Source organism: Nonomuraea sp. CX421 (assembly GCF_059358955.1).
Genome location: NZ_JCADBK010000001.1, coordinates 283630 through 340730, shown reverse-complemented (window position 1 = coordinate 340730; position 57101 = coordinate 283630). Strand labels below are relative to the sequence as shown.

Sequence of the window (57101 nt, the reverse complement as noted above, 5' to 3'; positions counted from 1 at the left end):
CGTCCTCCTGAGGGCGCACCACCAGCCGGAGAAACTGGCTGGTGGTGCCCAGCTTGTTGCCGCACTCGCGGACGTACACGCCGTGCTCGGTCAGCAGGTGGTCGCGCAGGGGCACCCCGTCATACCCGGGAGGCAGCTTCACCAGCAGGAAGTTGCCCTGCGAGGCGTAGACCGACAGCTCCGGCATGGTGCTGAGCTGCTGGAACATCACCCGCCGGTCCTGGCTGAGGCGCCTCAGGCTCTCCTGGTATTCGCCCATGCACTGCTTGATCATGAACACCACGACCTCGGCGAACGAGTTGAGGTTCCACTTCGGCAGCGCATCCCTCACCTTCCCGGCCAGCGCCGGGTTGGCCACCAGGTAGCCGAACCTGATGCCGTGCAGGCCGAAGTTCTTGCCCAGACTGCGCAGCACGATCACGTTCGGCCGCACCGCCGCCTCGGCGGCCACCCCCGGATACGGCTCGGCGTCCACGAAGTCGCCGAACGACTCGTCCACGATCACCAGGTCCAGGTCGATGAGCTGGTCGAGCAGCCGCAGCACCTCGTGCTTCGGCAGGTAGCCGCCGTCGGGGTTGTTGGGGTTGCAGATCACCGCCACGCGTGAGCCGCGCATCCGGATGAAGGACACGTAGTCGTTCACGTCGAGGGCGAAGTTGCGGCTCTCCAGCAGCGGATACATGTCGACCCGCTTGCCCGTCTCCAACGGCTGGTCGGTCCACCGGCCGAAGGTGGGGATCGGCACCGCCAGGCTGCCGCGCACCAGCAGATGGTCGATCCAGGTGATCAGCTCGGTGGACCCGTTGCCCATGGCGACCGTCTGGGGGTGGAGGCCGAGGGTGGAGCAGAGCTCCGCGGTGATCGTGTCCGCGCCACTCGGATAGAACTTGAGGATCGTCTCCAGATTTCGCCCGAGATGCTCGAATATCTCCGGTGTCGGGAAGTACGGGTTGCACGGGATGCAGAAGTCGACCGGTGCCCGTTGCCCGGAGGACCCGCGCAGCAGTGAGAAGTACGAAGGGCTGTGCGCCTGTGTACGCAAGAGGCTGAGCTCCACGACACCTCCATGGACGCGGGTCCGGACGTGTGGAGGTACGCGCCCGCGCGCCGACCGGTTCAGCCCGACGCCTCCGGTTCCGGTGCGTGACAGACCGGAGCGGAAAGATTCCCCCATGTCGGCGGTTCGGTAGTAACCCCCGCACAACGCCCGGAGAGCATGGAAGCGACCCGGATGCGACGCAACCGAGCGCCGCCCGGATCCGAAGGATCAGGACATGGACGCTCTTCGCGATGCACCCGTCACCCGGCCCGCGCTGGGTCAGGCGCTGGGCGCGGTGTTCCTGTGCGCCATGGTGGCCGCCCAGGTGATGTCCGGGCTGAGCGACGACCCGCTGCCGTTCACCGGTGTCGTCGTGGCGCTGCTGGCGGTGAGCGCCGTGGGCTTCGCGGCGGCGGCGCTGGGCTGGCCGCGGGCCGTGGCCGCCTTCGGCGCGGCGGTGGCGGTCGGCTACCTGGCCGAGCTGGTCGGCGTCCACACCGGGTTCCCGTTCGGCGCCTACCACTACACCGGCGCGCTGTGGCCGCAGGTCGGCGGGGTGCCGCTGGTGGTGGCGCTGGCCTGGGGCGGCATGGGGCTGGCCGGGTACGGGATCGGCGCCACCGTCGGAGGGCGGGCCGGCGTGGTGGTCGGCGCGCTGGCGCTGACCGCGTGGGACCTGTTCCTCGACCCGCAGATGCTGCGGCTGGGGCTGTGGTTGTGGGCCGAGCCGGGCCCCTACCGCGGCGTCCCGCTGAGCAACCTGGCCGGCTGGCTTCTGGTGTCCCTGCTGGTCATGGTGGTCGTCCGGCGGATCGCCGGGCCCGACCGCCCGGCCCGCGCCGGGCTGCCGGCGCTGTACACGACGATGGCCGCGATGGAGACGCTCGGCTTCGCGGCGGTGTTCCAGCCGCCCGATCCGCTCGTCGCGGCAGTGGGAGGGGTGGCGATGGGCACGTTCGCGGCGCTGGGATGGAGGCGGCTGTGGCTTCGGTGACCGTGGTGGGCGGCGGCTTCGGCGGCATGGCCGCCGCGCTCCTGCTGGCCCGGCGGGGCCACGAGGTCCGGCTGTACGAACGGCTGCCCCGGCTCGGTGGCAAGCTCGCCGAGCACCGTCGCGACGGGTTCACCTTCTCCCTCGGCCCCTCGCTGCTCACCATGCCGGACGTGTTCCGCGAGCTCGGGCTGGAACGGGAGCTGATCGAACCGGCCGAGCTGTGCCGCTACTGGTTCGCCGACGGCTCCCAGCTGACCGCCCGGCGCGACCCCGCCGAGATGGCCGCCGAGGTCGACCGCCTCGTCCCCGGGGAGGGCGCCGCCTGGCGGGCCTTCCACGCATGGGCCGGCCGCTGCCTCGCCGCCGCCGGCCGTACCTTCTTCGCCGGCCCTCTCACCCGCCCTCCCGAGCAGGCCCGTCCGGCCGACCTGCTCGCAGTCGCGCCCGGCCGCACCCTGCACGGCCTGGCCCGCCGCCACTTCCGCGACCCGCGCCTCGTCCAGTACGTCGACCGCTACGCCACCTACGCCGGCTCCGACCCGCACCGGGCGCCCGCCGCGCTCGGCTGCATCCCCGCCCTGGAGCACGGCCAGGGCGGCTGGTACGTGCCCGGCGGCCTGCCCCGGCTGGCCGACGACCTGGCGGCGCTGCTGGACAAGGCGGGCGTCGAGGTGCACCTGTCGGCTCCGGTGGCCGCCGTCACCGCCGTCGGCGACCGCGTCACCGGGCTACGGCTGGCAGGTGGCGAGCGGGTGCCCGCCGACATCGTGGTGGCCAACACCGACGCCGCGAGCCTGTACGGCGACCTGCTGCCGCACCGGCGGCGGCTGCGCCGGATCGCCCGGCTGGGCCGGTCCTCGTCGGTGTTGCTGCTGCTGGCCGGCGTCGAAGGCCGTACCCCCGGGCTGGCGCACCACTCGATCGTCTTCTCCGCCGACTACCGGCAGGAGTTCGCCGACATCTTCGAACGCCGCGTGCCGCCGCGCGACCCGACCGTCTACATCGGCTGCTCGGCCGTCGACGACCCGTCGCAGGCGCCGGACGGCACCGAGAACCAGGTCCTGCTCGTCAACGTGCCCGCCCGCGATCCGGGCCGGTGGCCGGTGTCCGTGGAGTCGTACCGGGATCTCGTGCTGGAACGGCTCGCCGAGCGCGGCCACGACCTGGCCGGGCGGCTGCGCTTCGTGGACACCTTCACCCCCGCCGACCTGCGCGACCGCTACGGAGCCTGGGGCGGAGCCATCTACGGCGCCGCCACCCACGGGACGCTCTCGCCGTTCCTGCGGCCCGGCAACCGCGGCCCCCGGCGCGGCCTCTACCTCGTGGGCGGCTCCGCCCACCCCGGCGGCGGCCTGCCCCTGGTCACCCTGGGCGCCCGCATCGTGGCCGGGCTCGTCGCCCAAGACTTCCCCACGGCGGCGTCGCCGAGGCGCGATGGCCGACCGGGCTCCCCGATTCGCGTGACCGGGCAGGCCCGACCAGGCGTTCATGCGCCCGGCGAAGGGCAGGCCCGATCGGGCGTTCATGTGCCCGGCGAACGGGAGGGCCGATCGGGCGGTAGGGCTGTCGACGAAGGGGAGTGCCGGTGAGAGTTCGGCCGCTTGTCGTCGCGCAGGCCGTCGCGGCCGTCGTCGTCGCCGCCCGTCTGGCCCGAGGCCGCGACCGCCTGCCGCCCCTGCGTCCCGCCACGCCACCCGCTGACGACCGGCTGTCCGGTGAGGTTCGGGCGCGGGCCATGAAGACGCCTGACGAGGCGGCCCGGATCGGGCGGGCCGACCGGGGAGTCTTTGCGGGAGTGCCGGCACATGAGGAGGAGGGCCGGGGCGGGCGGGCCGACCGGAGGATCTCCGTGGTGGTGCCGGCGCGGGACGAGGAGCGGCGGATCGGGCCGTGCCTGCGGGCGGCGCTCGCCGACCCGTACGTCGACGAGGTGATCGTCGTGGACGACGGCTCGACCGACGGCACGGCGGCGTTGGCCGCGTCCCTGGGCGCCAAGGTGGTCACCGGCGCCCCGCTGCCCGCCGGGTGGGTCGGCAAGCAGTGGGCGTTGCGCCAGGGAGTGGCTGCGGCGCGGGAGGACGTGGTCATCACGCTGGACGCCGACGCCCGGCCCGACCCGGGCCTGTTCGGAGCGGTGGCCGCCGCGCTCGACGGCCGCGACCTGGTCACCGTGGGACCTCGGTTCAGCTGCGACGGCGGCCTGGAGCAGGCGTCGCACGCGTCGATGCTGGCGACGCTGGTCTACCGGTTCGGCCCCATCGGCCCGGCCACTCCGCCCGCGCCGCACCGCGCGGTCGCCAACGGCCAGTGCATGGCGTTCCGGCGTGAGCGGATGCTCGCGGCCGACGGGTTCGCCCGGGTGCGCGACCGGATGACCGACGACGTCGCGCTGGCCCGCCATCTGGCGGGTGAGGGCTGGTCGGTCGCGTTCCTCGACGCGGGGGCGCTGCTGGAGGTCGACATGCACGACTCTACGGCGGAGCTCTGGCGCGAGTGGGGCCGGTCGCTGCCGCTGCGGGACGTGACCGGGCCCGGCTGGCAGGCGGCCGATCTGGCGGTCGTCTGGCTGACCGCCGCGCTGCCCGTGCTGCGGCTGGCGATCGGCCGCCCGTCCCGGCTCGACCTGGCGCTGCTGGCCGTACGGTGGCTGCTGGCGGCGGCGTTGCGCGGCAGCTACACCCGGCCCGGCGTCGGCCTGTGGCTCTCACCGCTGCTCGACCCCGCCACGGCGGTCCGCCTGACGCAGGCCACGCTGCGCCCGGTCCGCACCTGGCGGGGCCGCACCTACCCGCCGGCGGTCAGGGGCGCTGCGAGGCCAGGGCGGCCTGCCCGAAGCGCAGGCCGATGAGACAGAGCAGCGCGCCCGTCGCGGCCACCTGCGGGGCGGGGACGAACAGCAGCTGCAACACCGGCACACCGAACACGGCGACCCTGGCGCCCACGGCGAACGACCGGGCCACCAAGGAGACGAGCACCAGCGCCAGAACGGCCAGCAGGAAGGCGGGCAGGCAGATGACGGCGACACCCCCGGCGAAGGCGAGGATCGAGCGACCGCCCCGGAACCCGGCGAACACCGGCCAGGCGTGGCCGAGCATGGCCCCCGCCACGGCCACGTACACGGGCAGCACACTCGGTGGCACCACGACCGCCCACTCGCCGACGTGCCCGCCTCCGGCGAACAGGCCGAGCAGCCCCGCCGCGGTGCCCTTCAGCGTGTCACCGGCGAACACCGGCACCGCGGCCCGCCAGCCCAGTTGCTCCTTCATGTTCCAGAAGCCCGGGTTGCGGTCGCCCACCTCCCGGGGGTCGAACCCGTGGGCGCGCGCGACCAGCAGGGCGACCGGCACCGAGCCGGCCAGGTAGCCACCGATGAGCGACACCAGCACAGCGACCATCGCTTCGTTCCACCTCATCCGATATGACACCGTCGGCGCGATGCGCCACATGGCCTTCGACCGGCCGGTGCTGCGGAGCACCGGCGGGTTGCGGTTCTGGCGGCTGCTGGGCACCGGCCGGGGCCCGAGCATGTCGCTGGGAGCCGATCTGCGCCGCTGGGCCCTGTTCGCGGTCTGGCGTGGTGAGCCGGACCTGGACGACTTCCTGCGGCGCTCGCCGATCGCGGGCCGCTGGCGGGACGAGGCGCGGGAGTCCTGGCACGTCCGCTTGCGCCCGCTGGCCGCCCGTGGCGCCTGGGGCGGCGTCGACCCGTTCGCCCCCTTCACCCAGGTCGGGCGGCCCACTGTCGCCGCTGGGGTGACATCGCCCGGCGCCGCTGGACAGGATGCGACCGGTCTCGCCGGGGCCGTCGGACAGGACGCGGCCGGGCCCGTGGCGGTGCTGACGCGGGCGTCGATCCGGATCGGTCGGCTGGCGGCGTTCTACCGTGCGGTTCCGGCGGTGGACCAGGCGCTGCGCGAGCAGGAGGGACTGCTGGCCTCGGTCGGCATCGGCGAGTGGCCACTGGCCCGCCAGGCCACCTTCTCCCTGTGGCGCGACGCGCACGCCGTCCGCGACTTCGCCTACCGCACCGCCGACCACCGGACGGTCATCACCCGCGTACGGGCCCACGACTGGTACGGCGAGGAGCTGTTCGCCCGCTTCACCCCGTACGGAAGCCAGGGCGTCTGGAACGGCGCCGACCCCCTCGCCGGCTTCGGCTTCGGCGCCCACACCGGGAGCGGGACCGGGTGATCTGGTCACGGCACCGGCTCCGTGGCGAGAGGCGCTGTGACTTGTGAGGTGATCCGGGCCGCCACGTCGGCGCGGGCCAGGTCGTGGGCCACCACGCAGGCGCGGGCGATGGTGGCGGCCGTGGCGGAGCCGTGGGCCACGACCGCGGTGCCCTTGAGCCCGAGCAGGGCGGCGCCGCCGTGGGTGCGCGGGTCGTAGCGGGCCGCCACCCCGGCGAGCTGGGCGGGCGAGGCGATCCCGGACTCCGCGACCATGGCGAGCGCCGCGCGTACGGTGCCCTCGACGTTCTTGAGCACGACGTTGCCGGTGAAGCCGTCGGTGGCGATCACGTCCACGGTGCCGGCGAGCACGTCGTGGCCCTCGATGTTGCCGTGGAAGCGCACCGGCAGGCCGGGCAGGATCTCGGCGGCGCGGCGGGCCAGCCGGTTCCCCTTGCCGGGCTCGGAGCCGATGGACAGCAGCCCCGCCACCGGGTCGGCGACGCCCAGCACGACCCGCGCGTACGCCGCGCCGAGCAGCGCGAACTGGCCGACCATCTCCGGTGTGGGGTCGGCGGTCGCCCCGGCGTCGACCAGCACGCTGGCCCCGCCCCCCAGGGACGGCAGCGCCACGGCCAGCGCGGGCCGCAGGACGCCCTCGGCCCGGCCGATCCCGCGCACGGCGCAGGCGACGACCGCTCCGGTGGACCCTGCCGACACGAAGGCGCCTCCCGCGCCCCGCCGCACCAGGTCGCAGCCCATCACGAGACTGGAGGAGGCGCTGGCGGCGGCGCGCGCGCCCGGCTCGGCCATGGGGACGGCGTCCGGCGCGTGCACCACGCCGACGTCGCGGGCCGCGCCGAGCCGGTTCAGCCGGTCGCGCAGCAGCGGCTCGCGGCCGACGAGGAGCACGGGCACGCCGTGTTCGCGCCAGGCGCGCACGGCGCCGTCCACGGTCTCGGCCGGGCCGTGGTCGCCACCCATCGCGTCCACCACGACGGTCGGCATCACGACAGTCCCCGTCCCGGCAGTCCCCGTCCCGGCAGTCTCCATCCTGACAATCCCGTCACGGCAGATCCCGTCACGGCAGATCCCGTCACGGCAGATCCCGTCACGGCAGATCCCGTCACGGCAGCCCCGGTCCTGGCGGTCCCCGGGGCGGTGGTTCCCGTCATGACGGCTCCAGCCGCAGCAGGCGTTCGGCCCGGCCGGTCGAGGCCGAGGCGATCAGGTGGCGGGCGAAGGTGACGACCCGGCGGCGGCGCGGCACCCGTGCCCGCCGGGCCAGCACGTCGTAGCCGCCGCGCTCGATCTCGGTGAGGATGCCGCCGTACAGCTCCACGGCGGCGCGCACGCACGGCCGTGAGGAGGGCACGAGCAGTTCGATGCCCTCGGCGGCGGCGCGGTAGTGTTCGCGCGCCCGGTCCGCCTCGAAGGCGAGCAGCTCTCGTACGGCGGGCCCGGCGTGCGCCCGGCGCAGGTCCTCCTCCTCGACCCCGAACTTGGCCAGGTCCTCCTGCGGCAGGTAGACGCGCTCCCTGGCGAGGTCCTCCGACACGTCGCGGAGGAAGTTGGTGAGCTGGAAGGCCAGGCCGAGTTGGCGGGCGGGCTCGCGGGCCCGCGCCTCCGCGCCGGACACGGGCTCCAGGATCGGCAGCATCATGGTGCCGATGACGGCCGCCGAGCCCTCCATGTAGTCGAGCAGGTCGTCGTAGCTCTGGTAGCGGGTCACCGACAGGTCGGCGCGCATCGCGCGCAGGAAGGCGTCGATGTCGTCGCGGGCGACGCCGAAGGAGCGGACCGTGTGCAGGAAGGCGGGCAGCACCGGATCGCGCACCCGTTCGCCCGCCAGCCCGGCGGTCACCTCGGCGGCCAGCGTATTGAGCGCGCCCGCCCGGTCGCCGGTCACGAGGAAGGAGTCGACGATCTCGTCGGCGTGGCGGGCGAAGCCGTACAGGGCGTGTACGTGCCGCCGCTTCCACGCGGGCAGCAGGCGGGTGGCCAGGTAGTAGGAGCGGCCGTAGCCGGCGTGCAGCCGGCGGCAGCGTTCGTAGCTGGCGGTGAGCGTCATCGCGCGGCCTCCAGGATGCGGTCGGCGGCCAGCCGGCCGGAGATCAGCACCGGCGGCACGCCCACTCCCGGAGCGGTGTACATGCCGGCGAAGTGCAGCCCGGGAACCCGCCTGGCCATGCCGGACGGGCGGAACCAGGCGGTCTGGGTGAAACGATGGTCCAGTGCGAACGGGGTGCCCGCGCTGTGGCCGAGCCGCTGCCAGGCGGGCGGGTCCAGGACCAGGCCGGGGGCGTCGGACAGGGTGCCGTAGCCGAGGCCGGACAGCCGCTCGCGCAGGCGGTGCTCCAGCTCGGGGCGGAGCCGCCGCCAGTCGGCGCCCGTCAGGTTGGGGGCGGGCTCCAGCACGCTGAGCGTGGCGTGGCCGGCGGGCGCGGCGTCGGCGTCGCGCGGACAGGTGATCAGCAGGCTCGGGTCCGGCTGTGGCTGCCCGTTCTCCAGGGCGCTGAAGGTCTCCTTCCAGGTACGCCCGAAGTGCACGGTGTGGTGTGCCTGGTCGGGCAGCTCGCGGTCGAGCCCGGCGTGCAGCACCAGGCAGGACGGCGAGAAGCGGGGGCGGCGCCAGCGCCAGTCGACGGCCTGTTCGGGCAGCAGCCGGGCCGCGCGGGCGGCGGGCAGGTCGCAGGCGACCACCACGTGGCTCGCGGGCAGCCACTCGCCCCCGTCGAGCCGTACCCCTGTGACGCCGTCGCCGTCCGCCTCGACCCGGCTGGCGCGCACCCCGTAGCGCAGGCAGGCGCCCTTCTTCTCGGCCAGGGCGGCCAGTGCGCGCGGGATGGCGTGCATGCCGCCCCGCTCGGGGAAGTAGACGCCGCCGACGGTGTCCATGTGCGCGATCACCGCGTAGATGCCGAGTGCCCGCTGCGGTGACAGACCCACGTACAGGGCCTGGAAGGTGTGTGCCCTGATCAGCCGCTCGTCGGTGAGGTGGGCGGCGGCGAGCCGGTCGAGCCGCCGGAAGCCGCCGAGGGCGGCCAGCCTGAGCAGGGTCAGCGGCCGGACCAGAGCGCGCGCCCGGGTCATGTCGGCGTCGATGAACGCGGGCCACTCCGCCTCGAACAGCTCGCCGAGCCGCCGCCGGTAGGCGAGGTAACGGCCGGCCTCGGCCGGGCCGCAGAGTCGTCGCACCTGCTCGGCCATCTCCTCCCGCTCGGACACGATGTCCAGGTGGGAGCCGTCGTGGAAGGCCAGCCGATAGGCCGGGTCGAGGCGGCGCAGCGGCAGCCAGGACGCGAGGTCCTCGCCGGCGGCGGCGAACGTGTCGGCCAGTACGCCCGGCATGGTCAGGACCGACGGGCCGGTGTCGAACCGGTACGGGCCGGCGCTCGCGGTGCCGCAGCAGCCGCCGGCCCCGTCGGCCGCCTCGACCACGGTCACCTCGCGACCGGCCGCGGCGAGATGGACGGCGGCGGCCAGGCCGCCCAGACCGGCGCCGACCACCACCACGGGCGCGTGCCTGCTCATCGGAGCGTCCTCTCGGTGGCCAGGGCGGCGAGGTCGGCGAGGGCGACCACGGCATCGGCCGGCAGCTCGCGGGAGACCGCCAGCGCGGCGGTGGACTCGCTGACCAGCTCGGCGATGCGTTCCTCGACCGCCGCCAGGGCTCCGCAGGACACGATCAGCTCGCGCGCGGCGGCGAGGTCGTCCTCGTCTCGCAGGTGGTCGAGGAGCGCGGCGTCGAGGCCGGCTCGCGCGCGGGTCTGCGCGAGGAGGTAGGTGGCCTTGCCCTGCCGGAGGTCGTCGCCGACGGGCTTGCCGGTGTCGGCGGGGTCGCCGAACGCGCCCAGCACGTCGTCCCTCAGCTGGAACGCCTCGCCCAGCGGGATCGCGTACGAGCTCAGCCGCCGCCGGGTCTCCGGGGTGCCCCGCGCGATGGCGTGGCCGAGGTGCAGCGGCCGCTCGATGGTGTACTTGGCCGTCTTGTAGACCGAGATGTGCGCCGCCTGCCGCACGCCCACCGCGCCGCGTGCGGTCCAGGCCAGGTCCAGGTACTGGCCGCCGATCGCCTCCTGGCGCAGCAGGGTGAAGACCTCCAGCGCCGGGCCGAGGTCGTCGCCGGTGTCGAGCAGGGCGGCGTCGGCCCAGGTGAAGGCCAGCAGGCCGAGCAGGATCGCGGCCGACTCGCCGAACCGGCCGGGATCGCCCCGCCAGCGTGACTCCCGGTGCCGGTCGGCCAGGGCGAGGTGCGCGCTGACCCGGCCGCGCCGGGCGTCCGCCTGGTCCATGACGTCGTCGAGCAGCAGCGCCGCCGCGTGCATGATCTCGATGGCGCAGCCCGCCGCCAGGACCGCGTCGAGCCGGTCGTCCGTGCCGCCGGCCGCCCGGTGTCCCCAGTAGACGAACGACGGCCGCAGCCGCTTGCCGCCGTCGCGCACGAAGCCGGTCAGGAAGTCGCGCAGCGGCTCGGCGTCCTGTCCCAGGAAGGCGAGCCCGTCGCCCTGCCTGTCGAGGAACTTCTCCAGGCGGTCGTCGATCAGCTCGCGGACGGTGTCGGCCCGAGAAGTCACCGCGGTCATGGATGCCACTCCTCCGTCGCGAACGCTTCGCATCTGTTTCACACCCGTGCCCGATCGCTGGTATCGAGGCGTCCGGGGGCGCGTAAAGAACTGATGATCAACGGCTTCCTCTCGGGTCAGGTCAGGAGCGTTGCGAGCCGGTGCAGGCCACGGGAGGTTCTGGCCTTGACCGTGCCGAGCGGGATGCTGAGTCGTTCGGCGATCTCCCGCTGGCTCAGGCCGGCGTAGTAGGCCAGCACGATCGCCTCGCGCTGGGCCACGGGCAGCTCGGCGAGCGCACGGTGCAGGCGGTCACGCTCGGCCAGCGTGGTGGCGCCGGTTCGCCCGTCGTCTCCGGCGGGCTCGGCGGCGTCGTCGAGCGGGACCGTGTGCGGCCTTCTGCGCCGCAGGTGGTCGACCGCGCGCTTGTGGGCGATGCCCAGCAGCCAGGCGCGCGGGCTGCGCCCGGGGTCGTAGCGGTCGCGCGAGCGCCACGCCTCGGTGAAGACCACCTGCAGCATGTCGTCCACGTCCTGCGAGGGGACGAACCTGCGCAGGTACGTCCGCACGGAGGGCGCATGGGTGCGGTAGATCTCGGAAACCTGGTCGGCCCCCACGGCGGCACCCCCTAAATAAGTTACTCAAAACTTATTCAAACAGAGCCAGGCGAGCCCGCGCAACCGGTCACGGAAAGGTCAGTCCAGTGCGTCCAGCACGGCCGAGACGGCTTCGTCGAAGCTGTGAACCCGTACGACCCCGCGCGGCAGCGGCTCCCACCAGCCGTTTCCGCCCACGACGAGCCGGGGCGGAGGCCGCAGCGCGGGCAGCGCCGCGAGCGGGGCCGGATCACCGGTCGTCTCCTGCTGCGACCAGACGAACACCACGGCCGGCCCGAGCCGGCGCATCGCGGCCGCCAGCGCTGAGTTGGGCACCCGCGCGCCCAGTGTCCGCGCGTCGACGCCCCGCTCGGCCAGCCCGGCGGCCAGCGCGTGCACCGGCAGGCTGTGCTGTTCGTCCTCGGCGCAGGCCAGCAGGACGGCCCTGCCGGTCACCGGCACCGGGTGGCGCTCGGCGTAGCGGTGCAACTCGGCCAGCAGCCGGTCGGAGAACAGGTGCTCGACGTCGATGCCCGAGCCGGTGCGCGCCTGCGTGCGGCAGATCCGGTCGAAGACCGGCAGCACCAGCTCCAGCCAGGTCCAGCGCACGCCGCGACTGTCGAGCGCGGCGGCCACGGCGGCGGCGACGGTGGGGCCGTCGAGCGCGTCGGCCGCCCGCGCCAGCCGCGCCATCGACGGCACCGCCACCCCGCGCGGCCCGGCAGGAGCCTCCGCGGGAGGGGAGGGCAGGGAGAGGCGCAGCGCCTGGGCGGCCGCGTCGGCGGGCGCGATGCCGGACTTGATCAGCCGGTTCATCTCCTCCAGGCGCAGCAGGTCACCCTCGTCGTAGCGCCGGTGACCGCCCGGGCTGCGGCGGCTCGGTCCCAGGCCGTAGCGCTGGTTCCAGGTGCGCAACGTGGGCGCGGGCACGCCGAGCCGCCGCGCGACCGCTCCGATGCCGTAGCCGGGTCCCGCGTCGTCGGCGCCGTTCGCTGCTGACTCCACCATGGGATTCTTTCGGAATTTCCAGGCCAGGGGTTCCGCTCGGCGGCTATGCGGCCGAAGTTCGTTCCACCACAGCCGTGTACGCGACCGGCGGCGCGTCGTCAGCGCGGCCGTCAGGGGAGACGCCGCCTGGTCTCAGCCGCCAGGTCTCGCGCCACTGGTACATGACGGCCACCACGTCGGCGCGCTCGGCGGCCAGCGGACTACCTGGCCGCCGGTGACGCGGCCCGTTGTCCGCCCCGTGGGCATGCGGATGTTCGTACAGTGAGTGCACGGTGTCGCCGCCGAAACGCGTCACGCCGCGCCCCCGCCCGCCCGTAGCCACTCGCGGGCTCATCGGCGCAGCGTGAGCGACCGCGGCCGGTCGGCGATCGGCGTGGGCAGGACGAGCGGCTCCGCGCCGGGCGTGAGCGTGCCGAGGACGCGGGCGGCGCGCGCGCCGGTCCCGGCGGGCACGGTGCCCGGCAGGCCGTGGGCGGTGCACCAGCCGATCAGCGCGAAGGCGATCGCCTCCTTCTCGTCCGCCGGAGCGCCGTACTCGTCGGTGTACGTGACCCGCACACCGGGAAGCGTCTCGCGCAGGCCGTTCGTCATCACGGGGTTGCGGGCGCCCCCGCCGGAGACGACGAGCAGGTCGGCGCCCGAGGCCAGCACCTCGCGGGCGACCGTCCGGACGGTCAGCTCGGTCAGGGTCGCGACCAGGTCGGCGTCACCGGGACGGCGGCCCGACCTGGCGATCGCCTCCTCGACGTAGGCCAGGTGGAACAGCTCCTTGCCGGTGCTCTTCGGCGTCGGCAGCCGGTAGTAGGGCTCGTCGAGCAGCACGTCGAGCAGCCGCTCGTCCACCTGGCCCGAGGCGGCGATCCGGCCGTCCTCGTCGAAGCCCCGCTCGCTCAGCCCCCTGCTCGACACGACGGCGTCGACCAGCGCGTTGGCCGGCCCGATGTCGTAGGCGACGAGGTCGTCAGGGCCGCGCACCACGGTCATGTTGGCGATGCCGCCCAGGTTGAGCGCCGCCGCGACCCCTTGGTGCCCGGCGAGCAGCAGGGCGTCGAGCACGGAGACCAGCGGGGCGCCGTGGCCGCCCGCCGTGATGTCGCGGATCCGTACGTCCGACAGCACGGGTGCGCCCGTCCGTTCGGCGATCCAGGCGGGCTGGCCGATCTGCAGCGTGCCGAGCGCGTGCGCCTCGTCCACCCAGTGGAACACCGTCTGGCCGTGCGACACGACGAGGTCGACCGGGCCGGCCTCGTCGATCGCCGCGGCCGCGACGTCGGCGAAGCTCTGTCCGATGAGGGTGTCGAGGACGCACACCTCCGCGAGCGTCGTCGGCGCCGGAGGCAGCGCCGCGACCAGCCGGGCGCGCAGCTCCGGCGGGTACGGCGTGCTCGCGGTGAACTCCACCTTTCCGGTGAGCGTGCCGCCGGCCAGGTCGAAGTCGACCAGGGCGACGTCGATGCCGTCGTGGGAGGTGCCGGAGATCATGCCGAGGATTCTCATGTGCGTCATCCGCGAACGAACCTGACCTCGGAGCGATCTCGCCGGTTCGCCGTCGAGCCATCAGCTGCTGTCACATTCGTAGATCGTAGGGCGGTTTCGAACTCCCGCTATCGTCTCGCGTCGGCGATGAGCGGCAGTGTGCTGAGTCGCTGTTCGATATGGGTGGCGACGAAAGAGGGAACCTCTGCTTCGGCCTTGACCTGTGGCCATGTGTCCACCATTGTGGCCACGGTCCCGCGCACGACACTCGTCACCAGATCCGCGTCGAGACCGGCACCGCCCGCGAGTCTCCGGAAATTGTCCATGGTGACGAGCTTGGCCACCTTGCCGCCGTTCACCGGGAACGCCAGCGTTTCCGAGCGGAAGTCGTCGTAGGACGAAACGGAGACGAAGTCATAGGCCGGGGAGAGCCGCGCCGTGACACCGTCCGGATAGCGGATGGTCCAGTTCTTGAGATGGGCGTCAAGGTTACCCATGACGACGATCGCGGCGAGTCTCCGTAGATACTCCTCCATGTCCTGTGGGCAGACCGCGTTGATGAACCGGGCCAGACCGGCGTAGGTGGCTCTGTCGTACTTGGAGGCAACGGAAACCTCTCTGATCTGCGCGAAGTCCTCCTGGTGCACCCGCCCTCCGGCCGGCCTGTCGAAGCGCCGCACGGCGAAGGCGTTCTCACCCGGTCGGATCAGGCCGTCGGGGAGGCCGCTGATATCCGCCCCGTCGAGAAGCCGGATCTCCGGCACATCGATGCCGGCGAGCCTTGCCCACGTCAACATGGAGTACTCGTTGGCTGGAACCTCGCGAAAGCGCCGGTCGGGAAGCTTGACGATCCAGTCGCCCCCCTGTCCTGACACGGGCAGGACCAGGCCTTTGCCTTCCCACCGCATGGAGAACTTCGCCTGGACTCCCGCCAGCGAGAAACGCACCATCCCGATGCCGTCGTCCTGCGCTCCCGCCACCGCTTCCGGAATGACAGGAACGTCCGACTCGGACACGACCCGGATGTTTCCCGGAAGATCCTCTCCCAGGAAGATGAGGACCTGAAAGTCGTGCGGGTTGGCACGGCCGAGCTCCCTGCCGATCAGATCGCGTAGCCCGCTGCCCTGTTCGGGCAGCAGATTGGCGAACCACTCCGGCACTGAACCACTCGCCACCCGGCGCTTCTCCGGTCTCGCCTCGAAAGCCTGCCCGAGCACAGGGTGAACAGGATCCCTGTCCTCATAGTCGAACCAGGTGCTGCCGCCGCGATAACTCAGAGTGCCGACTCGGCGGTCGCCGAGAAATACTCCTGCCGTCGCCCCCTCAGCCAATCTCTTCACCTTCGTCGAACAGGGTGGTCACATCCGGACCATCCCGGAAGCCGAAGAGGGCGCGGCTCTGAACGTGGTCGAAAATGATCGCCTCGATTTCTTTCGCACGTCGTTTGAGGAATTCGGTCATTCGTCCATGACGCAACATGGCGACCGACTCGGAATCGAGGCCGTGGCTGGCCAGCACCCTCTCATCGAGATCCTGATGGAGGAGTAGCTCTGCGACGTCCACCTTGCCGGGAGGCTGAATCAGCCGGTTGGCCAGTCCGGTTCCCAGCACACTCTTGTCATCCAGGATCGGAATCAACGGTGCGCCGGATTCAAGGAGTTGGGCAGCGTCGACAGGCTCGCCGAAATGGTCGGGAGCGAGAATTCTTGGAGCCAGCGACAGCAGGCTGAGAATGTTGACCTTGGTCTGCGCGCGGTTGAGCCGGGTCTGTGAGATATCCGGTCTCCACGGAGCCGCTGGAGGCAGCAGATCGATCAGCCGCTGCGCGCTGGCCAGCGGATCCGTGTGCACCGCGGCCGCCCCTTGCCGTAGCCCGACCGTATTTCCCTGGGGGGCGACCCCGAGCACCGCACCTCGCCAGATCCAGCGCCGGAGGAGTTCGGCCGTTCGCCCCTGCGGCGGGCCGAAAGTCGCCATGAATCGGGCTAGTACCGGAATGAAAAGGGCGTAAGGGACCAGCTTCACGTGCGGGATGCCTACGTCGTCGCGCAGGTAGTCGATCACGTGGCCCAGCGCCGCCTCCGTCTGGACGAACGCGGAATGCCGGTCGTCGTCGTCGAACTCCTCGCGGAAATCCCGATCGACTTTCGGACTGCGGATCGCCAGCAGACTTTGCATGAGGATCTGCTCGGACAGCTCACCGAAACCGAAGGTCTGGACGCTTGCGCTCAAGGTGCGGAGGTCGCCGGGTTTCTGCTCACCGGTGATCGAATGAAGCGCGTTGAACACCTCCGCGCTCTTCAGTGGCTTCCCGAAGGTATTCATGCGGTCGAAAATGTCGCGCAAGGCATGGTCGTCCTCGCCCGTGACGACGTACAGGGGGATCTTGTAGTCGCGAACGGCCGCCACTACCTGATCGGCCAGAGCGATCTGCTCATTGCTCAAATGACTTCGGGCGCGGATCCACGCGTTGGTCCCTGCTGTGTCCAGGACAAGAGACATAGGTAGCTGATCGCTGCCTGGCTGATGGCGGCGCGGGAGCGAGACGAAAGCTTCACGTGCCAAGTCGAAATAGATGCGGAATCGCGGGTCAACGGTGTCGTCGGTAGCCGTGAGCGCACCGACGAGGCTCGTGATCCGTTGCTGGCCGTCGACCACCCAGAAGGCATCCCCGACTGCTTGCGCCTCAATGAGCAGGTGACCGATGACCACGCTTCCTGGCGGTGCGGGCCGCTGCCAGACCAGCACGTTTCCGATCGGGTAGCCACGCAGGATGCTGTCGAACAACTGGGTCACGTCACTGCGCTCCCATCGATAGGAGCGCTGGAACGAGGGGACTCGTATCCTGCCTCTGAGCGTGTACTCCACCAATTCGCTCGGCGAAATACTGTCGACCTTCGGCCGAGTCACCGCAGCCATCGCAGCCTCCCCTCCGCGACCACCCTATGTTGAAGCACGGCCACCGGCCGGTGAGCCTGGGCTGACCAACCCCGAACTCCGACACTTCCCGGCGGAATGCGAACCGCGCCGCCGCGACCACGGGTTGTGACACACGATCAAGATGTGGCGGCGCGTGCCGTCACCGTAGCGCATGGGCCACCCGCCCGGGTGGATCGCAGTCGTCCGGTCCCACTCCACCTTCGCCGGGCACGCGCTCCACCTGCACCGTGACGCGGGCATGCCGTTCGCCGCGATCAGCGGCCGGTTGGCCGGTCAGCCGAGGTGAAGGCGTCCTAGGGGAACCGGCCCAGACCTTGTCTGCCTAACTGGGGGGAATTATTACCATAAAAGCGTCATAATCCTGTCCAGTGGGCCGCGCCGCACACTAAAGAGAGCAGGACCAGGATGGCCAGATTCGCCATGATCGCCGGGTGTGTCACGTTATCAGGCATCGCCACGCCCGCCGGAACGGCCCGCTGATGACGATGCCCCAGAACTCCGACGACGTCGGAGTCACTCCGGCGCGGGTCGCGGCCGTCGTCATGGCCGTGGTGTCCCCCGCGCTCGCCGTGACCGCGCTGGTGATCTGGGCCAGGCTGCCCGAGGCGTGGACACCGGCCGGCGCCACCGTGACCCCGCAGTCGGCCGTCTCCCTGACGTTCCCCGCGGTCGGCGCGTTCCTCATCTACCACCGGCCCCGGCTGAACATGGCCTGGCTGATGTCCGTGGGCGGGCTGGGCGGAGCGATCAGCGACGTCTCGCAGGCGCTGATGCTGCGGGCCGCCGCCGACGGGGAACTCGTCCTGGCCTCGTGGCTGAAGTTTCCGGGCCAGGCCGGCTGGGCGGTGTGCGGCTTCACGCTGACCATGCTGCTGCCGTTGTGGTCGCCCGTCGGCCGGTTGCCCTCGCCGCGCTGGCGGCTCGTCCTGGTGCTGGGCGGGGCCGCCCTCACCGTCGCGTCGCTGCGGGCGCTCCTGCGCCCGGATCCGCCGCTGGAGGTCTATCCGTTCCCCGCGGTCATCCCCAACGTGCTCCAGGTCCCCGCGATCGGACCGTACGACCGCCTCATCTTCACGCTCGCCTGGACGTTCATCTACACCGCGATGGTGCTGTCGGCCCTGTCCCTGGCGCTGCGCCTGAAGCACGCCGACCCGATCGGCAGGCGGCAGATCGGCTGGCCGCTGCTCGCGTTCACCGGCTACATCGTGTTCCTGATCCCGGGGCAGTTCCTGCCGGTGCTGGTGTGGCCCGCGATCATCTGGGCGGGGCTCATCCCGGTCGCCGTCGCGTTCGCGGTGACGCGCTACCGGCTCTACGGCATCGACACCGTGATCAGCCGGACGTTCGTGGCGGCCGGGCTGCTGATCGTGATCAGCGCCGTCTACTTCGGCGTCGGCGCGCTGTCCAGCCTCGTGCTCTCCGGCTACGACCAGCTCGCCGGGCTCGCCTCCGCCCTGTTCGCGGGCGCGTTCTTCCAGCCGCTTCGGCGCCTGCTGCAACGGCTGGTCGACCACCTGCTGTACGGCAGGGTCGGCGATCCCCGCGTGCTGGCCGAGCGGCTGACGCAGGCGGTGCGGCGGGGCGACCCCGCCGAGGCGCTGACCTCGGTGGTGAGCGTGCTACGCGACGGCCTGGCGGTCGAGGGCGTCGCCGTGGAGGTGACCGACGGCGAGCCCCGCTACGTCGAGAACGGCCGGGTGGGCGAAGACCCCCGGGAGGTGCCGCTGGTCTGGCATGGCGAGATGGTGGGCCGGCTGCTCGTCGGCCCGCCGGGCCCGCGCCGCTTCCCCGCCGCCCACAACGAGCGGGTGCTGTCCACACTCACCCCGTACGCCGCCGACGTGGCCCACGCGGTGCGCATGGCGGCCGACCTGCAACGTTCCAGGGAACGCATCCTGTCCACCCGCGAGGAGGAACGCCGCCGGCTGCGGCGCGACCTGCACGACGGGCTCGGCCAGACCCTGTCGGCCATGGCCATGACCATCAACATCGCCCGGAGCAGGCTGAAGAAGTCGCCCGAGTCGGCCGACGCGCTGCTGCGGGACCTGCGCTCCGGCATGGACGCGGTCGCCGGCGACATCCGCGAGCTGGTCTACGGTCTGCGCCCGCCCGCCCTCGACGACCTCGGCCTGGCCCGGGCGGTGCGGGCGCTCGCCGGGCAGTCCTCACCCGGCACCGAGATCGAGGTGGCGGTCGACGGGGACCTGTCCGACCTGCCGGCGGCCGTCGAGGTGGCGGTCTACCGGATCGTCCAGGAGGCCCTCACCAACATCCGCCGGCACGCCGGCGCGACCCGCGCCGACATCATCCTGCAGCGGGAACGGTCGGTGCTGCGGGTGCTGATCAGCGACGACGGCCGCGGCCTGCCCGAGGAGCGGCGGGCCGGCGTCGGCCTCAGCTCGATGCGCGAACGCGCCGCCGAACTCGGCGGCATCTGCGTCGTCAGCGGGGCGCCGGACGCCGGGACCCGGGTCGAGGTCATGCTGCCGCTCCTCGCGACGGCGGTGGAGCCCCGGACCGAGCGGCTCGATCCACTGGACAGCCGCTGACGGTGCGCTGACCGGTCGGCGGGGACAGGCCTGAGGCGACTGACGGTGCGCCGGCCGGTCAGCGGGTGATGACGCCCGAGGCGACGAGCCAGTCGACGGCCTCGGCGATGGCTTCGAGCGAGGTGTGGCGCGGCCGGTGACCGAGCAGCCGCTCGGCCTTCTCCATGCTGCAGTGGGGGCTGTGCGCGAGGTGGTCGTAGGTGAGGCGGGCGTCCTCCTCCGACACCGTGCCGCGCCACTGCTCCCACGGCAGGTAGGCGAGCCGCGCCTCCCGCCCGAACCAGCCCGCCACCGCCTCGGCGTAGCCGCGCAGCGTCAGGGCGGTGGTGGCCACGGAGTGGAAGCCGGCGCCCACGGCGACCGACGGACTGTCGAGCGCCGCCATGAACAGCCGGGCCACGTCGTCGGCGTGCACGTGCTGGACGGTCTCCATGCCCAGGTTGGGCAGGACGACCTCGGCCCCGTCGGCCAGGGCCTGGAACACGGCGGGGTTGACGTTGCCCGCCGGGTTGACCGGCACCCAGCCGGGGCCGGTGATGTGGCCGGGGTGGATGACCGTGGCCGGGAAGCCGTCACGCTGGGCCCGGTCGAGCAGGTAGGACTCGATGGCGGCCTTCTGCCTGCCGTACTCGCCGATCGGTCGCTTCGGCCGGTCCTCGGTGGTGGGCACCCGCGTGCTGGGGCCGTGCACCCAGATCGTGCCGCAGTGGAGGAAGTGGCGGACCCGGCCGGTCAGCGCGGTCACGAGCTGCCGCGCGCTGGACTCGCGGAAGCAGATCAGGTCGATGACGGCGTCGCCCTCCAGGTCGGCGACGCGCCGGCCGAACGTGCCGTCGGCCTCCTCCGCCTCGCGGTCGGCGGTGACCGCCGTGACCCGCTGCCAGGCGCCGTGCGGAGTGTACGGCTCGCGCTTGCCCCTGCTCACCGTGACCACGTCGTGGCCCGCGTCGACCAGCCGGGGCACCAGGTAGGTGCCGATATGGCCGCTGGCGCCGATCAGCACGACTCGCATGCGCTCACCCCTGCCTCGTGGTCCCGGATGTCAGGTGCGGCGAAGGCGCAGCCGTACCTGGGTGCCCGCCTGGCCGGTGCGCACCTCCACCAGGTCGCACAGCTGGCGCGCCACCCACAGGCCGTAGCCGCGGGCGGTCGCCGAGGTGGGCGGCAGGTAGCCGGCGAAGAGCTCCAACCCCTCGCCGTCGGGCCGTCCCGCGTCGCGGATGTCGCAGCAGATCGAGTCGTCCTCGGTCCACAGCAGGATGTCGCCGCGCCCGCCGCCGTGCTCGACCGCGTTGGCGGCCACCTCGTTGACCACGATCACCAGCCGGTCGGCCGTCTCGGCGGGCAGCTCGCCGGCCGCCGCCCACGCGGTCACGTACTGCCGCAGGAGGCGGAGGTCGGCGTCGAACACGTGTCTGGTGCCGTAGTCCTGACCCGGTGGCGGCAGCGGCAGCAGGTCCCTGGAGTGGCCGAACTCCGACGGTTCGGTGTAGGCCGGGCTGACGGTCGTGCCGTGTCCCGTGACCAGCTCGGGGTGGGTGCGCCGGGCGTCGTCGAGGATGTGGCGGGGCAGCGCCCGCGTGTCGTAGGTACACATGATCCACACCGGGCTGCTGGCGAAGGCCGCGTTGAGCATGGACTCGTACCGGGTCCACTCCGCCTCCTGCGCCCGGTCGAGCCCTCGCCAGACCGGCTCTCCGAGCATGCGGACGCGAGGGTGGTCGAGCCGGTGGGTGTTGACGTAGCGGCCGCAGGCGTCGAGCGTGCGGCCCGGCGCGTCGTACCACTCGAGTGCGTTGACGAGCTCGACCCGCGCGGCGTCGGCGCCGAGGACGTCCTCCAGCGCCTCGATGTTCGGCGGCGTGACCACGGCCATGATCCTGTCGCCCCGCGCGAGGCCGTCGAGGCAGAAGCGGGCGGCCGCGGCGGCGAACGTCTCGACGTCGTCGTAGAGCAGCGCCTGGTGGATCAGCGTGGACGCCGGGTCGCTCGTAGCGGGGTTGGAACCCTCCTCCGCCTGGCGCATCACGTATTCATCCCCGGCCGAAACTGTAATTCTCTCGCCTTCACCGTACCTTTTCTACCCCCATACGCCTAGGGAATCGCTCACACAAGAGATGTCTGGTCCCAAATTGGGAGAAGACGGCCAGGTGGAAGATCTGCCCGCCTTTGACGTACGCCAGATCCAGCGACAGGCCGGACCCGCATACCTTGAGGGACAGACAGGGAGAAAGGGCGGTCATGACTGCTGGTGAGCCCGGCCACGCCGGCGAGTCCCGCTACCTGCCGATCGGCGACCACGGCCTCATCGGCGACCTGCGGACCGTCGCGCTCGTGGGGACGAACGGCACCGTCGACTGGTACTGCTGCCCGCGTTTCGACGCCCCCAGCGTGTTCGCCTCGATCCTCGACGCCGACCGGGGTGGTTCGTTCGAGCTGGCCGCCGACACCCCGGCCCGGACCAAGCAGTTCTACTTCCCCGACACCAACGTCCTCATCACCCGGTTCTTCGCCGACGACGGGGTGGGCGAGATCCAGGACTTCATGCCCGTCGCGGACGACTCGCGCGAGGCCGACCGGCACCGGATGATCCGCCGGGTGTCCTGCGTCCGCGGCACGCTCCCGTTCCGCGCCCGGGTGGCGCCCCGCTTCGACTACGCGAGGCAGCCGCACACCGTGCGGGAGGAGACCGGCGGTCTGCTGTTCGAGTCGCCGGCCCTGTCCCTATCCCTGAGCTCCAGCGTGCCGATCGAGACCGACGGGCAGGACGCGCGGGCGCGGTTCACGCTCAGCGAGGGAGAGCAGGCGGTGTTCGCGCTCGACCGGGTCGGCGACGGCCTCTCAGCCCGCGGCTGCCCGCTCGCGGAGGCCGAGAGCGAGTTCGCCGCCACGGTCCGCTACTGGCGGCGCTGGCTGTCGGCCTCGCGCTACCGAGGCCGGTGGCGCGAGGTGGTGCACCGCTCGGCGCTCACGCTGAAGCTGCTCACCTACGCGCCGACCGGCGGGATCGTCGCCGCGCCGACGACCAGCCTGCCCGAGCGGATCGGCGGCGAGCGCAACTGGGACTACCGCTACGTGTGGATCCGCGACGCCGCGTTCTGCGTCTACGCGCTGCTCAGGCTGGGCTTCACCGACGAGGCGGAGGCCTTCATGGGCTTCCTGTCCACGCACGTGCCGCTCAGCAGCGACAGCGGCACCGGCCCGCTGCAGATCATGTACGGCATCGACGGCCGCAGCGACCTGCCCGAGGAGGAGCTCCACCACCTGGAGGGTTACCGGGCCTCCGCTCCGGTGCGGATCGGCAACGCCGCGGCCGACCAGCTCCAGCTCGACATCTACGGGGCGCTCATCGACTCCATCTACCTCTACAACAAGTGGGGCGACCCCATCGCCAGCGACCGCTGGGACGAGCTCTGCACCCTGGTCGAATGGGTCTGCCTGCACTGGGACCAGCCCGACGAGGGCATCTGGGAGACCCGCGGCGGGCGCCGGAACTTCGTCTACTCGCGGCTGATGTGCTGGGTGGCCATCGAACGCGCCATGCGGGTGGCGATCCAGCGCGGCCTGCCCGCCGACATCCCGCGCTGGCGCGAGGCCCGCGACGCGATCTACCAGCAGATCATGCGGCGCGGCTGGTCGGCCGAGCTCGGGGCGTTCGTCCAGCAGTTCGACGAGGACGTGCTGGACGCCTCCATCCTGATGATGCCGCTGGCCAAGTTCGTCTCGCCGACGGACCCCAAGTGGCTGTCCACCCTCGACGCGCTCGGCCACGGGCTGGTCTCCGACTCGCTGGTCTACCGCTACGACCCGGAGATCAGCCCCGACGGCCTGCGGGGACCGGAGGGCACGTTCTCGATCTGCTCGTTCTGGTACGTCGAGGCCCTGGCCCGCGCCGGCCGCGTCGACGAGGCCCGCCTGGCCTTCGAGAAGATGCTGACGTACGCCAACCACCTGGGCCTGTACGCCGAGGAGATCGGCCACACCGGCGAGCAGCTCGGCAACTTCCCGCAGGCCATCACCCACCTCGCGCTGATCAGCGCGGCCTTCAACCTCGACCACGCCCTCGGTTAGGGCCCTCGGCCGGGGCCCGTGAGATATTGGGCCCGTGGCCTCGACGGGAGCGCGTCGCGGGCCGCCCACGGCCCCCCGGCGGACTGAGCGCGTCGAGGGAGGACGGCTGTGCGGCTGCACGAGCACGACAGCGGGGGGCGTGGCGCGCCGGAGCGCGGACGGGAGTTCGGGCGGGTGTGGGCCTCGCGGATCCACGCGGCGATCGCCGCCTACCGGCGCCACTACCTCCAGCTCGGCATCGCCCCCGAGACCAGCGCCGCCGTCGCCGAGAAGTCCTGCCAGGCCCTCTTCGCCTGGCATCCCGCGCTGGGCGACGAGCTGGAGTCGATCGCCGCCGGGGCCGGGATCACGGTTGCCGAGCTGGGGCTGCTCAACTCGCGTACCGAGATCCTCGCCGTCGCGCCGCCCCAGGGCGACGGCGAGTGCTCCACGGTGGTGCGGGCCGGCGCGGCAGGCGGTCCGCCGGTCGCCTTCCAGACCTGGGACTGGCACCCCCGCCTGGTGCCCGACGCCGCGCTCTGGCGCTATTCGCCGGCGCCCGGACGCTGGGTCAAGACGTTCACCGAGCCGGGCATGCTGGCGAAGATCGGCCTCAACAGCGCCGGGCTGGGCGCCAACTTCAACTTCCTGCACCATCGCGCCGACGGCTCCGGGGACGGCGTGCCCGTGCACGCGATCGCCCGCCGCATCCTCGACGAGGCCGGCACCGTGCGTGAGGCCGTCGACCTGGCCCGCTCGGCCCGGGTCAGCGCCTCGACCGCGATCACCGTGACCGCCGTCGCCCCGGCCGCCGAGGCGGTCTCGATCGAGCTGACCCCGGCCGGCGCGGTGGTGATCCCGGTGCGGGCGGACGGCTGGCTGATCCGGACCAACCACCTGCTCGGCGCCGAGTTCCGCGACGCCGACGTCCGGCAGCCGACCAGCACCTCGCTGCCCCGCTACGAGCACCTGGACAAGGCGCTCGCCGCCGGCGTTTCGGACGGCGTTCCGGACGGCGGCCTGCCTGAGCTGGCCGGGCGGCTCTGCGGCGAGGCCGGTGCCGGGGCCCCCATCTGCATGCGCGAGGACCCCCGGCTGCCCGAACCCGCCCGCCGGCGCACGATGCTCACGATCCGCCTGGACCACGCGGGCGGGGCCATCGAGTACTGGCCGGGCAGCCCGGCGGCCGCGGCCGAGGCGGGACACGCCTGCCGCTTCTGAGCCATGGGAGATCATGATCCGGACCCCCGGAGCCGAGCGGTTCCGAGCACCCCCTACAGTGAGATGAACCGGGAATGAGCTGGGAGAATCCGTGCTGCACGAGAAACTGTCGTCGATCTATGACAACGTCCTCCGCCGCAACCCCGGTGAGATCGAGTTTCACCAGGCGGTGCGCGAGGTGCTGGAGAGCATCGGCCCGGTCCTGGGCAAGCACCCCGAATACGCGGAATCCAAGATCATCGAGCGCATCTGCGAGCCCGAGCGGCAGATCATCTTCCGGGTGCCGTGGGAGGACGACCGGGGCGAGGTCCACATCAACCGTGGCTTCCGCGTCGAGTTCAACAGCGCGCTCGGGCCGTTCAAGGGCGGGCTGCGCTTCCACCCGTCCGTCTACCTGGGCATCGTGAAGTTCCTCGGCTTTGAGCAGATCTTCAAGAACAGCCTGACCGGCCTGCCCATCGGCGGCGGCAAGGGCGGCTCCGACTTCGACCCCAAGGGCCGGTCCGAGCGCGAGGTCATGCGCTTCTGCCAGAGCTTCATGACCGAGCTCTACCGTCACATCGGCGAGCACACCGACGTGCCCGCGGGTGACATCGGCGTCGGCGGGCGCGAGGTCGGCTTCCTGTTCGGCCAGTACAAACGCATCACCAACCGCTACGAGTCCGGCGTGATCACCGGCAAGGGCCTCGCCTATGGTGGTGCCCAGGTCCGCACCGAGGCCACCGGCTACGGCTGTGCCTTCTTCGTCGAGGAGATGCTGAAGGCACGCGGCACCTCCTTCGGCGGCAAGCGGGTCGTGGTCTCCGGCTCCGGCAACGTCGCCATCTACACCATCGAGAAGGTCGAGCAACTCGGCGGCCTGGTGGTCGCCTGCTCCGACTCCTCCGGCTACGTCATCGACGAGAAGGGCATCGACCTGCGGCTGCTCAAGCAGATCAAGCAGGTCGAGCGCGGCCGGCTCGACACCTACGCCGCCCGCCGCGGCGACCACGTCGTGTTCGTGCCGGGCCACAGCGTGTGGGAGGTGCCCTGCGAGGTGGCGATGCCGTCCGCCACGCAGAACGAGATCACCGGCCGAGACGCCGCGGCCCTGGTCGAGGGCGGCTGCCTGGCGGTCGGCGAGGGCGCCAACATGCCGACCACGCCCGAGGCCATCAAGGTGTTCCTGGACGCGGGAGTCGCCTTCGGGCCGGGCAAGGCCGCCAACGCCGGCGGCGTCGCGACCAGCGCCCTGGAGATGCAGCAGAACGCCAGCCGCGACTCCTGGACCTTCGAGTTCTCCGAGCACCGGCTCCAGGAGATCATGCGCGACATCCACGGCCGCTGCCTGGAGACCGCCGACGAGTACGGCATGCCCGGCAACTACGTGGCGGGCGCCAACATCGACGGCTTCCGCCGGGTCGGCGACGCGATGCTGGCCCTCGGCCTGATCTAGCCGAGGTCGCGCGCTCCCGGCTCCGGCTTGCGGGCGACTCCGGCGACGACCCACGCCTGCCGCGCCTTCTCCTCCGACACCGGTGTCTCCGGCCGCCACTGGCGGACGTAGACCAGGCCCGGATCGACGAGTTCGAGCCCGTCGAAGAAGCGGGCGACCTGGGCGCGGGTGCGCGGGCCGCCGTCGGGGCGGCCGAGCGCCTCCCGGTAGATGTCGGCGACCTGCTCCGCGATGTCCGGGCGGGTGTCCAGCACGGCATGGGTGAGACAGAGGTAGCTGCCGGTCGGCAGCCGCTCACACAGCCGCGCCACGTTCTCGAACGGCTGGTCGGAGTCGGGGATGTACTGCAGCGAGCCCACGATCAGCACGGCCACCGGCCGGTCGAGGTCGATCAGCCGCCGCAGGCCGGGATCGTCGATCAGCTCGCCGGGGTGCAGGATGTCCCCCTCGACCACGCCGGTCTGCTCGTTGGTGGCGAGGATCGCCCGCGAGTGGCTGAGCACGACCGGGTCGTCGGCGACGTAGACGACGTGGCTGTCGGGGGCGAGCGACTGCGCGATCTCGTGCAGGTGGTGGTCGGTGGGCAGCCACGGGCCGAGGTGGACGAACTGCCTGACGCCCCGCCCGACGAGGTGGCGTACGGCCCGGTCGCGGAACGCCTGGACCTCCTCGCCCATGAGCCTGGCCTCCGGGGCGAGGGCGAGCACCTTGTCGACGGCCTCGCGATCGGCCGCGAAGTTGTCCTTGCCACCCAGGAAGTAGTCGTTCATGCGGGCGACATTGGGGGTGCCGGCCGCCACGTGTGGCGGCCGCTGGGGGGCGTCACTCATCCGTGATCTCCATGTTTCCGGCATGTGAGGAGGACGCTACCAGGTCGTCCGCGAGATGCATGATTGAACCGTTTTGTCCCCCGGATCAGCGCAGGGTGAGGACGATCCGGCCGCTCGCCGAGCCGTCGGCCTGGCGGGTCCAGGCCGGCCCGGCGGCGTCGAACGGCACGACCTCGTGGGCGACGGCCAGCCGCCCCCGCGCGGCGTGCGCGGCCACCGTCGCCACCGCCGCGGCGCGCTGCCCGGAGGTCAGCTCGTTGTTGGTGTAGCCGAGCAGCCGCAGCGACCGGCTGCGCAGCGTGGCCGAGTCGAGCGGGCACGTCTCCGAGGCCGAGCCGCCGAGATTGACCAGCCGGCCGCCCGTCCGCAGCGTACGCGCGGCAGCCGCCGCCGGCGGGCCGAACAGCGGGTCGAGGACCAGGTCGGCCGGTCCGTCGACGACCGCCTCGAACCGGGCCGCGAGCTCGGCCACGTCGTCGGTGTCGAGCGCGACGACGGCGTCGGCGCCGGCTTCCGCCGCCCGTTCGCGCCCCGCCGCCGAGCGCGCGGCCGCGACGACCCGGCGCGCGCCGGCGATGCGGGCCAACTGGACGGCCGCCTGCCCCACCACGCCTCCCGCGCCCAGCACGATGACCTGCTCGCCGGCCGCCAACTCGCCCCGCCAGGTGAGCGCCAGGTACGCGGCGACCGCCGACAGGCCGAGCGCGGCGACGGCAATCGGCTCGGCCCCCTCGGGCAACTCGACGAGGTCGGCCTCGGGCACCCGGACGACCTCCGCCATGCTGCCGTCACCCGGGGCCATCCCGGCCGAGGTGGGGAACCACACCAGGCGACCGCCGGCCGTCCCGACCCCCTGCACCCCCGGCACGTACGGAGTCGACGGCGTGCCGAAGTAGGACGTGCCGCTCGCGCAGAGCACGTCCAGCGGGGTGATGGGGGCGGCGAGGACCTCGACCAGGGCCTCGCCCGTGCCGGGCGCCGGGGCGGGCCGCTCGGACACCACGGGCGGCCGGCCGGGGCGCCGGATCTCCAGTGCGCGCACGACTCAGGTCGCGATGTCGGGATAGGGCAGGCTCAGGTGGGAGAGTCGCCGGGCGTACTCGGTCTGGAACCCCAGCGGCTCGTGGTCGCGTTCGAACATGGCGATGAACAGCGTCAGCGTGAGGAACGGATGCGCGCCGAGCTCGAACAGCCTCGGATAGTCGTGCGCGGCCAGCGCCTCACGCTCCACGTCGTCGAAGCGCAGCCAGGTGGACGACTCGCCCTCGTGGCAGCCGAGGATGCGGTTGGCGTAGTCGGCCTCCCACATCTCCACCGTGGCCCGCGGCTCATCGCGGTAGCGCTCCACCAGCTCCGGATCGCGGTCGACGGTGAACAGGAACTTGTTCAGCAGGTACTTGCTCATGCCTGCCCTCCGTTCGGATACCAGGTGAAGTAGGCCTCCATGGTGTGGAACAGATCGTAGGTGTCGACGTAGTCGGCCTTCCGGCCCTCGCCCGCGACGCCCATCATCAGCATGAAGTCCATGAAGCCGTGCGTGGCGTTGCCCGGCAGGTGCAGGCTGTCGAGGGTGACCTCGGCCAGGCAGCCCTCGATGTCGCCGGTCGAGATCCACTCGACGGCCTTGCGGTCGAACTCGGGGTCGGGCCCGTGCGGGCCGAACTGTCGCGGCCCCCCGAGCTCCAGCGACAGGTGCCCGGTGCCGATGACCGCGACCCGCCTGTCCGCCGGCCACGACTCGACGAGCTCCCGGATGGTCTGCCCGAGCTGCACGAACCGTTTCGGCCGTGGCAGGGGCGGGGCGAAGATGTTGGTGTAGACGGGCACGATCGGCAGGTCGTTCTGCGGGCGCAGGGTGATGATCGGGCAGGTGATCGAGTGGTCGATCCGCAGCTCGTTGGAGAACGCCAGGTCGAACCCCGCGTCGAGCCCTTCGCGCAGCACGTGCGAGGACAGGTCCTCCTGGCCCTTGAACAGCATCCGGGGCAGGCCGAACTCACGTTCCTCGTTGTAGAAGTTCGCGTCGTAGAAGGGGGCCTTGCCGACCAGGAACTGCGGCATGTTGTCCAGCCACAGCTGGTGGAAGTGGTCGGAGCCGACCATGACCAGCACGTCGGGGCGGGCCCTGGTCAGGGTCTCCCGGAACGCCTCCACCTTGCGCACCCACTCGTCCGCGAACGGGGGACGGTCCCCCCCGGTGGCCGTGCTGGCGCGGTAGTAGAAGGGGTGGTGAGTGGACGCGATCACCGCGACCAGTTCAGCCATGCGAACCTCCAGGGGGGTACGGCTCGGGGGCGACGGACCGGTTGTTCAGGTCCACCGACAGGAAGATCTCGTTCGCGACCGGGCGGCGCAGCTCCTCGGCGAGCTGCCCGATCAGTCCGGCGGTCCTGGCCAGCAGGGCGAAGCCGCGCAGCAGCTCCAGCGGCAGGCCGAGATCGGCGAGGGCCGCGCCGCAGACGCCGGCCCCGTTCAGCGGCAGCCTCTTGCCCAGCACCTCGGGATGGACCCGGCCGATCGCGGCGAACAGCGACAGGTGCGGCCCGTACAGGCCCTCCTCGGCGGCGATCCGGAACAACCGCGCGGTGCGTGGATCGCCCTGCTTGTGCACGTGGTGGCCGAGGCCGGGCACGAACCTGTTCGCCTCCCGCTGGGCGCGCACGGTGCGCAGGGCCAGGGCGTCCCAGCCGTCGTCGTCGGCCGGCGGCGGGTCGCACGAGGCCAGCACGTCGTGCAGGAACCGGCCGCAGTCCTCGGTGACGCCCAGGAAGCGCGACCCGCCGCCGAGCAGCCCGGCGGCGAGCGCGCCCTGGATCGAGTCGGGCGCCGACAGGTAGGTCAGCCGGGTCACGATCGCGGTGGGCGTGAAGCCGTGGTCGGCGAGTGCGGCCAGCACGGCCTCGAACACCCGGGTCTCTCCCGGTGTGGGCCGCCGCTGGGTCGCCAGCCAGAAGGCCAGCTCGCCGAACCCGACCTGGCCCATGACGTCCTCGGCCAGGTCGTGGCCGAGCAGCGTGATCGTCTCCAGCGACGACGCGCCGAGCGCGGTGGGGTAGTCGGGCCGCTCCGTCTGTCCCGCCTGGTCAGCCATCGCCGTCCTCCCGTGGGGTGGTCAGCCAGGCGCGCAGCTCGGCGCCGTGCTCGTCGAGCTCGGGCGGCGGCAGCGCGTAGCCGACCGGCGTCTCGGAGAACCGGATCGGGTGCCGGGTCGTCGGGATCGCCCGCTCACCCTCGCCGACCTCGACGATCGGGTCCAGCCCGAACCGTTCGGCCATCGCGAAGCCGCCGTCGATGGTGTTGATCGGCCCGCTCGGCACCCCCGCCTCGACCAGCAGCTCGAACCACTCGACCGCGCCCCGCTTGGTCAGCTGCTCGACCAGGATCGGGCGCAGCTCGTCGCGGCGCGCGGTGCGTCCGGCGTTGCGGGCGAAGCGCGGGTCGTCCGCGATCTCCGGGATGCCGAGCACCTCGCAGAGCCTGCGGAACTGGCCGTCGTTCGCGGCGGCGACGATGATGTCGTTGTCGGCGGTGGGCAGCGGCTCGTACGGGAAGACGCTCGGGTGCGCGTTGCCCATCCGGTAGGGGACGACACCGCCGGACACGTACGCGGAGCTGTGGTTGACCAGCCCGGTGAGCGCCGACGACAGCAGGTTGACCTCGACGTGCTGTCCTCGCCCGGTCGCGTCGCGGTGCCGCAACGCGGCCAGGATGCCGATGACGGCGTGGTTGCCGGCCATCACGTCGAACACCGAGATGCCGGCCCGGTACGGCGGCCCGTCCGGCTCCCCGGTCAGGCTCATCAGGCCGGACATGGCCTGCACCATCAGGTCGTAGCCGGGCACGTGCCGGCCCGCTCCCGAGCCGAACCCGCTGATGGAGGCGTACACGACGCCGGAGTTGCCGGCCCGCACGGTCTCGAAGTCCAGCCCGTACTTGGCCAGGCCGCCCGGTTTGAAGTTCTCGATCAGCACGTCGGCGCGGCGGGCCAGCTCCCGCGCCACGCGGGCGTCGGCCTCGTCACGAAGGTCGAGCGCGATGGACCGCTTCCCGCGGTTGACTCCGAGGTAGTAGGTCGACACGTCGCCGCGCACCGGCGGGGTCCAGGAGCGGGTGTCGTCGCCCTTCGGCCCCTCCACCTTGACGACCTGGGCGCCCATGTCCGCCAGCAGCATCGTGGCGTACGGGCCCGCCAGGACCCGGGAGAAGTCGGCCACCAGCACGCCGGACAGCGGCCCCCCGATGACGGCGTTGTCTGTCATCCAGCTCCAGTCCTCTGCTCCGCTCAACGGACACCTGTCCGCTGAAGTGATTCTGGGTATCCAGCGGGTCAAGGTCAAGCCTTGACAGCCGGACCGGCGCTCATCAGAGTTACGGCGAACAGCGGTGACCGCATGACGGACAATCGTTCGCAAGATCGGTTCAGGGTCGGGTCATCGGTCGGGACACAGGGTTAGGAGCCCATCGATGAGCGAGCCGAGCGAGTTCCAGCCGGGACGGCCCGTGGTGCTGCGCGGCGGCACGGTGCTGCCGATGGACGACGGGCGCGGGGTGCTCACCCGCACCGACGTCCTCGTCGTCGACGACCGGATCGCCGCCGTGGGGCCCGAGCTGGAGGTGCCGGAGGGCGCCGCCGAGATCGACGCGACCGACGGCATCGTGATGCCCGGCATGATCGACACCCACCGGCACATGTGGCAGACGGCCATGCGCGGCTACGGCGCCGACTGGACCCTGACGCAGTACTTCGTCTGGTACTACCTGGAACACGGCAAACTGTTCCGCCCCGAGGACGTGCACGCGGGCAACGTGCTGGCCGCGATCGAGGCCATCGACGCCGGGGTCACCACCGTCGTCGACTGGTCGCACGGCCTGCGGACCGTCGACCACGCCGACGCGGCCGCCGACGCGCTGCAGTCGGTGCCCGGCCGGTTCGTGCTCGCCTACGGCAACATCCAGCAGCCGCCCGCCGAGTGGACCGCCGCGCCCGAGTTCCGCGACTTCGTGCGGCGGCGGATCACCGGCGACGACATGCTCGGGTTCCAGCTCGCCTTCGACGTCCTCGGCGACCCGGCCTTCCCCGAGAAGCCCGCCTTCGAGGTGGCCCGCGAGCTGGGCGTCGCGGTCACCACCCACGCCGGCGTCTGGGGCGCGACCAGCGACGACGGCATCAGGCTCATGCACGACCACGGCTTCATGACCCCCGAGACGGTGTACGTGCACGCCGCGTCGCTGTCGGCCGACTCCTACCACCGCATCGCCGCGACCGGCGGCTCCATCTCCGTCTCGACCGAGAGCGAGCAGAGCGCCGGCCAGGGCTACCCGCCCACCTGGGCCATCCGCGAGCACGGCATCCCGGTCTCCCTCTCCATGGACACCAGCGTCTGGTGGAGCGGCGACCTGTTCTCCGCGATGCGCACCACGCTCGGCGCCGACCGCTCCCGGGAGCACCTGCGGGCGCAGGCCGAGGGCGACACCGTCACGCACTGCGCCCTGCGCTCCGACCAGGTCGTCGAGTGGGCCACGCGGGGCGGAGCGCGCGCCCTCGGCCGTGACCACGACCTGGGCGGCATCGAGGTCGGGAAGAAGGCCGACCTCGTCCTGATCAAGAACGACGACTCGCCCGTGTCGTTCCCGCTGCTCCACCCCTTCGGCCACGTCGCGTTCCAGGCCCAGCGCGGCGACGTGCACACGGTGATCGTCAACGGCCGGGTGGTCAAGCACCGGCACCGCCTGATCGGAATCGATCTCGCCGCGGCCCGTCGCGACGTCGAGCGGACCGTCGACCACCTGCGGTCGACGATGGGCGAGGAGGCCTGGGTGAAGGGGATGAACCCCGACATCCCGGCAACGAAGATCCTCGACAACCCCTACACGTACACCGACTATCGCAGCGAAGCGACGCACAGCCAGTGAGCGCGGCCGGTCTAGAGTCGGATCCGTGATGTGCAGCAGACGAGGCGTCCATGGCACGTGCTGACACGGGGCCCGACTTCATCGAGGCGCTGGCCCGCGGTCTCGACGTGATCAGGGTGTTCCGGCCGGGGCGCCCGGTGATGTCGCTGACCGAGGTGGCCACCGCCGCGGGGCTGGCCCGGCCGACGGCCCGCCGCATCCTGCTGACCCTGCAGGAGCTCGGCTACGCCAGGGCCGAGCAGGGCGGGTTCGCGCTCACCCCGCGCGTGCTGGAGCTGGGCGTCTCCTACGTGCGCTCGATGGGGCTGTGGGACGTGGCCAGGCCGCACATGGAACGACTTGTCGCCCAGACCCACGAATCCTCGTCGATCGCCCAGCTCGACGGCTCCGACATCGTCTACGTCGCCCGGGTGGCGGTCCCCAAGATCGTCACCCTGTCGGTGCAGATCGGCACCCGCTTCCCGGCCCTGCAGACGTCGCTGGGCAAGGTGCTGCTGGCCGGCCTGCCGCCCGCCGAGGTCCCACGGGTGCTGGCCGAGCCCAGCCGGTCGGGCATCGAGCCACGCTGGCGGCCCGCCGCCGAGGAGCGCGACGCGGTGCTGCGCGGGGTCCGGGCCAAGGGCTGGGCGTTGACCGACGAGCAGCTCGCCCTGGGGATCAGGTCCGTCGCCGCCCCGCTACGCGACGGGCTCGGCAACGTCGTCGCGGCGCTCAACGTCAACGCCCACGCCGCCGAGACGTCCATGGAGCAGCTGACGGACGAGTACCTCCCGCTGCTGCTCAAGGCCGCCGGGGCGATCAGCGCCGACTGGGCCCTCTGCGAGGCCATGCCCCAGGTCACGGCCTCCTGAACGAGCCGGGACGCCGCACCGAGAAGCAGCCGACCTCACCGGGGGCGGATCGCCGGTCCCTGGGAGGCGCCCCAGCATCGCCCTCCGCCCTGACCAGCCTCTCTGATCGGCCGGCTCAGATATCGGTGTCCGTAGGGTGGCGGGGTGAGGCGTAGACGAGATGCACGGTTCGCCGGAGTTCGTCGACGAGGTAGCGCACGCGACCGCCCGAGGTGACCTCGTACTCCCACTGCGGATAAGCGCGACCGCCCATGGTCCCGGTGGCGAGACGGCCGCGTAGCCGATGCTGACGGTCAGGGTCCTCCTGTGAAAGCGGATCATCACGCAACGCCTCGAAACAGCGCCGGGTATTGCCGGAGGCCTCGGCGCACAGGTCGATCCAGCCTTTGGCTGCCTCGTTGGTGGCGAATCGTAGATGCCACTCGCCGCCGACCGGTGGCGGGGCTACGACGTCGCCGCGCTTGGGGCTCAGGGCGCGGTCACCTCGCCTGGTCTTCCTCTGGCAGTGGGGTGGTGAGTTGTGCGGTCAGCGCGGGGTCGGCCAGGATGCGGGCGGTGGCACGCCACTCGACGATGACCCGGTGCAGGGTGGCGTGAACGTCCAGGTCGATGGCGTCCCGCGTGGCGTCGAGGAGTTCCTGGACGAATTCCTGTGTCTCCTCTGCGGAAAGGTGCCGGGCCCACGGAAAGACAGTGGTCAGGGCGTGCAGGACCACGCCCGTGCCCTCGTCGCTGGCGAGGAGCGCGGTGATCATGCGGGCCGCGACGTCGGCGGTCTCTTCCCGTTGCCGGTCGTGCTGGGCAGTGGAGATGTACAGGTCCTCTCCGTCGCGTCGCTTGACGTGCACGCGATGGAATCGGTCGATGGTCTCGGCTACCCGTTTCGAATGCTTGGACAGATCGGAAAACGGGACAGTGGGCGTGGTCATGCCGCATGTTACTTCGGAACACGTTCCGAAGTAAATCCGTTGTACGGTCTTGAGTCCGGCGGGCGGATCGCCGACCCCAGCGAGGCCGGGGGAGTCAGGCGGTGCCGAGGCTCCAGACTCGTAGGTAGCCGTCGGTCGCCGCGACGGCGACGGGGCGGCCGTCGAGCCGGGCCAGGGTCAGCGCCCGGATCGGCTCGACGTTCAGCCTGCCGACCGTCCTGCCGTCGCTGAGGTTCCAGACGCGCAGGAACGAGTCACCGGAGGCGGGGCTGTGGGCGGTGGCGGCGATGGGCACGCCGTCGAGCTCGCCCGCGACGAGGGCGCTGGTGCCCCGGTCGTCGGGGCTCCGGCCGCTGAACGTCCACTTGCCCGTACGTTTGCCGGTGGCCAGGTCGTAGACGCGCAGCGTGGCGTCCAGGTGGGTGGACACGACGACGGGCCGGCCCTTCACCTGGCCGCAGGCCAGCCGCTCGATGCCGCCGACCTCGCCGGTGCCGAACGCGCGTATCTGCTTGCCCGTGGCCAGGCGCCACACCCGGACCTGGTTGCGGCCGTCACCGGTGACAGCCACGTCGTCGTCGCCGAGCCGGCCGAACGCCACGCCGTTGACGCCCTGGAAGTGGCTGGTGATCGTGGCGCCGATCTGCCTGCCGGTGGAGATGTTCCAGAACCGTACGGAGCTGGTGAGGTCGGTCAGGGAATCGTACTTCTCGGTGATCGCGACCGCCTCGGCGCCGATCGTCACGGCGAGGACGGGGTCGCGCAGCCGGTGTTCGGCGCTGGGATCGCCGGTGGGTGCCCGCAGCGGGACCGCGCTGTCGGGGCCCCAGGGCGATGTCCACAGGCGGACCGTGCCGTCGGGGTGCCCGGTGGCCGCCGTGACCCTCCCGGCGACGGAGCCGAAGGCCACCGAGGTCGTCCTGGTGCCCGAGTCGCCGAGCCGGTGGGGCGCGGGCGCGGCGGCCGGGTCCCAGGCCAGCGCCGGCCCCTTGGCCAGGCCGCAGACCACGGTGGAGCCGGCGGAGGCGAGGGCGACCGGTGCGCCGTCCAGAGAGACGGGCTCCCCGATCGGGGTGCCGAGCGGCAGTCCGCCGTTCGTCGGGCCGTTCGTCGGGCCGTTCGTCGGGCCGAGGGTGGAGGTCGGTGTGGACGTGGCGGGCCGGTCGGTGCCGGCCGCGACGGGTGAGGCGGAGGGCGAGCCCTGGATGCCCTGCCGGTCTCCCGCGCGGATGAGGGCCACGGCGGAGACCGCTGCGGCGGCAGCCGCCGCGACGCCGCCGATCAGCACCCGGCGACTCATGGACCTGGCACCACGCGACAAGGTCGCCGCCCCGGCCCCGGCTTCGCCCCCGGACAGGGCCTCGGCCCGCCCTGGCATGGTTCCGGGCGCGGACGGGGCTTCGGCCCGCCCTGGCATGGTTCCGGGCGCGGACGGGGCTTCGGCCCGCCCTGGCATGGTTCCGGGCGCGGACGCCGCCTCCGCCCGCCCTGGCACGGTCCCGGGCGCGGACGCCGCCTCGGCCCGCCCCGGTACCGTTCCGGGCGCGGACGCGGCCCCGGTCGCAGGCATGGGCCCGCTTAGAGCCCCGGCCCCGGCCCCGCCCTCTGGCGCGGCCCCGGCACCGAGGGCGGCCTCGGGTGCAGCCGTAGCCGTGGGTGTGGCAGCGGGAGTGGTGGGCGGGGGGAGTGGGGTGGCGCGGCCGGTCAGCCGTTGGAGCAGGGCTAATGGCGTCGGGCGGGTCGCGGGATCCTTGGCCAGGCAGGCGCGGATCGGGTCGGCCAGGTGGGGCGGCAGGCCGGCGAGGTCGGGAGTGCCGCTCAGCACGCCGTTGAGCACCGCCGGGATCGTCTCGGCGGTGAAGGGCGGGTGGCCGGTGGCCGCGAACACCATCGTGCCCGCCCAGCTGAAGACGTCGGAGGCGGGCAGGACGGCCTCGCCCCTGATCTGCTCGGGCGACATGTAGGCGGGTGTGCCGACCGGCCCCGAGGCACGCGTGGTGCCGTCGAGCGCCTTGGCGATGCCGAAGTCGATGACGATGGGGCCCTCGGGACCCATCAGGACGTTGGCCGGCTTGAAGTCACGGTGCACGATCCCGGCCTGGTGGATGGCGGTGAGCGCGGTCAGCGTGGAGATCGCCAGCCGATCCAGCCCGCCGCCGGCCCGGGGCCCCGAGGCGCGTACGAGCTCCTGCAGGGTGACGCCCGGCACGAACTCGCTCACGATGTAGGGCTGCTCGCCGAGCACCCCGACGTCCAGCACGCTGGCCGTGCAGAACGCCGCCACCCGCTGCGCGGCCTCCACCTCGCGCAGGAAGCCCCGCCGGACGTCGTCGTCGTGACTCAGATGGCTGTGCAGCAGCTTGATGGCGACCTCGCGGCCCGAGTCGGCGACGGCGCGGTAGACCACGCCCTGCCCGCCCGAGCCGAGCACGCCGACGAGCCGGTAGTCACCGATCCGCTCGGGATCGCCGGGCCGCAGCGGGCGTACGTCCGGCATGCGGCTCCCCCCTTCACGGACACAGACGATCCCTCACCCTAGGACCGTCTCCGCCGTACGGGAAGGCGGCGGGTCCCTCCGGTGTTCACGTAAAATCCCCTTGAAATGCATGGATTTCTAAAGGGAAGGTGAGTAGCCGTGCCCGGTCCCCTGTCGTGGCCTAATCTCATGCCCATGTCGATGGATGAGGACGTTCGCCGGCTTGCCGGTCTGCTGCCCGACCCCGACCGCGCGGCTGTCGCGGTCGTGCCCCCGGTCTCGGGTGACGGCCATTGGGCAGGGGCCCCCAGCGCGGTCGCGGCCGACGGGTTCGTTTATCTCGCCTACCGGCTGCGGAGACCCGTGGGCGAGGGGCGCGGCTACGCGGTCGCGGTCGCCCGGTCGGCGGACGGCGAGCGCTTCGAGACCCTGACCACGATCACCCGTGAGCAGATGGACGCCGAGTCGCTGGAGCGGCCCACGCTGGTGCGCGTGGCCGAGGGGCGCTGGCGGCTCTACCTGAGCTGCGCCACCGAGGGGACCAAGCACTGGCGGGTGGAGGTGCTCGAGGCCGGCGACCCGTCGGCGTTCGACCCGGGCTCGCGCGTCACCGTCCTCCCGGGTGACCCCAAGACGGGGGTGAAGGACACCGTGATCGTACGGCGGGGCGCGACGTGGCACCTGTGGGCCTCCTGCCACCCGCTGGCCGACCCCGGCCAGGCCGACCAGATGGTGACCGACTACGCCACCAGCGCCGACGGCCTGGAATGGACATGGCACGGCACGGCGCTGAGCGGCCGCCCGGGCATGTGGGACGCGCGGGGCGCCCGCGTCAGCGCCGTACGGTTCGAGGGCGATCGGGTGCTGGCCTTCTACGACGGCCGCGCCACGGCGGCGGAGAACTACGAGGAGCGCACCGGCGTCGCCGCGGGCACCGATCCGGCGGCGCTGACCCCGCTGGGCGACGCCCCCGCCGCCGAGTCGCCCCACGCGGGCGGCGGCCTGCGCTATGTCGACCTCGTCGAGCTGCCCTCGGGCGGGATCCGGCTCTACTACGAGTACACCCGCCCCGACGGCGCCCACGAGCTGCGCACTGAGCTGCGCTGATCCGGTCCTGGCGGATCACGCCGGGGGCGGCCGGCCGTTCCGCGACTGGCGCTGACCGGGCGGCCGGGTCCCGACCAGGCCGCCCGAGCGTTCCCTGGGCCGCAGCCAGTCGCCGAAGTCCTGCCCGGTGACCTCCTGGAGCAGCCGGACGTCCGCCGCGAAGTAGGGGATGAGCGACTGCCGCTGCTCCCAGGTCAGCGGCCGGCGGGGGTCGCCGTGGTGCTGGAGCAGCTTCTCGATCGGGGCGGCCAGGCCGGAGGGCACCCGGCGCCGGAACGACGCCAGCAGCGCGTGCCGTGGGCTGGCATCGGGATGCGCCGTCACGTTCTCCCTCGGGAGCACGCTGACCAGGCCCTGGCGTACGCCGAGGAAGGCGCAGATCCGGTCGAGCGTCTCGGCGGGCCGGTCGACGAGGTCGCGGTAGCGGAAGATCAGCACCTGCTCGCGGGCGAACAGCGTGAACAGGTGAGCCAGCTGCTCGCCGTACCTGCCGAGTGCCACGTAGTGCCAGAAGTGCGCCCACCCGGCGGCGATCCGTCGTTCCTCCTCCGCGCAGGCGCGGACCACGTCGCCGATCGGCTCCAGCCCGGCCGACCACAGGTGCGTCCAGTTGGAGTGGGCCCGTTCGACGGGGTCGCGCAGGATCACGATCAGTCTGGCGTGCGGGACGGCCTCGCGGATGCGCCGCTGCGCGGCCAGGTCGTACAGGTAGAAGGGAGTGGCCTCGCCGGCGAGGGTGCCGGGGGGCGCCACGGCGAAGAGTTTCTCGTAGTCCGTGCGCCGCCAGACGTGCTCGCGGTAGGTTTCGGCGTCGCCGGGACCACCCGTGCTCGGGGGAGGCCCGTCGGTGAGGAAGTGCTTCGGCTCCTTGACGGGCGACAGGAAGAGGTCAGGATGCCGGTGGAGAGCGGCGTGCAGGGCCGTCGTCCCGGCCTTGGGGACCCCGATGATCAAGAAATCCGGCATGGGCACAGACGACCTCCCGATCTCAACGGTATCTATACCTATTTTCCTACCAAATATGTGGGATGCTTCAAGTATGGGTTTGGATGGAACCCGCTCACCGAGCGAGCACGCTGAGACACCGTTGAACGCCGCCATCCTGGCCGCACGCTGGGTCCGGTCCGCGGCCGTCGACGACCGTCGCGGGCGGCACTGGCAGGCCAACCCCGACCCCCGGGGCAGGTCGGCCGTCGGCACGGAGCCCGCTTCCCTGTACGCCGGAGCCGCCGGCATCGTGCTGTTCTTCCTCGAACTCGCCGCGGCGACCGGGCACGAGGCCTACCTGGACGACGCCCGCGCCGGTGCCCGCTACCTGGCCGCCGCCTGGTGCGATCAGCGAGATCTCACCTTCCACCACGGCCTGGCCGGCATGCTCGTGGCGCTCACTGAGGCCGACTGGGCGCTCGGCGGCTTCGAGGAGACGATCGCGGAGATGGCCGACCGGATCGTCCACGCGGCCCGGCCCCTCGACGGCGGCCCCGGCTGGACGGGGGATCCGGCCCAACGCGGCGACGGTGGGATCGTGCTCGGCCTGCTGCGGGCCGCCGCGGTCCTCGGCGTGCCCGCCTACGAGGAGCTCGCCGCCGAGGCCGGGGCGCGCATCGCCGGCCGGGCCGTCCCGGGTCACCGCTTCGGCGACTGCGCCGACCTGCCCACCGACGCCGTCACCCCGGGTTTCCTCTCCGGTACGGCGGGCACCGCCTTCCTCCTGGCCCGCCTCCACAGCGCCACGGGTGAGCGGAGCTTCCTCGACGCCGCCCGCAGGGGAGCCGACTTCGTCCGCACGGTCAGCGTCGTGACCGGCCGGTGCGCCGTCGTGCCGCATCGCGTGCCGCAGGCGCGAGGGCTGCACTACCTGGGGTTCTGCTCCGGTTCGGCCGGGGTGGCGCGGATGTTCTACGAGCTGTACCGGGTGACCGGCGACGCGGGCGACCTCGACTGGGTGGTGCGGCTGGCCCGTGGCATCACCGAGAGCGGCGTTCCGCGCCGGCGCACGGCCGGGTTCTGGAACGTCGCCTGCCAGTGCTGCGGCTCGGCCGGCCTGCTGGAGCTCTTCGTCGGGTTATGGGCGGTGACCGGGCGGGAGTCGTACCTGACCTACGCCGCGACGCTCGCGAGCGACCTCGTCGGCCGCGCCACCGGCCATGACGACCGGGGGCTGCGCTGGTATCAGGCGTACCGCCGGCTGCGGCCCGGCGAGGTGACCGCGGACACCGGCTATCTGGTCGGGGCCGCCGGGATCGGCGCCGCTCTGCTGCACTTCGACGCGGCGACGCGACCGGACGAGGCCCGCCGGGTGATCCTCCTCCCGGACAACCCGTTTCCGGCCATCCCCGTCCCCACCACCACCCTGCGTCCCCACCAGAACCCGTGATGAGTTTTCATGTAAAACATGTAGGGAATATTGACTTGAGTTCGGACACCCCCCGCCGCGCGACGAGGTCGCCGCGGCCCAGCGAGAGGAGGCGACCTTCGTTGCCTGAAGCCGCCACCCGTACCGAAGCGCCGCCGGAGCACGGCGACGTCCACAGGTACGACCTGCCCGACGACGACGCCGAGCCGGACGGAGACGCCGAACCGCCCCGCGCCCGCAGGCGCCCGTGGCGGATCCTGACGACGGCCCGCTTCGCGGCCGGGTCGTCGGGTGGGATGGTGGATGGGGTGGTGGTCTCGTGAGCGGCATCGTGGCGCTGGTCGGCAACCCCAGGAGCGGGTCCAGGACCCTGGCCGTGGCGGTGGAGGCGGCCGAGACCCTCGGCCGGCGTCTCGGCCACGCCGCCGCCCCCGACCTGATCGACCTGGCGGCGCTCGGCCCACAGCTGCTCGCCGTCCTGCCGGCGCCGGCGGTGGAGGTGGCGCTCGAACTCGTGGCCGGGGCCGACCTGGTCGTGGTCGCCAGCCCGACGTTCAAGGGCACCTACACCGGCCTGCTCAAGGCGTTCCTTGACCGGTTGCGGCCGGACGCGCTGGCGGGCGCGGTGGCGCTGCCCCTGCTCGTCATGGGCGATCCCCGGCACGCCCTGGCGGTCGAGGTGCATCTGCGGCCGCTGCTGGTCGAGCTGGGCGCCGTCGTGCCCACCCCTGGCCTCGCGCTGGTCGAGTCCGATCTGCCGCGCCTGGGCGAGGTGCTGGACGGCTGGTACGACCGGGTGATCCCGCAGCTGGGCGCGGCCGTTCAGGAGACACCGGTCACGCGCTGAGCAGCGCGCCGGAGGCTGCGCGTCAAGACCGCGAGCCGTCAGCGCCCGGAGGCCGCGTCACCGGTGCCGGAGACCCGGACGCGCGGCGAGCGTCGGGCGGTGCCCGATCCGTCACCGCGTGTACGCTGCGCGGATGCGGCGCGACGACGGGTAGGTGAGCGCGGCGATGCTGAAGCTGGATCGGCTGGTCAACGTTCTCGGGGGCTACGGGGCGAGGTTGTGGAGCGCGCCCGCGTCACGTGACGTCGCGCTGCGCAGCGTGGTGGTGCACGACCCGACCGACCCTCGGGCGGCGACCGGTGACGTGTTCCTGGCCGTCGGGGTGGAGTCGGCGGCCGAGGCCGTCCGGCTGGCGCGGGCCGCGCGGGCGACGGTGGTGCTGGTGCGCGAGAGCACGGCGCTGGCCGAGACGGCGCTGGCCGAGACGGCGCTGGATGAAACGGCGCTGGATGAAACGGGCCTGGACGAGTCGGCGGAGACGGCGTTGGCCGAGGCGCGTGACGGCGGGGTCGCGGTGCTGCTGGTCGATCCCGAGGTGTCCTGGAGCCAGCTCTTCGGCGTGGTGTACGGGCTGGTGCTCGAAGGCCGCGAGACCGAGGCCGGTCGGGGGCCGACCGACCTGTTCGCGTTCGCCGACACGCTGGCCGGCGAGCTCGGCTACCCGGTGACGATCGAGGACCAGATGTCGCGGGTGCTGGCCTACTCGGGCTCCCAGCAGACGGCCGACCCGGTGCGCCTGGAGACGATCCTCGGCAGGCGGGTCTCCGAGGCCATGCACCGGTTGCTGGAGAGCAAGGGCGTCTTCGCGCATCTGGCGGTCTCCGACGAGCCGCTGTTCGTCGAGCCGTCGCCGGCCCACGGGCTGCGTGGCCGCATGGTGGTCGCCGTCCGGGCCGGGCGCGAGCTGCTGGGGTCGATCTGGGTGGAGTGCGAGCAGCCGCTGGCCGGTGGGCGGAGCACCGCCCTCGCCGACGGGGCGCGGGCCGTGGCGCTGCACCTGCTGCGTTCCCGGGTCAGCGCCGACCTGGAACGGCGGGTGGAGTCCGACCTGGTCATCCAGTTGCTGGAGGGCACGGCCGACGTCTCGGCGGTGATCAGCCGGCTGGGGCTGCCGGGTGGGCAGTTCCGGGTGATCGCGCTCCAGGCGCACATCGCCGAGGAGCGGCACGCGGCGATCCTGCTCGCCTTCGAGCGGGCGACCACGGGGTTCGGCTGGTCGCGGCCCGGCCGCAGCGCGCTGTTCGGCAACACCCTCTACACGGTGCTGCCCTCGGGCGGCGACGTCTCGGCCGCCCTCGACTGGCTCGCCGCCATCGTGGGCGTGCTGCCGCGCCGGGTCACCGTGCTGGCCGGGGTGGGCGGCCCGGCCACGCCCGCCCACCTTCCGGCGAGCAGACAGGAGGCCGACGAGAGCCTCGCCCTGCGGGCGTCCCGGCCCGAGGGAGGTCCGGTCGTCTACGACGAGTCGTGGGACGAGATCCTGCTGCAACGGCTGCGCGCGGCCGCCTCGGCCGGGCGCGCTCCGGCGCGCGGGCCGGTGGCTGACCTGACCCGGCACGACGCCGAGCACGGCACCCGCTACATCGAGACGCTGCGCGCCTGGCTGGAGGCGCAGGGAGATCTGGCCGTCGCCGCCAGCCGCCTCGGCGTCCATCCCAACACGGTCAGATACCGGCTGCGGAAGATGGCCGCCGTCACCAACCTGCGGCTCGACCTGCCGGAGAAACGGCTGGCCATGATCATCGCGTTGGCGGTGCACCAGGGCGGATGATTGTCGCGGCCGAACAAAAGCCGCATTAGTGCTTGTCCGAGATGTACAGCCCATTCTCGCTCCGTACGGGCGATGCTCGCTCGTATACGGACATGCGAGAGCGGAGTGGCAATGAGCATCGACGGTGGGCCGCGTACGGTCGTGGTCGTCGGCGCCGGTGTGGTGGGCCTGTCCACCGCCTGGTTCCTGCAGGAACGCGGTGTCGACGTCACCGTGGTGGACCGGGACGGCGTCGCCTCGGGCGCGTCGTGGGGCAACGCGGGCTGGCTCTCCCCGGGGCTGGCCATCCCGCTGAACGAGCCCGGCGTCCTGCGCTACGGCCTGCGTTCGCTGCTCGACCGGGACGCCCCGCTGCACGTGCCCGTCACCCCCGACGTGGGCCTGTGGACCTTCCTCACCACGTTCGCCCTGCGCTGCAACTGGAAGGACTGGGGTCGCGCGGTACGCGCCAACCTGCCGTTCAACGAGGAGTGCCTGGAAGCGTTCGACGTGCTCACGTCCAACGGCGTCGAGGCCCCCACGCACGACGCCCCGATCATGGCCGCGTTCCAGACCACGCGCCAGGCCGTCGCGCTGCTGCACGAGCTGCGCCGCATCAACGACTCCGGGCTGGAGATCAAGTACGCCGCACTCGAGGGCGACGACCTCTACGCGCAGGCTCCGCAGCTCTCCCGGACGGCCAAGGCCGGGATCCGGCTGGACGGCCAGCGCTACGTCGACCCCGGCGCCTTCACCCACGCGCTGGCCGGCGCCGTCACCGAGCGGGGCGCCGCGATCAGGTCCGGCTTCCGGGTGACCGGCGTGAGCGAGGACCGCGGCGGGCTCACCGTCTGGTCGGACACCGGCGAGTCGGTCACGGCCGACGCCGTCGTCGTGGCCACCGGCGCCTGGCTCAACCAGCTCGCCAAGGAGTGGGGCGTCCGGGTGCCGGTGCGCGCCGGTCGTGGCTACTCGTTCACCGTGCCCACCGACCAGCCCGTGCCCGGACCGATCTACCTGCCGGCCGTACGGGTGGCCTGCACGCCGTACCAGGGCAAGCTGCGGGTGGCGGGCACCATGGAGTTCTGCGACGCCGACGCCCCGCTGTACCAGAGGCGTGTCGACGCGATCATCGCGTCGGCGAAGCCGCTGCTCAGCGGCGTCTCCTGGGAGGAACGCACCGACACCTGGGTCGGCCCGCGTCCCGTCACCCCCGACGGGCGGCCGCTCATCGGAGCCACCCACGTCCCCGGGATCTACGTCGCCGGCGGTCACGGCATGTGGGGGCTCACCCACGGCCCGGCCACCGGGCGGATGCTCGCCGAGCAGATCACGACCGGCAAGCAGCCCGCGGCCCTGAGGGAGTTCGACCCCACTCGGTAACCGGGCGGGGCGAGATCACGGAACCTCGTTGACAGTCGATCGTCAACGGCCTGACATTCGGAGTCACCACACCCTGTGCACCCTCACGGGAAGGGACTCCCCGCATGCCGACGAAGAGTTCGACCGTCATCGTGGCGTTATGCCTGGTCGCCTCGTTCCTGGTCACCGGACCGGGCGCCCAGGCCGCCCGGCGGGCCGCCGCCGTCAGCGGTCCGCCCGTCATGAACGGCCCCGTCTTCAACGACCCCACGGCCGACACCGGCACCCCGGGCACACCGAGCGCCGCGCAGTCGGCCGTCATGGACCAGCTGATCCGGCTGATCCAGGCGACCCCGCCCGACGGTGAGATCCGCTTCGTCAACCACCAGTTCTCGACCGGTCAGCGGTCGAGTGAGGTGGCCACCGCGCTCGTCGCCGCCCACAGGCGGGGGACGCGGGTCAAGGTGATCCTCGACAGCATGGAGAACGGTGCCAACGACGCGATCGCCGCCCAGCTCGCCTCGGCCCTCGGCGCCTCCGAGACGGCCGGCTCATGGTTCGTCCAGTGCGAGTATCCGAACCCCGCCACGGTCAACCGCGGCTGCATCGCCCGCAACTACCTGCACAGCAAGTTCGCGCTGTTCTCCAGCGTCGTGGTGGACGATGTCACGTATCCGAACGTGGTCTTCCAGACCTCGTCCAACCTGTCCGACTGGTATCTGTACAACTCCTTCAACGACGCCTACACCTTCTCCGACGCCGCCGTCTACACCGGCTACGGCCGCTACTTCGAGGACCTGCGGGCGGGCCGCCGCGTCGCGGTCAACCCGGGCTACTACTGGACCACGCCGACCGGGTCGACGTACCGGGCGAGCTTCCTGCCGAGGCGCGTGACCGACGGCGATCCCATCGTCAACATCCTCAAGCTCGTCCGGTGCTCCTACCAGGACGCCGACGGCGTCACCCGGCAGACCGGCATCCGCCTGGCGCTGACCGCCTTTAACAAGAACCGTGTCGCCATCGCCAACGAGCTGCGCAGGCTCCGTGGCGAGAACTGCTGGATCGACATCGTCTACTACGAGAACGCCCCGGGTGACGACAAGAACGTCGACGACACCATCCGGCAGGTCCTGGCCCAGCCGGCGAACGGCAGGTCCGTCCATGTCACGCCGTGCAGGTTCAGGGTCGGCAACCGCGACGTGGTGCCGCACAACAAGCTCATGATGATCGACGGCTTCTACGACGACGACATCACCCCGCGCGTCTACACCGGCAGCGCCAACTTCACGCACCTGGAGAACGCCGACGACGCCCAGGTGCGGATCTCGGGACGACAGCCGCACGCCACGTACCTGAACTGGTTCCTCGGCCTGCGCCGCGCCTGCGGCGGGCCCTGACGCCGACGCGGCCGGTGGGCGCCGCGAGCGGGCGCCCACCGGCGCGGGTCACCAGTTGGCCGGCAGGCCCGGTGTCGAGGCGGGCAGCGCGTGGCCGGGAGGGGTGATGACGTACACGATGCCGCCGCTGCTGGAACTGCGGAGCCAGACGTTCTCGAAGTCGGCCCGAGGGTAGACCCGGCGCACCGCGGTGTTGCTGGAGGAGGCGGGGTCGTTGGCGATCACGTCGCCCTCGGCGGTGAAACCGACGACGACCATGATGTGCCCGTTGGTGCCGTATCCCGCGCCCGGCAGCTCGTTCTTCTTGAACGACTGCGAGGTGATCACCGGAACGCCCGCGCTGATGAGGCGTTCCAGCTCCGTGAGCGAGCGCAGCCGGGTGACGAAGCCGTCCATCCCGTAGCGACCGGCGTAGGCGGTGTTGAACGGCCAGTTGCCCGCGCCCTCGTAGGCGTGGTCAAAGGTGAAGCGGGCGGCGTAGTCGACCTCGGGATCGGGGTCCGACGGGTTCACCCAGGCGGTGTCCTGGGCACTCGGCCACCGGTCCCAGAACCCGAGGACCATCGTGGTGGACGTCGGGCTGCACCAGGCCTGGCCGCCCCCGTCCCATTCCGGGTAGTGGCCCGCGTGCACGTTCTGCGAGCGGCGTGGCACGGCCAGCTCGGTGCCCCACGCGCCGCCGCCGGGGCTGACCGGGACGGTTTTGCGCTCGGGCACGTACGAGGCCATCGCGCCGAGCGTCCGCACGCGCGGCTGGACGGTGGAGCCGGGCGTGCGATAGAGCGTGAGGCGCAGTTGGTAGGCCTCGATCCGCTTGCCCGCCGCCGCGACGAGCGTGTCGACCGCCACGGTGCCGTCGGCGTCGCCCTGCCCCGGCACCGAGGTGCGGCGGATGTCCGCCTCCTCGTAGGCCCAGCGGCCGAGCACGTACCACTTGGTCAGGCCGGAGGTGTGGCGGGTGCGCGCCTCGACCTGCAGCCAGCTTCCGCGAGGGACGTCGGCCGTCCAGGAGGCGATCAGCTCGGTGGCGGCGAAGCCGACCGCCCGCTCGGGGCCGGTCCAGCGGGCGTACTCCCACTGCTTGGTGCCGAGCGCGTCGGTGTAGGAGGTGGTGCCGGCCGCGGCGGCGAACGACAGCCCGTTGCCGGACGTCGTCCCCTCTGCGGTGCCGACGGCGAAGTCGGCCCGCTGGAAGACGACGTCGGTGGTGCCGGCCGCGGGTTTGACCCCGGCCGAGACGGGCGTCGTCAGCGCCGTGGCCAGTAGGACGGTGGAGACGAACACGGTCAGCGTGCGCATGGACCCACCTTCTCGGACGATGCTGAATCCGGCCGAGAGTAGGCACATCAGGCATGAAGCGCATCGGGCGATCTACGTATGGTCCGCTCGTCGGCGAGGCCGGGGGAGGGGCGTCCCGATCACGTTCCGGGCCGCCATACCAGGGCGGCCTGCGGTCTTTCCCGAATTTTTCCGCGTTCCGGGAAATCGGATCCGGTGTGGCGTGGCGAGGGCACTTGAGGCAACTGTAAGCATCTGAACCATCACGTTCGGTTCGTCCGGCGAGGGCTGGCATGGGCCGCATGTCCGGCCGGCTGGTCAGTCGCGGCGATGGGCCGCGTTCCGAAAGGAGCGTCACCTTCATGTCCACACTCAGTCCCCGAACCAACGCCCCGGCCCCGCGTGCCCGGCGGACAAGGTGCCGATCGATCAGCGGACTGGCGGTGTTGACCACGGTGGGCTCGCTGTCCGTGACCCTCGCCGTGCCGGCCGGTGCCGTACCCCGCGATGACGAGACGACCGAGACGACGAGGACCGACACGACGACGAGCGAGACGACCGCGACCGACACGACCACGACCGGCAGCAAGAAGAAGTCCAAAAGGGTGGGCAAGGTGCGAGACGTCGCCTGCGCGCCGCACGTCTTCTTCAAGGTCCGTTCCTTGCAGCCGAGAAACTTCTTCATCCCCCGGACCCGCTTCATCGACGGCCCGGGTGGCGAGATGTCGGTCTCGGTCACGCGGGAGCACGAGGTGCTCGCCTTCATCGAGACCGAGAACGAGAAGCTGAAGTCGATCACCACCGACGATGTCGTCAGACAGCTGCGCCAGATGCTGCTCCCGCACCTTGAGGTGCGGCACATGGTCTTCGTCGGCCATGACTACACGCAGAAGATCAGCAAGGGCATGTACGGCAACATGTGGTACCGCGTCTTCGGCTACCGCGTCGGCTGGTCGGCGTGGCAGCGGCTGGACAACTGCCGCCAGGTCAGGGTCACCACCGGCATCGCCAACATCCCGTCGCGGGTGGAGGGCTGGCGCTACTGGGAGACCAAGCACCCGATGTTCAAGGGGCGCATCCTGTCCCGCAAGTGATCGGTCGCCGCGTAGATCGAAGTTTAGGGCGGTATAGAACGCCTAAAACCTTCCGTCCGGAATAACGCGACTGGCGGAGGAAAGGGACATACGGAGAGTCGCTGTCGCGGTCTCGCCGTCCTTGGCTCCGGTCAGGGAACAGGCGTCGGAGGAGGAGCCATGGCGGAAAGCAAGACGCGCCCGTCTCAGGAGCGTTCCGCGCCCACGAACGGTCACAAGAAGCAGTACACCCTGGGTCTGCCCATGATGACCATCCAGGTGCGCCCGCCGGACGTCCACATGCCGCACATCGGCGCGCCCTCCATGCCGCACGTCCAGCTGCCGCACATCAGCAGGCAGGAGCTCGGCCAGGCCGTCGACATCGCCCGGTCGTTCATGCCGCCGCCGGAGCGTCTCGCCTACTACGGCGCGCTCGGCGCCCTCGCGGTGTTCGGCGCGATCGACTGGCCGGTGGCGGTCGCGATCGGGGCGGGCGCGATCCTCGCGCAGCGTTCGCGTTCCGGCCGAGTGACCAGGTCCCCGCTGCGCCGGACGTCCGCGACGACGGCCGGCGAGGCGAGAAGGACCGGCCGGGCCGCTGAGAAGGCCACTGAGAAGGCCGGCGAGAAGACCACGACCACGCGGAGCAGGCCCTCGACCTCCCGGAGCAGGACGTCCACCGCCGCGAGCAGGACATCGGCGTCGCGGAGCGGCTCCTCGTCCACGAGCGGAACGTCGGCCGCGCGGAGCAGGACGTCGGCCGCCGCGAGCAAGGCGGCGGGGCAGGCCAAGTCGACCGCGTCCACCACCCGGCGGAAGGCCGCCTCCGCCAAGCCGGCTTCGGCCAAGCCCGCTTCCGCCAAGCCCGCTTCCACAAAGCCCGCCTCCGCCAAGACCGCTTCTGCCAAGCCCGCTTCCACCGGTACGAGCGGGCGGAAGAGGAGCACGGCCGCGCGCACGGCCGGCTGAACCTGAGACATCCGGTCCGATACGAGAACACCGTCGACAGGAGGCCGCATGGCGGTGTTCGATCTGTTGTCCGTCGAAACCCTGCTGAACATCCTCCCCGAGCCGATACGCGGCCTCGTCCCGCGCCCCCGCCACGTACGGGACTGCCCGGGGGGAGTCCGCGTCGAGTTGCGGCACATCGGCGGCCCGGGCACCGAGCGGGAGGCGCGCGCTCTGGAGGAGCGGCTGCTCGCGATGGGGATGGCGCGGGCCGAGGTCAACGGCACGCTCGGCAGCGTCTTCGTGAGCTGCGAGGCGGGCACCGACCGGGACAAACTCCTCGCCGTGATCGAGGAGTACGACCGGGACGGCGGGACGGCGGGCGTCGCCCGCGCACTCGACGGCATGGAGCAGCAGGCCCGTGCCGCGGCCAGCCTGGCCCTGAACATCGTCGGCACCGGGCTGGCGGCCACCGGCCGGCTCGCGCGCGTTTCGATGCTGCCCATGGTGGTGCCCGCCTTTCTGGCGGCGGTCGACGAGACCCCGCGCCTGCGCCATGAGGTGGAGCGTCGCCTCGGCAAGCCGGTGGCCGACACGGTGCTCGCCACGGGCCGGATCGTGTCCACCACCCTGGCCGCGCGGCCCGTGTCGATGCTGATCGACTCGGCCGCCGCCATGAGCCGGTACCTCGCCATGCGCGCCGGTGCCCGGGCCTGGGCGGACCGGGAAGAGGAACTGGCAGCCCTGACCGGGACGTACCGGAACATCCCAGTGCGCGAACTGCCGCGCCCGATCCCGCTCGCCCGCGGTCCCGTCGAGCGGTACGCCGACCTGGCCAGCGCGACGGCACTGGCTGTCTACACCGTCACCGCGACGGTGGGCGGCGACCACGAGAAAGGGCTGTCCCTGCTCATCGGCGGCATGCCCAAGGCGACCCGCATCTGCAGGGACGCCTTCATCAGCGGGCTGGTGCGCGCCCTGTCGGCACGCGGCGCGATCGTGCTCGACCTGTACGCGCTGCACCGCATGGACCGCGTCGACACGGTGGTGATCGACGCCACCGCGCTCATGACAGGCGCGTGGACGATCGACGACGTCCACACTCTGCTCCCGGACGTGGACCTGGACGATCTGCACGCCCGCCTCTACACGCTCCTCGACCTCATGGACCCCTCGGCGCGGCGCGAGTACGACGGGTGGACCGCCGCGCCGTGGGACGCCTCGGACGGACCGGCGCCACCGGAGCACTGGCAGGAGAAGGGGAGCCGCGTGGTCGTGGTGTCCCACCAGGGCACGGAGGTCGCCCTGGTGGGTCTGGCCAGGGAGCTCCACCCGATGGCCGAGGCTCTCGTCGCGGCGCCGAAGGACGCCTGTGAGGTGATCCTGGCCGGTGGGGAGCCCGGCCTCGCTCTCCGGCTCGGCGTGGACCGGACCGTGGAGGGCGGATCCCGGCTGGTCACGTCGGTGCGGGAGCTCCAGCTGGAGGGCCGCGGTGTGGCCCTGGTATCCCAGCGGTCGCGGCGCGGCCTGACGCAGGCCGATCTGGCCATCGGCGTACTCGACCGGTCGCGGCGGATTCCGTGGGACGCGGACGTGATGGGTGAGCTCGACGGGGTGCATCTGCTGCTCCGGAACCTCCCGATGGCGCGGCGGGTGAGCGCGCGGGGCGCGTGGGTGGCCGCGACGGGCGCCGTTTTCGGGACGGGTCTGTCGTTCGCGGGTCCCGCGCCCACGGTGGTCCGCCGCGCCCAGGTGGTGCGTGACTGTACGTCGGCGGTCGCGTTCGTCGTCGGGCACTGGGCGGGCCGCGTCGTCGGGAGGGGAGCGCCGCCCATCTACGCCGACACCACGCCCTGGCACGCGATGGCCGCCCGCGACGTCCTGGCCCGGCTGGAGACCTCGCCCAACGGCCTGACCGAGGCGGAGGCCGCCGGCCGCCGGGTGAAACCGGAGCGGAGGGACGAGTTCCATCCCAAGTCGTTGCTCGGCGCGGCCCTGGAGGAGCTGGCGAATCCGCTGACCCCCGTTCTCGGCGCGGCGGCCGGGGTGTCGGCCCTGGTCGGCTCGGTCGTGGACGCACTCCTGATCGGCGGCGTGCTCGGCGTCGACGCCCTGCTCGGCGGGGCCCAGCGGCGGGGCGCCGACCGGGCGCTGCACCGCCTCACCGAGGCGACGGCGGTGACCGCGCGCCTGCGCCGGCCCGGCGGCGTCGAGGAGGTCCTGGCCGACGACCTCGTACCGGGAGACGTGATCGAGCTGCGGGCCGGCGACGCCGTGCCGGCGGACGCCCGGCTGATCAAGGCCTCCGGCCTGGAGGTGGACGAGTCGACGCTCACCGGCGAGTCGCAGCTCGTGGCCAAGACGACGGCGCCGACCGCGGCGGCGGCCGTCGCCGAGCGGAGCTCGATGGTCTACCTCGGCACCACCGTCGCGGCGGGCAGCGCCCGCGCGGTGGTGGTGGCGACGGGCGACCTGACCGAGGCGGGCCGGACCGCCCGGCTGGCCCGGCAGGAGGCGCCGCTCAGCGGAGTGGAGCTGAGACTGCGCGCGCTGAGCCGCCGCATCCTGCCCGCCGCCGTCGGCTCCGGCGTGCTGCTGATGGGCATCGACCTGGTTCGCGGCACGCCGCTGGCCACCGCCCTCGGTCCCGCGGTGAGCATGATGGTGGCCGCGGTGCCGGAAGGACTGCCGTTCGTCGCCACCGTGGCGGAGCTCGCTTCGGCCAAGCGGCTGGCGAAGCACAACACCCTGGTGCGCAACCCGTCCACGATCGAGGCGCTGGGCCGGGTCGACGTGCTCTGCTTCGACAAGACCGGCACCCTGACCGAGGGCCACATCAGCCTGGGCCAGGTGTCCGACGGGTGGTGCGAGCAACCACTGGCCGAGTCGAAGCCCGAGATGAGAGCCATCGTCGCCGGGGCACTCCGCGCGGGGCCCCGGTTCGGCGGCGGGCGGGTGATCGCCCATCCCACCGATCGGGCCGTCGTGGAGGGAGCCCAGAGCGTCGGCGTCAGCCCCGACGAGGGCCTGACGGAGTGGCGCCGGGTCGACGAGCTGCACTTCGAGCCGGCGCGCGGCTACCACGCGGTGCTCGGCCTGTCCGGCGCCGGGCACCTGCTGAGCGTCAAGGGCGCGCCCGAAGTGGTGCTCGGCCGCTGCACGTCGCTCGTCAGGGACGGGCGGACGGTCCCGCTGGACGACGCGATCATGGGTGAGCTGGAGCAGGAGGTGGACCGGCTCGCCCGGCGGGGCTACCGGGTGCTCGCCGTGGCCGAGCGGCCGGCCTCCAGCCGCGCGGATCTCGACGAGGACCGCATCGAACGGCTGTCCTTCCTCGGCTTCCTGGGCCTGGCGGATCCGGTGCGGCCGACGGCGAAACGCAGCGTGGAGCAGCTGGTACGGGCCGGCGTCCGGGTCGTCATGATCACCGGAGACCATCCCAGCACGGCCGAGGCCATCGCCGCCGAGATCAACGCGGTCAACGGGCTACGGGTGATGACCGGTCCCGAGATCGACCGCCTCGACGACGACGCGCTCGCCGAGGTGCTGCCGCAGGTGGCGGTCTTCGCGCGGACCACCCCCGAGCACAAGGCGCGGATCGTCACCGTGCTGCGGGGCACGGGCAGGGTCGTGGCCGTCACGGGCGACGGAGCCAACGACGTGCCGGCGATCCGGCTCGCTGACGTGGGCGTAGCCCTCGGCGCCCGCGCCACTCCCGCCGCCCGGTCGGCCGCGGACATCGTCGTCGCCGACGACCGCATCGAGACCATCATCGACGCGATCGTCGAGGGCCGGGCCATGTGGGGCTCGGTCCGCGACTCGCTCGGCATCCTGCTCGGCGGCAACGTGGGCGAGATCGTCTTCACGCTCGGGTCCAGCCTGCTGACCAGGCGCAGCGCGCTGAACGCCCGCCAACTGCTCCTGGTCAACCTGCTGACCGACATGCTGCCCGCGATGGCCGTGGCCGTCCGGCCGCCGAGCGCCGCCAGCCCCGAGAAACTGCTCGCCGAGGGGCCGGAGGCGTCGCTGGGCGCCGCCCTGACCCGCGACATCTACGTGCGGGCCATCGCCACGGCCGGAGGGGCGATCGCGGCGTGGACCTTCGCCCGCGTCACCGGCACCCGCGGCCGGGCGGACACGGTCGGGCTCATCGGCCTGGTGGCGGCCCAGCTCCTGCAGACGCTGGCGTTGGGACACCGCGACCGTACGGTGGTGCTGGCCTCGCTGTCGTCACTGGCCGCGCTGGGGCTGATCATCTCGATACCCGGCGTCAGCCAGGTGTTCGGCAGCCGGCCGGTGGGCCCGGTGGGCTGGGGGATCGGCCTCGGCTGCGGGGCCGTCGTGGCCGTCGTGGCCGGTCTGATCGAGAAGGCCGTCGCCGGATAGACGTCGTCAGTTCACCCGATCGTCGCCTGGCCTTCTTCCCCAGCACTATCTTGTGGTGAAATATGCCAGTAAAAGCTGTTTCCTCCCTATGAGGTGTCCCATGTCCGAGTTTCTGGCCTCTGTGCTGGCCAAGGCGGCGTTCCTGCTGCTCGAAGCGCTGATCATGCGCCTCGTCCACGCCTTCGTCACCTCCACCCTGCGCCCCACCGGCCTCCGCCTGGTCTGAACCCCCGCCGGCGGCGCCGTACGCGACCGGAAGATCAGCCCGGCAGGGCGCCGGCCCGCCGCAGGACCAGCTTCCGCAGCTCGCTGACCCACAGCACCGCGCTCGCCATCGCGACGCAGACCAGCCACTGCTCGAACGAGAGCGGCGAGGTCGTGAACGCGGTGTTGAGGAAGGGCACGTGGACCACGGCGATCTGCAGCACCAGCGAAAGCCCGATGGCCCCCCACAGCCAAGGGTTGGCGAACAGCCGCTGGAAGGCGCTGCCGGTCTCGGACCTGGCGTTGAGGGCGTTGAACAGCTGGGCCAGCACGAGCACCGTGAAGCCCGCCGTCCGGGCGTTGTCCAGCGGCCGTGAGCCCTCGATCAGCCCGCCGGGCAGGTAGAGGTCGATGGTGGCGAGCGTCGCCACCGCCATGGCGAGGCCGATCACGATCACGCCGGCCCACATCCGGCGGTCGATGACCCGGTCGCGCAGCGAACGCGGCGGGCGGTTCATCACGTCCTCGATCTCCGAGTCGACGCCCATGGCGAGGGCCGGGGCGCTGTCGGTCAGCAGGTTGATCCACAGGATCTGGGTGGCCAGCAGGGGCAGCACGATCGTGTCCTCGCCGTGTGACAGACCGATGACCCCGGCGAGCACGACGCCGAGGAAGACGGTCAGCACCTCGCCCATGTTCGAGGAGAGCAGGTAGCGCAGGAACTTCTTGATGTTCAGGAAGATGTGGCGGCCTTCGCGAATGGCCCGCACGATGGTGGCGAAGTTGTCGTCGGCGAGGATCATCTTCGCCGCTTCCTTGGTCACCTCGGTGCCCGTACGGCCCATCGCGATGCCGATGTCGGCCGACTTCAGGGCCGGCGCGTCGTTGACGCCGTCTCCGGTCATGGCCACCACTCTGCGGTCGTCCTGGAGCGCGTCGACGATGCGCAGCTTGTCGTGCGGCGTCACCCGGGCGTAGACCGACCTGTGGCGGACGATCTCGCGGAATCCCTCCTCGTCCAGCCGGTCCAGCTCCGCCCCCGACACGGCGACCGCCTCGTGCTCGACGATGCCGAGGTCCTCGGCGATCCGCGCCGCGGTACGGGGGTGGTCACCGGTGATCATGATGACCCGGACGCCCGCGCGGTGCGCCTCGGCGATGGCCGCGGCCGCCTCCGGGCGCGGTGGGTCGATGATCCCGACCATGCCCGCGTAGACGAGGTTCTCCTCAAGCGACTCGTCCATCTCGGGTGGTTCGGTCACCTCCAGCCGCCGGTAGGCCACGCCCAGGGTGCGGAAGGCTTCGCCGGACAGGCGTTCGACGTCGTCCAGGACGCGGGCCCGCCGGGCGTCGTCCAGCGGCTCGGCCGCGTCGCCGACCCGTACGTGCGTGCAGCGCCGGAGCAGCACGTCCGGGGCGCCCTTGGCGACCACGGCCAGCTTGCCGGCCCGCTCGGCGTCGGCCTCGACGCTGGTCATCATCTTCCGCTCGGAGGTGAACGGGATCTCGCCCACCCGCTGAAATCTCGACGTACGCCGGTCGCTCGCCCCGAGCTTCGCCTCGGCGACCAGGAAGGCGGCCTCGGTCGGGTCGCCCTGGACCAGCCATTCGCCGTTTTCCTCGCGCAGGGTGGCGTTGTTCGCGAGACTGCCGCCGACCAGCACGAACGCGGTCTGACGCCACAGGACGCTCCCCTCCTCCAAGGGCGCGCCGTCGTGCGTCATCCGCCCCTCGGGCCGGTAGCCCGCGCCGGTCACCATGACCTCTCCCGACGCGGTCACCACCCGGCCGATGGTCATCTCGCCCTTCGTCAGGGTGCCGGTCTTGTCCGAGCAGACGACCGAGGCCGAGCCGAGCGTCTCGACCGAGGAGAGCTTCTTGACGATCGCGTTGTGCAGAGCCATCCGCTGGACGCCCAGCGCGAGCACCACCGACAGGATGGTGGGCAGCCCCTCGGGCACGGCCGCCACGGCGAGCGACACCCCGAGGAGCAGGGCGGTGACGACGTCCTCGACGCTGTCGACCCCGAAGAACAGGAAGATCGTGGCCATCACCACCACGGCGATCACGATCACCGCGATCCCGAGCATCCGGCCGACCCGGGCGATCTCCCGCTGCAGCGGCGTGGGGTCCTCGCGGGTGGTGTGCAGCAGGTCGGCGATCTGCCCCATCTGGGTCGCCATCCCGGTGGCGGTCACCACCGCCCGGCCGACGCCCTGGGTGACCGCGGTGCCGTTGAACACCATGTCGAGCCGGTCGCCGAGCGCCGCCGGCTCGGGCAGGGTGTGGGCGTCCTTGAGCACCGCCTCGCTCTCCCCGGTGAGCGAGGCCTCCGAGATCTTCAGCGTGGCGGCCGACAGCAGCCGCGCGTCGGCCGACACGGTGTCGCCCTCGCCCAGCACCAGGACGTCGCCGGGCACCAGCTCACGGGTGGGCACCCGCGACGGCACGCCGTCGCGCAGCACGGTCGCCGTAATGGCGCTCATCCGTTGCAGCGCCTCGACCGCGTGCTCGGCCTTGGCCTGCTGCCAGTAGCCGAGGATCGCGTTCAGCACCACGATGATGGTGATCACGATGGCGTCGAACGGCCAGCCCTCGGCCCCCTCGATGAGCCAGGCCGCGAGCGAGATGACGATCGCCGCGAACAGCAGGTAGATCAGCGGGTCGCGGAACTGCTCCACGAACTTGCGCCACTTCGGCACCGGCCTGGCGGAGGTGATCTCGTTGGGCCCCGCCGACGCCAACCGGCGGGCGGCCTCGTTCGAGGTCAGGCCCCGCTCGGGGTCCGTGCCCATCGACTCGGCGACGGTGCGCGCGTCGACGACCGACGGATCGAAGTCGAGGGCTCCGCTCGCCATGAGACGTCCTCCCGTCGTCTTCGTACGAGATCTGCGCGGCATCACCTTCCTACCCCGGGCCTCGCCGTCCACGTCCGACCCACGTGACGTGCCGCCTGGCGGCGATCAGGACGGGGGTGCGGGCGGCTCGCCGCCCTCCTGCCGGGGCTCGCCCTCGTCCGGTACGTCCCGCGCCCGGTTTCCAGGCGCCCCCGGCCCATCCGGTACGCCCGGTTCATCGGGCTTCTTGGGACCGGGCGGGAGCGCGGGCGGCTCGGACCGGAAGAGCTCCGGGATCCCCCGATAGAGGATCGCGGCGATCGGCACGGCCACGACCGCGCCCGCGATCCCGGCCAGGATGCCGCCGACGGCGAGCACGATGATGATCGCCAGGGGGTGGAAGTGCAGGCGCCGGCCCACGATCTGCGGCTGGAGGACATGGTTCTCCAGCTGTTGTTCGAGGATCAGCAGGCCGAGGAAGATGAGCGCGTAGATCGGCCCCTTCGTGCCCAGGG

At 72.1% G+C, this 57101-nt stretch carries 48 protein-coding genes (2 of these 48 only partly in view); 22 read left to right on the top strand and 26 right to left on the bottom strand.

The window, feature by feature from the left end:
* Window positions 1-1057, bottom strand: the 5' portion of a protein-coding gene (locus tag AC5L3X_RS01575) for a pyridoxal phosphate-dependent aminotransferase (RefSeq protein WP_494854575.1). The gene continues 107 nt to the left of window position 1, outside the view; the window shows 1057 of its 1164 coding nt (coding positions 1-1057); its start codon is at window positions 1055-1057; its stop codon lies beyond the left edge, outside the window.
* A 217-nt stretch (window positions 1058-1274) separates the two neighbouring features.
* Between AC5L3X_RS01575 and AC5L3X_RS01570 the strand changes: the two genes are divergently transcribed.
* The 3 genes from AC5L3X_RS01570 to AC5L3X_RS01560 are packed head-to-tail and all read left to right on the top strand — an operon-like array spanning window position 1275 to window position 4881.
* Window positions 1275-2033 (top strand): carotenoid biosynthesis protein, encoded by a 759-nt coding sequence (locus AC5L3X_RS01570; protein ID WP_494854573.1) that lies wholly within the window; start codon window positions 1275-1277, stop codon window positions 2031-2033.
* Entirely contained in the window at window positions 2021-3622 is a 1602-nt protein-coding gene (locus AC5L3X_RS01565) for a phytoene desaturase family protein (protein ID WP_494854571.1), read from the top strand. The genes AC5L3X_RS01570 and AC5L3X_RS01565 overlap by 13 nt, the downstream gene beginning before the upstream one ends.
* Complete coding sequence (locus tag AC5L3X_RS01560; protein WP_494854569.1) at window positions 3619-4881, top strand: glycosyltransferase family 2 protein; 1263 nt, start codon at window positions 3619-3621, stop codon at window positions 4879-4881. The genes AC5L3X_RS01565 and AC5L3X_RS01560 overlap by 4 nt, the downstream gene beginning before the upstream one ends.
* On the opposite strand, the gene AC5L3X_RS01555 is transcribed toward AC5L3X_RS01560, so the two are convergent.
* Window positions 4832-5428 (bottom strand): glycerol-3-phosphate acyltransferase, encoded by a 597-nt coding sequence (locus AC5L3X_RS01555; protein ID WP_494854568.1) that lies wholly within the window; start codon window positions 5426-5428, stop codon window positions 4832-4834. The genes AC5L3X_RS01560 and AC5L3X_RS01555 overlap by 50 nt on opposite strands.
* Here AC5L3X_RS01555 and AC5L3X_RS01550 point away from each other — a divergent pair.
* Complete coding sequence (locus AC5L3X_RS01550) at window positions 5403-6224, top strand: spheroidene monooxygenase (protein ID WP_494854567.1); 822 nt, start codon at window positions 5403-5405, stop codon at window positions 6222-6224. The genes AC5L3X_RS01555 and AC5L3X_RS01550 overlap by 26 nt on opposite strands.
* A 5-nt stretch (window positions 6225-6229) precedes the next feature.
* Here AC5L3X_RS01550 and plsX read toward each other — a convergent pair whose 3' ends face one another.
* The 10 genes from plsX to AC5L3X_RS01500 form a co-directional block, all read right to left on the bottom strand.
* Window positions 6230-7255 (bottom strand): phosphate acyltransferase PlsX, encoded by a 1026-nt coding sequence (plsX, locus tag AC5L3X_RS01545; RefSeq protein WP_494854565.1) that lies wholly within the window; start codon window positions 7253-7255, stop codon window positions 6230-6232.
* Between the two features lie 118 nt (window positions 7256-7373).
* On the bottom strand, window positions 7374-8273 hold the full coding sequence (locus AC5L3X_RS01540) for a phytoene/squalene synthase family protein (RefSeq protein ID WP_494854563.1): 900 nt from the start codon (window positions 8271-8273) through the stop codon (window positions 7374-7376).
* On the bottom strand, window positions 8270-9736 hold the full coding sequence (locus tag AC5L3X_RS01535) for a phytoene desaturase family protein (RefSeq protein WP_494854562.1): 1467 nt from the start codon (window positions 9734-9736) through the stop codon (window positions 8270-8272). The genes AC5L3X_RS01540 and AC5L3X_RS01535 overlap by 4 nt, the downstream gene beginning before the upstream one ends.
* Window positions 9733-10788, bottom strand: coding sequence for a polyprenyl synthetase family protein (locus AC5L3X_RS01530; RefSeq protein ID WP_494854560.1), 1056 nt, complete (start codon window positions 10786-10788; stop codon window positions 9733-9735). The genes AC5L3X_RS01535 and AC5L3X_RS01530 overlap by 4 nt, the downstream gene beginning before the upstream one ends.
* Before the next feature lie 116 nt (window positions 10789-10904).
* Window positions 10905-11384 carry an RNA polymerase sigma factor gene (locus AC5L3X_RS01525; RefSeq protein WP_225261946.1) on the bottom strand — a complete coding sequence of 160 codons (480 nt, stop codon included), beginning with the start codon at window positions 11382-11384 and terminating at the stop codon, window positions 10905-10907.
* A 78-nt stretch (window positions 11385-11462) separates the two neighbouring features.
* Window positions 11463-12371: a MerR family transcriptional regulator gene (locus AC5L3X_RS01520; protein ID WP_494854559.1), complete on the bottom strand. Its 909-nt coding sequence runs from the start codon at window positions 12369-12371 to the stop codon at window positions 11463-11465.
* A gap of 43 nt (window positions 12372-12414) precedes the next feature.
* On the bottom strand, window positions 12415-12705 hold the full coding sequence (locus AC5L3X_RS01515; RefSeq protein WP_494854557.1) for a hypothetical protein: 291 nt from the start codon (window positions 12703-12705) through the stop codon (window positions 12415-12417).
* The gene (locus tag AC5L3X_RS01510; protein ID WP_494854555.1) at window positions 12702-13877 is read right to left on the bottom strand and encodes an anhydro-N-acetylmuramic acid kinase; all 1176 of its coding nucleotides are present in this window, start codon (window positions 13875-13877) and stop codon (window positions 12702-12704) included. The genes AC5L3X_RS01515 and AC5L3X_RS01510 overlap by 4 nt, the downstream gene beginning before the upstream one ends.
* A 98-nt stretch (window positions 13878-13975) precedes the next feature.
* Window positions 13976-15178 carry a type II toxin-antitoxin system HipA family toxin gene (locus AC5L3X_RS01505; RefSeq protein WP_494854554.1) on the bottom strand — a complete coding sequence of 401 codons (1203 nt, stop codon included), beginning with the start codon at window positions 15176-15178 and terminating at the stop codon, window positions 13976-13978.
* Window positions 15171-16766, bottom strand: a complete 1596-nt coding sequence (locus AC5L3X_RS01500; RefSeq protein ID WP_494854552.1) for a DUF262 domain-containing protein — start codon at window positions 16764-16766, stop codon at window positions 15171-15173. The genes AC5L3X_RS01505 and AC5L3X_RS01500 overlap by 8 nt, the downstream gene beginning before the upstream one ends.
* A 172-nt stretch (window positions 16767-16938) precedes the next feature.
* Between AC5L3X_RS01500 and AC5L3X_RS01495 the strand changes: the two genes are divergently transcribed.
* Together AC5L3X_RS01495 and AC5L3X_RS01490 are read left to right on the top strand one after the other, a co-directional pair.
* Complete coding sequence (locus tag AC5L3X_RS01495; RefSeq protein ID WP_494854550.1) at window positions 16939-17073, top strand: hypothetical protein; 135 nt, start codon at window positions 16939-16941, stop codon at window positions 17071-17073.
* 193 nt (window positions 17074-17266) lie between these two features.
* Window positions 17267-19336: a sensor histidine kinase gene (locus AC5L3X_RS01490; RefSeq protein ID WP_494854548.1), complete on the top strand. Its 2070-nt coding sequence runs from the start codon at window positions 17267-17269 to the stop codon at window positions 19334-19336.
* Between the two features lie 58 nt (window positions 19337-19394).
* Here AC5L3X_RS01490 and AC5L3X_RS01485 read toward each other — a convergent pair whose 3' ends face one another.
* On the bottom strand, window positions 19395-20348 hold the full coding sequence (locus AC5L3X_RS01485) for an NAD-dependent epimerase/dehydratase family protein (RefSeq protein WP_494854546.1): 954 nt from the start codon (window positions 20346-20348) through the stop codon (window positions 19395-19397).
* Between the two features lie 30 nt (window positions 20349-20378).
* The gene (locus AC5L3X_RS01480) at window positions 20379-21362 is read right to left on the bottom strand and encodes an anti-sigma factor RsbA family regulatory protein (protein ID WP_494854948.1); all 984 of its coding nucleotides are present in this window, start codon (window positions 21360-21362) and stop codon (window positions 20379-20381) included.
* Between the two features lie 215 nt (window positions 21363-21577).
* On the opposite strand from AC5L3X_RS01480, the gene AC5L3X_RS01475 reads away from it, so the two are divergent.
* From AC5L3X_RS01475 to gdhA, 3 genes are all read left to right on the top strand, one after another.
* On the top strand, window positions 21578-23407 hold the full coding sequence (locus tag AC5L3X_RS01475) for a glycoside hydrolase family 15 protein (RefSeq protein WP_494854544.1): 1830 nt from the start codon (window positions 21578-21580) through the stop codon (window positions 23405-23407).
* 108 nt (window positions 23408-23515) lie between these two features.
* Window positions 23516-24607 (top strand): C45 family autoproteolytic acyltransferase/hydrolase, encoded by a 1092-nt coding sequence (locus AC5L3X_RS01470; RefSeq protein WP_494854543.1) that lies wholly within the window; start codon window positions 23516-23518, stop codon window positions 24605-24607.
* Window positions 24608-24698: 91 nt separating this feature from the next.
* A complete protein-coding gene (gdhA, locus tag AC5L3X_RS01465) occupies window positions 24699-26042 on the top strand; it encodes an NADP-specific glutamate dehydrogenase (RefSeq protein ID WP_494854541.1) in 1344 nt (447 codons plus the stop codon).
* Here the strand turns inward: gdhA and AC5L3X_RS01460 are convergent.
* The 6 genes from AC5L3X_RS01460 to AC5L3X_RS01435 form a co-directional block, all read right to left on the bottom strand.
* Window positions 26039-26872, bottom strand: a complete 834-nt coding sequence (locus AC5L3X_RS01460) for an SAM-dependent methyltransferase (RefSeq protein WP_494854540.1) — start codon at window positions 26870-26872, stop codon at window positions 26039-26041. The two genes, gdhA and AC5L3X_RS01460, sit on opposite strands and share 4 nt — an antisense overlap.
* Before the next feature lie 85 nt (window positions 26873-26957).
* Window positions 26958-27914, bottom strand: a complete 957-nt coding sequence (locus AC5L3X_RS01455) for a quinone oxidoreductase family protein (RefSeq protein ID WP_494854539.1) — start codon at window positions 27912-27914, stop codon at window positions 26958-26960.
* A 3-nt stretch (window positions 27915-27917) separates the two neighbouring features.
* On the bottom strand, window positions 27918-28277 hold the full coding sequence (locus AC5L3X_RS01450; RefSeq protein ID WP_494854538.1) for a hypothetical protein: 360 nt from the start codon (window positions 28275-28277) through the stop codon (window positions 27918-27920).
* Window positions 28274-29137 (bottom strand): DODA-type extradiol aromatic ring-opening family dioxygenase, encoded by an 864-nt coding sequence (locus AC5L3X_RS01445; RefSeq protein ID WP_494854537.1) that lies wholly within the window; start codon window positions 29135-29137, stop codon window positions 28274-28276. Before AC5L3X_RS01445 ends, AC5L3X_RS01450 begins: the two co-directional genes overlap by 4 nt.
* A complete protein-coding gene (locus AC5L3X_RS01440) occupies window positions 29130-29963 on the bottom strand; it encodes a citryl-CoA lyase (RefSeq protein ID WP_494854536.1) in 834 nt (277 codons plus the stop codon). Before AC5L3X_RS01440 ends, AC5L3X_RS01445 begins: the two co-directional genes overlap by 8 nt.
* The gene (locus AC5L3X_RS01435) at window positions 29956-31131 is read right to left on the bottom strand and encodes a CaiB/BaiF CoA transferase family protein (protein WP_494854535.1); all 1176 of its coding nucleotides are present in this window, start codon (window positions 31129-31131) and stop codon (window positions 29956-29958) included. Before AC5L3X_RS01435 ends, AC5L3X_RS01440 begins: the two co-directional genes overlap by 8 nt.
* Before the next feature lie 205 nt (window positions 31132-31336).
* Between AC5L3X_RS01435 and AC5L3X_RS01430 the strand changes: the two genes are divergently transcribed.
* Together AC5L3X_RS01430 and AC5L3X_RS01425 are read left to right on the top strand one after the other, a co-directional pair.
* The gene (locus AC5L3X_RS01430) at window positions 31337-32785 is read left to right on the top strand and encodes an amidohydrolase family protein (protein ID WP_189122049.1); all 1449 of its coding nucleotides are present in this window, start codon (window positions 31337-31339) and stop codon (window positions 32783-32785) included.
* A 50-nt stretch (window positions 32786-32835) separates the two neighbouring features.
* A complete protein-coding gene (locus AC5L3X_RS01425; RefSeq protein ID WP_189122048.1) occupies window positions 32836-33636 on the top strand; it encodes an IclR family transcriptional regulator domain-containing protein in 801 nt (266 codons plus the stop codon).
* 479 nt (window positions 33637-34115) lie between these two features.
* Here AC5L3X_RS01425 and AC5L3X_RS01420 read toward each other — a convergent pair whose 3' ends face one another.
* Together AC5L3X_RS01420 and AC5L3X_RS01415 are read right to left on the bottom strand one after the other, a co-directional pair.
* Window positions 34116-34484 (bottom strand): hypothetical protein, encoded by a 369-nt coding sequence (locus AC5L3X_RS01420; RefSeq protein WP_494854534.1) that lies wholly within the window; start codon window positions 34482-34484, stop codon window positions 34116-34118.
* A gap of 175 nt (window positions 34485-34659) precedes the next feature.
* Entirely contained in the window at window positions 34660-37062 is a 2403-nt protein-coding gene (locus AC5L3X_RS01415; RefSeq protein WP_494854533.1) for a serine/threonine-protein kinase, read from the bottom strand.
* A gap of 174 nt (window positions 37063-37236) precedes the next feature.
* On the opposite strand from AC5L3X_RS01415, the gene AC5L3X_RS01410 reads away from it, so the two are divergent.
* Window positions 37237-38148 carry a hypothetical protein gene (locus AC5L3X_RS01410; RefSeq protein WP_494854531.1) on the top strand — a complete coding sequence of 304 codons (912 nt, stop codon included), beginning with the start codon at window positions 37237-37239 and terminating at the stop codon, window positions 38146-38148.
* A 15-nt stretch (window positions 38149-38163) separates the two neighbouring features.
* Here the strand turns inward: AC5L3X_RS01410 and AC5L3X_RS01405 are convergent, their stop codons facing one another.
* The gene (locus AC5L3X_RS01405) at window positions 38164-39114 is read right to left on the bottom strand and encodes a sulfotransferase family protein (protein WP_494854530.1); all 951 of its coding nucleotides are present in this window, start codon (window positions 39112-39114) and stop codon (window positions 38164-38166) included.
* Between the two features lie 121 nt (window positions 39115-39235).
* Between AC5L3X_RS01405 and AC5L3X_RS01400 the strand changes: the two genes are divergently transcribed.
* From AC5L3X_RS01400 to AC5L3X_RS01375, 6 genes are all read left to right on the top strand, one after another.
* Entirely contained in the window at window positions 39236-40525 is a 1290-nt protein-coding gene (locus tag AC5L3X_RS01400; protein WP_494854528.1) for a lanthionine synthetase LanC family protein, read from the top strand.
* 101 nt (window positions 40526-40626) lie between these two features.
* Window positions 40627-40827 carry a hypothetical protein gene (locus AC5L3X_RS01395; protein WP_494854527.1) on the top strand — a complete coding sequence of 67 codons (201 nt, stop codon included), beginning with the start codon at window positions 40627-40629 and terminating at the stop codon, window positions 40825-40827.
* A complete protein-coding gene (locus AC5L3X_RS01390) occupies window positions 40824-41351 on the top strand; it encodes an NADPH-dependent FMN reductase (RefSeq protein ID WP_494854525.1) in 528 nt (175 codons plus the stop codon). Before AC5L3X_RS01395 ends, AC5L3X_RS01390 begins: the two co-directional genes overlap by 4 nt.
* Before the next feature lie 166 nt (window positions 41352-41517).
* The gene (locus tag AC5L3X_RS01385; RefSeq protein ID WP_494854523.1) at window positions 41518-43122 is read left to right on the top strand and encodes a PucR family transcriptional regulator; all 1605 of its coding nucleotides are present in this window, start codon (window positions 41518-41520) and stop codon (window positions 43120-43122) included.
* A gap of 111 nt (window positions 43123-43233) precedes the next feature.
* Window positions 43234-44484, top strand: a complete 1251-nt coding sequence (locus AC5L3X_RS01380) for an NAD(P)/FAD-dependent oxidoreductase (RefSeq protein ID WP_189122041.1) — start codon at window positions 43234-43236, stop codon at window positions 44482-44484.
* 104 nt (window positions 44485-44588) lie between these two features.
* Window positions 44589-45860, top strand: a complete 1272-nt coding sequence (locus tag AC5L3X_RS01375; RefSeq protein ID WP_494854521.1) for a phospholipase D-like domain-containing protein — start codon at window positions 44589-44591, stop codon at window positions 45858-45860.
* A 48-nt stretch (window positions 45861-45908) separates the two neighbouring features.
* Here AC5L3X_RS01375 and AC5L3X_RS01370 read toward each other — a convergent pair whose 3' ends face one another.
* Window positions 45909-47159, bottom strand: coding sequence for a C39 family peptidase (locus tag AC5L3X_RS01370; RefSeq protein ID WP_494854519.1), 1251 nt, complete (start codon window positions 47157-47159; stop codon window positions 45909-45911).
* Between the two features lie 422 nt (window positions 47160-47581).
* Here AC5L3X_RS01370 and AC5L3X_RS01365 point away from each other — a divergent pair, with 422 nt between their 5' ends.
* From AC5L3X_RS01365 to AC5L3X_RS01350, 4 genes are all read left to right on the top strand, one after another.
* The gene (locus tag AC5L3X_RS01365; RefSeq protein ID WP_494854517.1) at window positions 47582-48232 is read left to right on the top strand and encodes a hypothetical protein; all 651 of its coding nucleotides are present in this window, start codon (window positions 47582-47584) and stop codon (window positions 48230-48232) included.
* Between the two features lie 159 nt (window positions 48233-48391).
* Window positions 48392-49180, top strand: a complete 789-nt coding sequence (locus AC5L3X_RS01360) for a hypothetical protein (RefSeq protein WP_494854515.1) — start codon at window positions 48392-48394, stop codon at window positions 49178-49180.
* A gap of 48 nt (window positions 49181-49228) precedes the next feature.
* Window positions 49229-53545: a cation-translocating P-type ATPase gene (locus AC5L3X_RS01355; protein WP_494854514.1), complete on the top strand. Its 4317-nt coding sequence runs from the start codon at window positions 49229-49231 to the stop codon at window positions 53543-53545.
* 100 nt (window positions 53546-53645) lie between these two features.
* Complete coding sequence (locus tag AC5L3X_RS01350; RefSeq protein WP_263647436.1) at window positions 53646-53771, top strand: hypothetical protein; 126 nt, start codon at window positions 53646-53648, stop codon at window positions 53769-53771.
* Between the two features lie 34 nt (window positions 53772-53805).
* On the opposite strand, the gene AC5L3X_RS01345 is transcribed toward AC5L3X_RS01350, so the two are convergent.
* Together AC5L3X_RS01345 and AC5L3X_RS01340 are read right to left on the bottom strand one after the other, a co-directional pair.
* A complete protein-coding gene (locus AC5L3X_RS01345; RefSeq protein ID WP_494854513.1) occupies window positions 53806-56607 on the bottom strand; it encodes a cation-translocating P-type ATPase in 2802 nt (933 codons plus the stop codon).
* A gap of 105 nt (window positions 56608-56712) precedes the next feature.
* Window positions 56713-57101, bottom strand: partial view of an AI-2E family transporter gene (locus AC5L3X_RS01340; protein ID WP_494854512.1) — the 3' portion only. Its footprint extends 844 nt past the window's final position; only the last 389 of its 1233 coding nucleotides appear in the window; its start codon lies off the right edge, out of view — the gene reads right to left on this strand; the stop codon is at window positions 56713-56715.

Excerpts from the sequence above, each read along its gene's own strand:
- AC5L3X_RS01570 (WP_494854573.1), top strand. The coding sequence starts at position 1,275 with ATGGACGCTCTTCGCGATGCACCCGTCACCCGGCCCGCGCTGGGTCAG.
- AC5L3X_RS01550 (WP_494854567.1), top strand. The coding sequence starts at position 5,403 with ATGAGCGACACCAGCACAGCGACCATCGCTTCGTTCCACCTCATCCGA.
- AC5L3X_RS01555 (WP_494854568.1), bottom strand. The coding sequence starts at position 5,428 with ATGGTCGCTGTGCTGGTGTCGCTCATCGGTGGCTACCTGGCCGGCTCG.
- plsX (WP_494854565.1), bottom strand. The coding sequence starts at position 7,255 with ATGGAGACTGCCGGGACGGGGACTGCCGGGACGGGGACTGTCGTGATG.
- AC5L3X_RS01540 (WP_494854563.1), bottom strand. The coding sequence starts at position 8,273 with ATGACGCTCACCGCCAGCTACGAACGCTGCCGCCGGCTGCACGCCGGC.
- AC5L3X_RS01535 (WP_494854562.1), bottom strand. The coding sequence starts at position 9,736 with ATGAGCAGGCACGCGCCCGTGGTGGTGGTCGGCGCCGGTCTGGGCGGC.
- AC5L3X_RS01530 (WP_494854560.1), bottom strand. The coding sequence starts at position 10,788 with ATGACCGCGGTGACTTCTCGGGCCGACACCGTCCGCGAGCTGATCGAC.
- AC5L3X_RS01520 (WP_494854559.1), bottom strand. The coding sequence starts at position 12,371 with ATGGTGGAGTCAGCAGCGAACGGCGCCGACGACGCGGGACCCGGCTAC.
- AC5L3X_RS01515 (WP_494854557.1), bottom strand. The coding sequence starts at position 12,705 with ATGAGCCCGCGAGTGGCTACGGGCGGGCGGGGGCGCGGCGTGACGCGT.
- AC5L3X_RS01510 (WP_494854555.1), bottom strand. The coding sequence starts at position 13,877 with ATGACGCACATGAGAATCCTCGGCATGATCTCCGGCACCTCCCACGAC.
- AC5L3X_RS01500 (WP_494854552.1), bottom strand. The coding sequence starts at position 16,766 with ATGGCTGCGGTGACTCGGCCGAAGGTCGACAGTATTTCGCCGAGCGAA.
- AC5L3X_RS01495 (WP_494854550.1), top strand. The coding sequence starts at position 16,939 with ATGGGCCACCCGCCCGGGTGGATCGCAGTCGTCCGGTCCCACTCCACC.
- AC5L3X_RS01490 (WP_494854548.1), top strand. The coding sequence starts at position 17,267 with ATGACGATGCCCCAGAACTCCGACGACGTCGGAGTCACTCCGGCGCGG.
- AC5L3X_RS01485 (WP_494854546.1), bottom strand. The coding sequence starts at position 20,348 with ATGCGAGTCGTGCTGATCGGCGCCAGCGGCCATATCGGCACCTACCTG.
- AC5L3X_RS01480 (WP_494854948.1), bottom strand. The coding sequence starts at position 21,362 with ATGCGCCAGGCGGAGGAGGGTTCCAACCCCGCTACGAGCGACCCGGCG.
- AC5L3X_RS01475 (WP_494854544.1), top strand. The coding sequence starts at position 21,578 with ATGACTGCTGGTGAGCCCGGCCACGCCGGCGAGTCCCGCTACCTGCCG.
- AC5L3X_RS01460 (WP_494854540.1), bottom strand. The coding sequence starts at position 26,872 with ATGAGTGACGCCCCCCAGCGGCCGCCACACGTGGCGGCCGGCACCCCC.
- AC5L3X_RS01450 (WP_494854538.1), bottom strand. The coding sequence starts at position 28,277 with ATGAGCAAGTACCTGCTGAACAAGTTCCTGTTCACCGTCGACCGCGAT.
- AC5L3X_RS01445 (WP_494854537.1), bottom strand. The coding sequence starts at position 29,137 with ATGGCTGAACTGGTCGCGGTGATCGCGTCCACTCACCACCCCTTCTAC.
- AC5L3X_RS01440 (WP_494854536.1), bottom strand. The coding sequence starts at position 29,963 with ATGGCTGACCAGGCGGGACAGACGGAGCGGCCCGACTACCCCACCGCG.
- AC5L3X_RS01435 (WP_494854535.1), bottom strand. The coding sequence starts at position 31,131 with ATGACAGACAACGCCGTCATCGGGGGGCCGCTGTCCGGCGTGCTGGTG.
- AC5L3X_RS01430 (WP_189122049.1), top strand. The coding sequence starts at position 31,337 with ATGAGCGAGCCGAGCGAGTTCCAGCCGGGACGGCCCGTGGTGCTGCGC.
- AC5L3X_RS01425 (WP_189122048.1), top strand. The coding sequence starts at position 32,836 with ATGGCACGTGCTGACACGGGGCCCGACTTCATCGAGGCGCTGGCCCGC.
- AC5L3X_RS01415 (WP_494854533.1), bottom strand. The coding sequence starts at position 37,062 with ATGCCGGACGTACGCCCGCTGCGGCCCGGCGATCCCGAGCGGATCGGT.
- AC5L3X_RS01410 (WP_494854531.1), top strand. The coding sequence starts at position 37,237 with ATGTCGATGGATGAGGACGTTCGCCGGCTTGCCGGTCTGCTGCCCGAC.
- AC5L3X_RS01405 (WP_494854530.1), bottom strand. The coding sequence starts at position 39,114 with ATGCCGGATTTCTTGATCATCGGGGTCCCCAAGGCCGGGACGACGGCC.
- AC5L3X_RS01385 (WP_494854523.1), top strand. The coding sequence starts at position 41,518 with ATGCTGAAGCTGGATCGGCTGGTCAACGTTCTCGGGGGCTACGGGGCG.
- AC5L3X_RS01380 (WP_189122041.1), top strand. The coding sequence starts at position 43,234 with ATGAGCATCGACGGTGGGCCGCGTACGGTCGTGGTCGTCGGCGCCGGT.
- AC5L3X_RS01375 (WP_494854521.1), top strand. The coding sequence starts at position 44,589 with ATGCCGACGAAGAGTTCGACCGTCATCGTGGCGTTATGCCTGGTCGCC.
- AC5L3X_RS01370 (WP_494854519.1), bottom strand. The coding sequence starts at position 47,159 with ATGCGCACGCTGACCGTGTTCGTCTCCACCGTCCTACTGGCCACGGCG.
- AC5L3X_RS01360 (WP_494854515.1), top strand. The coding sequence starts at position 48,392 with ATGGCGGAAAGCAAGACGCGCCCGTCTCAGGAGCGTTCCGCGCCCACG.
- AC5L3X_RS01355 (WP_494854514.1), top strand. The coding sequence starts at position 49,229 with ATGGCGGTGTTCGATCTGTTGTCCGTCGAAACCCTGCTGAACATCCTC.
- AC5L3X_RS01350 (WP_263647436.1), top strand. The coding sequence starts at position 53,646 with ATGTCCGAGTTTCTGGCCTCTGTGCTGGCCAAGGCGGCGTTCCTGCTG.
- AC5L3X_RS01345 (WP_494854513.1), bottom strand. The coding sequence starts at position 56,607 with ATGGCGAGCGGAGCCCTCGACTTCGATCCGTCGGTCGTCGACGCGCGC.